Source organism: Streptomyces aureoversilis (assembly GCF_042657885.1).
In the GTDB taxonomy this organism is placed as follows: domain Bacteria; phylum Actinomycetota; class Actinomycetes; order Streptomycetales; family Streptomycetaceae; genus Streptomyces; species Streptomyces aureoversilis.
Window position 1 is genome coordinate 1 of sequence record NZ_JBHSKJ010000031.1, and the last position, 56,374, is coordinate 56,374.

Sequence of the window (56,374 nt, forward strand, 5' to 3'; positions counted from 1 at the left end):
GCACGAGCGACGCGATCGGCGCGTAGGCCTTCGTCGTCACCTCGCCGGCCACGTGCACCAGGCCGGTGGTGATCAGGGTCTCGACGGCCACGCGGGAGGTCGGGTCCTCCTTGAGCAGGGCGTCGAGGATCGTGTCGCTGACCTGGTCAGCGATCTTGTCGGGGTGACCCTCGGTCACGGACTCCGAAGTGAACAGGCGGCGGGACACATCGCTCCCTAGGACGTGGGACGTTGAGCGTGGGGCGTGGGGCGTTGAACGTGGGACGTCGAGCGTGGGATGGGACGTTGAGCGTCAGGCGGTGTACGGCGCCTTGGCCCGCGCCTCGCGCAGGGCGACGGCCCACCACAGCAGCTGGTCGAGCAGCTTCTTCGCGGCGCCGTTGACGCCTTCGGTGTCCCGCGGCTGCCCGTCGTCGTCGAAGGCGGCGTGGGCGGAGGGGATGGCCACGCCGTCCCGCAGGGTCACGGTGTGGAGCTCGGCGAAGACCGTACGGAGCTGCTCGACGGCGCGCACGCCGCCGGTCGCACCGCCGGAGTAGCTGACGAAGCCGACCGGCTTGGCGTGGAACTCGGTGTACACCGAGTCGATGGCCTGCTTGAGCGAGGCGGGGTAACCGCGGTTGTACTCGGGCGTGATGACGGCGAAGACGTCGGCCCGGTCGATCCGCGCCGCGAAGGCGCGCACCGCCGCCGAGGGGTGCGTGCCGTCCTCGCCGGGTCCCTCCAGGACGTGCGGCAGGCCGGCCTCGGCCAGGTCGATGACGTCGACGTCCAGGTCGGCGCGCTCACGGGCGTGGGCGGTGAACCAGTCGGCGACGACCGGACCGAAGCGGTCCTTGCGGGTGCTGCCGACGATCACGGCGAGGCGGGTGGGGTTCTGGGCGTTCGTGTCCGGCAAAGCGGTTCCAATCTCCGTGCGGGGGGGTGTCAGGGCAGCAGCACGATGCGCCCGATGTGGGCCCGGGACTCGATCTCCTCGTGGGCCCGGCCGACCTCTTCGAGGGGGTACGTGGCGTGCACCGCGTGCCGGATCGTGCCGTCGGCGAGGCCGGCGGCCAGCTCCTCGTGGTTGGCGAGGTACTCCTCGGGCCGGGCGGCGCGCCAGCGGGAGAGGGCGAAGCCGGTGATGAACTTCATCTCGATGAGCTCCATGGGCGAGATCCGCGGGATCTCCAGCCCGCCGCCCGCGGAGCCGTAGAAGACCAGACGGCCGAAGGGGGCCAGCAGGCCGACGCCCTGGCGGAGGACGTCGCCGCCGATGCTGTCGAGGATGATGTCGACGCCGGCACCGCCGGTGGCCTCGCGGACCTCGTCGACCCAGCCCTCGCGGCTGTAGTCGACGACGACGTCGGCGCCGAGGGCGCGGGCGAAGTCGAGCTTCTCGGCCGAGCTCGCGGTGGCGATGACCGGGCCGGCGCCGTGGGCCTTGGCCCACTGCACGCTCAGGTGGCCGATGCCGCCGGACGCGGCGTGCACCAGGACGCTCTCGCCCTTGCGCAGGCCGGCCGTGCCCAGGGTGCCGGTGCCGATGGGGCCGGGCGACGGGAGGGCGGTGGCCTGCGCGGCGTCGAGGCCCTCCGGCACGGACAGAACCGTTTCCGCATCGACGACCACGTAGTCGGCGTACGCCCCGTGGAGCGTGAACGCGCCGACCCGGTCGCCCTCGCGGAAGCCCGTCACGCCGGCGCCCACGCCCGCGACGCGGCCGATGACGTCACCGCCGAGCACGATCGGGAACTCGGGCCGCCACATCGGCGCGGGGAAGATGTTGCGCCGCATCTGCGTCTGCGCGAAGCCCACGCTGATCGCCTCGGCGGCGATCAGCACCTCACCGGGGCCCGGCTGCGGCACGGGGGTCTCCTCGACCCGCATGACCTCCGGGCCCCCGAACTCACGGATACGGATCACACGCATCTGGGATTCCTCCAGTTGATCGGTCGGATCGTCGGAAAAGTGGGTCAGTGGTCAGTAGTCAGTGGGTCAGGGGCTCGGTGCGCCCCGTGCTCTGCTTCAGCTCGAAGAACGCCGGGTCGCCGGCCAGCGTCCGGAAGGCTTCCCAGAGCCGTACCGCCCGCTCGCCGCGCGGTATCTCCGTCAGGACCGGGCCGAACTGGCCCGCTCCGCCGTCCACGGAGATCGTCGGGACGCCGATCAGCTCCTGGCCGAGGCCGTCCGAGGGCACCCGGGCGTGCGAGGCCCGCAGGTCGTCGTCCCAGCGGTCGTCGTCCATGGCGTCGATCAGATCGGCGGGCAGCCCGGTCTCGGCCAGGGCCGCCTCGATGTCCGGACGCGTCCTGCTCAGACCCTCGATCATCGCCGCGCGGAACTCCTCGGCCGGGGCGGTGCGGACGGGCTCGAAGATGCCGCCGGGGGCGTGGAAGCGGGAGCCCATCGCCGTGTAGAGCGGGCCGGTGACGGCGTCGCCGTGGGCGGCGCGGGCGGCGGCCAGCACCCGGACCGGGCCCCAGTAGAGGTCGAGCATCGTGCGCCGCGCCTCGGGCATGTCCTTGCCGCTGTTGAGCAGGGCCAGGCTCATCGCGTGCCAGCGGACGGTCACCGGGGCCTTCCCGGCCACCTCCGTGATCCACCGCGAGGCGATCCAGGCGAAGGGGCACAGCGGGTCGAACCAGAAGTCCACGACGTGCGGTTCGGGCTGCTGAGCCGGCTGGGTCTGCTGGGGCTGGATCCGGAGCTGGGGCTGGGGCTGGGGTTCCATGTTCTCGTCTTCCCTGGGTGACTGGTGCTGGTGCCGGGCGTCGATCCGCGCGAGCGCGTCGAGCACGGCGTTCTGCTTCTCGTCACGGGCGCGCGACAGCGCGGCGTAGTCCGTGCCGAAGGTCCGGTCCGCCTCGGCGCCGAGCGCCTCGACGGCTTCCGGCGTCAGCGCCGGGACGGCGGGGGCGCGCCAGGCGCGCTCCAGGCCGGGCGCCACACCGCCCAGCCAGCGGCGCAGGCCGCCCTCGCCGCCGCCCAGGTGGAAGGCCTCGAACGGACCCACGACGGCCCAGCGCAGGCCGATCGACTGCGTGACGACGGCGTCGAGTTCGGCCATCGTGACGACGCCCTCCTGCACGAGGTGGACGCTCTCCCTCAGCAGCGCGGACTGCAGGCGGTTGGCGACGAAGCGCGGCACGGGCTTGCGGACGACCACGGGGACCTTGCCCACCGCCCGGTAGAAGGCCGTGACCTCGTCGATCAGCCCGGCGGGGGTGCGACGGCCGCCGACGACCTCGACCAGGGGGACGACGTGCGGCGGGTTGAAGGGGTGTCCCACGACGACGCGTCCCGGCTCGGCCATCAGCGCGCCCATGTCGTCGGGCAGCAGCTTGGACGTGGAGGACAGGAGAAGGGCTTCCGCGGGAGCGGCCTGCTCGACCGTACGGAAGAGCTCCTGCTTGAGGGCGAGGTCGTCGGGGGCGTTCTCCTGCACGACCGCAGCGCCGCGGACGGCGCGGGCCATGTCGGGCTCGAACTCCACGTGCTCCATGAGCACGTCGACGTCGGCGGCCCCGCCCGGCAGCGTGGGGGCGAAGACCGCGAGGCCCTCCCTGACCACCCGCTCGGCGTCGGGGCGCCTGCTGTTGACCCGGACCCGGAGCCCCCGGTCCAGGAAGAGGGCGATCCAGCCGAGCCCGATGGTGCCCGCGCCGATGACGGCGACGACGGTCCGGTCCCCGGGAGGCCGTACGGCGTCCTCGGGAGGCTGTACTGCGCTGCTCATCACGTGCCCGTTCTCATTCGGCGGACTTGGGCGGTGTCCGCGGACTTCGGCGGTTGCCGGGGACCCCGGCGGTCCCGCGGCGCGGCGGACGCCCGGGCGCGGCTGCCGGAAGGCACTCCGGCAGCCGCGCCCGGGGCGGTCACTAACCGACCTGGGTGGTCGAGAACGTCACCGGCTTGGCCGGGTCGGCGTAGCACTGGAACGGGTCCCAGGTGTTCAGCTGGGTCTGCAGCCGGTTCCAGGAGAAGGCCGGGTCGCTGAAGCTGGAGCCGCCCGCGCCGGTGGTGAGGGTGGCGCCGGCGGTGCTCGGGGCCTTGAGCGTGACCTCCAGGTTCGGGAAGTCGAACTCGACGCCGCCGGCCCACTCGCCGTTGGACTTGACGGCGAAGTTGGTGCCGTTGCGCTCCACCCACTGCTTCGCGGAGCCGAGGTTGCTGCCGCCGGTCAGCCTGTAGCTGACGACCTTGGCGTTGGCCGGCACCTTGTACGCGATGTTCACGCTGTTGAGGAGCTTGTTGAAGTCCGCCACGGCCTTGATCGGGGCCGAGTCGAAGGTGACCTTGAAGGTCTGACCCGGGGCGACCTTGGCCGGAGCCGTGGTCGTGAAGTCACGCGCGTACGGAACCGGGATCCAGTTGCCGTCGTACCGGGTCTGGCAGGTGTAATCGACCGTCTTCGTCGCGGTGTCGGCACTCGCCGTTCCGGCCGAGGACATGATCCCCGTCAGAGCAAGCCCCAGTGAGGCCGCAAGTCCGCCCGTCAGCTTCCACTTGTGCTGCACTGTATTTCCTCTCTCAGACGGCGCGGAGTACTTCCAGCGCCGGGAACAGACTCCGGAACGCGGCTGGAGTCCCGATGGAGAGCGGATCGAATTCCGGCCGTGGCAGCGGGTTTCGGCCTGGGGGCGGACCTGCACGTACCTGCGCTGACCTGCGCTGATCTGCGAGGACCTGCGAGGACCTCCGCGGGCCCGTGCGGGCCTGCGGAGATCACCGTTCGTGGCGGCGGCCCGGGACGGACGCCACCGGCTCCTCGCGGCGGCCTCAGACGGACGCCGCCGGCTCCTTCTGCGCCCGCTCCCACGCGCGCTCGATGAAGGTGAGCAGCTTCTCGGGCGCCTGCACGCCGGAGACCGGCATGCGGCCGTCGATGACGACCGACGGCACGCCCGTCACGTTGAACTGGCGGGCGCGGTTCCCGTCGGCGACCACGGCGTCGGCGTAGCGGTCGCTCTCCAGCACCTCGCGGGCCTCGGCCTCGTCCAGCCCGGCCTCGCCCGCCAGCCGCACCAGCACCTCGCGGTCCCCGACGTTGAGGGCCTCGGTGTGGTACGCGTGGAACAGCCGCTCCATGACCGGCTCCAGCAGGCCGCGCTCGGCCGCGAAGTGGGTGAGGCGGTGCGCGTCGAAGGTGCCCACGGGACGGGACTTGTGGAGGTTGAGCTCCAGACCCTCCTGCCGGCCCTGGGACTTGATCAGCTCGATCCGGCCCGGCAGCACGTCCGGGGCCGTCCACTCGGCCATGGCCTCGGCCGCCGTCGGGCCGGGCTCGCTGCCCTCGCCCGGCGCGAGCTCGAAGCTGCGCCAGACGATCTCCAGCTCGTCGCGGTGGGCGAAGCCGTCCAGGGCGGCGGCTATCCGGCGCTTGCCGATGTAGCACCACGGGCACAGGACGTCGGAGTAGATCTCGATCTTCATGGCAGGTCTCCTCGGTTGATCGTTCGATCGATCGTTCAGCCGACGGTGATGACGATCTTTCCGCGCACGTGGCCCGTCTCCATCTCGCGGTGCGCGTCCGCGGCCTGCTCCAGCGGGAAGGTCTTGGAGACCTCCACGCGCAGCTTGCCCTCGGTGTAGAGGGCGGTGAGCTCGGCGAGGCGCTCCTTGGCCCGCTGGCTGAAGACGGCGCGGACGCCCAGCTCCTCGACGCGGCCGAAGTCGACGAGGGTGGCGATGCGGTTCTTGTCCTTCACCAGCTCGACGGAGACGTCGAGGGCGTCGCCGCCGATGCCGTCGAGGGCCGCGGTGACGCCGCCGGGGGCGAGCTCGCGGACGCGGCCGGCGAGGCCCTCGCCGTAGGTGACGGGGGTGGCGCCCAGCGAGCGCAGGTACTCGTGGTTGCGCTCGCTCGCGGTGCCGATGGCCGTGGCGCCGAAGACCCGGGCCAGCTGCACGGCGATCGTGCCGACGCCGCCGGCGGCCGCGTGCACGAGCAGGGTGTCGCCCGCGCCGACCTCCAGCGCCTTGAGCGCGGTGTGGGCGGTCTGCGCCGAGGCGGAGAACGAGCCGGCGACCTCCCACGGCATGCCGGAGGGCTTGGCGACGACCTGCTCGGCGGAGACGACCAGGTACTCGGCGTAGCAGGAGAGCAGGGCCCAGCCCAGGACCTCGTCGCCGACGGCGAACTCGGTGACGCCCTCGCCGATCTCGTCGACGACGCCCGCGAAGTCGTTGCCGACGGTCTGCGGGAAGGAGATGGTCATGCCGGGCGGGTTCCAGCCGGCGCGGACGGCCGTGTCGTACGCCTGCACACCGGCGGCCTTGACGCGCACGCGGATCTCGCCGGCGCCGGGTCGGGGGGTCTCGACCTCCTCGACCTTGAGCACCTCGGGGCCGCCGAACTCCTGGAAAACTGCCGCCTTCATGGCATGTCCTTCTCTCTGCTGGGCTCTGCTGGACTCTGCTGAGCTCTGATGAACTCTGGTGGGGCTGGTGCGCTTTATCTTTCAACCTCAACCGGAGTTGAGGTCAACGGGGGAACCGACGCTTCGCGCGGTTTTCGAGCGTTCTTCGAGCAGACTTCGAGTGATCCTCGAGCGTGCTTCGAGCCGGCTTCGAGCGTGCTTCGAGCGGAACCCAACCGTCCGCCGGATGGGCGCGCTCGGCTACGCCCGTTCCGCGCCGGTGTCCGCCGCAGCCGCGATCACGCGGGTCTGCTTCGCGTCGCGCTCGGCCGCGAGTTCCTCGTAGGTGCGGCCGCCGAACGCCTCCTCCGCCTGGGCGAGGATCCGGGCGACGGTCTCCTCGTCGACCGGCGGGTTGCCGAGCCCCTGCCAGCTCTTCTCCAGGCCGGCGCCGAGGTGCTCGAACCAGTGCCGCAGGCCCCCGGGGCCGCCGCCGAGGTGGAAGGCGCGGAACGGGCCGACCGCCGCCCAGCGGCCGCCGATCGAGGAGGTGACGATCTCGTCCAGCTCGGCGACGGAGACGACGCCCTCGCGGACCAGGTGGATGCTCTCGCGCAGCAGCGCGGACTGCAGCCGGTTGGCGACGAAGCCGGGGACGGCCCGGCGCAGCACGACGGGAGTCTTGCCGAGGCCGCGGTAGAAGGCCACGGTCTCCTCGACGGCCTGCGGGTCGGTCCGCTCGCCCGTGACGATCTCGACCAGCGGCACGATGTGCGGCGGGTTGAAGGGGTGGGCGACCAGCAGCCTGCCCGGGTCGGCCATCCTCGCTCCCAGGGCGTCGGGGAGCAGCGTGGAGGTGGACGACAGCAGCAGCGCGTGGGCGGGGGCGGCGGCGCCGATCCGGGCGAAGAGGTCCTGCTTGAGGGCCAGGTCCTCGGGGGCGTTCTCCTGGACGACGTCGGCGCCCTCGACGGCGCGGGCCACGTCGGGCTCGAACTCAAGCTTGGCGGCGAGCTCGGCCGGGTCGGCGGGGCCGCCCGGCAGCGAGGCCGCGTACAGCTCGAACGCCTTCCGGACGTGCGCCTCGGCGTCAGGCCGCCGGCTGTTGATCCGGACGGTCAGCCCGGCGGAGGCGAACAGCGCGGCCCAGCCGAGGCCGATGGTGCCCACGCCGATCACGGCCGCCGTACGTATGCGTGTCCCTACGGGTGAATCCGTCACCGCTTGCTCCGTCACCGCATGCTCCTGTCGTCCTGCCTGCCTGTGGGTGGTGCGGGCACAGGCTGCCGCGACGGGCTCGTGCGGAATTCGAGCGGCGGTCGAACCGGACACGTGGGTTCCGCGCCCGGTCCGGCACGGCGGGGGCGCCTGGTGGCCGGCGCCTAGTAGTTGCCCAGGCCGCCGCAGACGTTGAGGGCCTGCGCGGTCACGGACGAGGCGCCGTCGCCGACCAGGTAGTCGACCATGGCCGCGACCTCCTCGACGTCGACGTAGCGGCCGATCGGCACCCGGGTGGTGACCTTCTCGGCCGCCTCCTCCAGGGTGATCCCGTACATCTCCGCGTAGTGGCCGCGGACGCGCTCGGCCATCGGCGTCTCGACGAAGCCGGGGCAGACCGCGTTGACGGTGATGCCGGTCTTCGCGAGGTCGAGGCCGAGGGCCTTGGTGAAGCCGACCACGCCGTGCTTGGAGGCGGAGTACGGGGCGGCGGTGACGGCGCCCTGCTTGCCGGCCGTGGAGGCGATGTTGACGATCCGGCCCCAGCCCTTGGTGAGCAGGCCGCCGGCGCTCAGCACCTCGCGCGTCACGAGGAAGACGCTGTTGAGGTTGGTGTTGATCACGTCGTACCAGAGCTCGTCGGACATCTCGGCGATCGCGCCGCCGCCGTTGCGGCCGGCGTTGTTGACGAGGATGTCGACGGTGCCGAAGCGCTCCACCGCGGCGGCCACGAAGCGCTTGACGTCCTCGCGGTCGGTCACGTCACAGGTGGTGCCGTCGGCCTCGAAGCCCTGGTCCTGCAGGGACTTGACGGTCTCCGCCAGCTTCTCCGCGTCCCGGGCGCACAGGTAGACGCGGGCGCCGTTGCGGGCCAGGTGGGTGGCGATCGCCAGACCGATGCCACTGGTTGCCCCGGTCACCAGTGCGACCTTGGCGTTCTGCGTGCCCATCGTTCCTCCGTAGCTGGTTGCTGATACTGACGGCGACATGACGCCGGTCGCGCCGAGGGTGCCGCCGCGGCCTCGACGGCCGGTCGAAAGGGGGTCGAAGCGCGGGTTCCGCCGCGGCGGTTCCGCCACGGCTCGATCCCGGCTCAAGCGCGGCTGAGCAGCGTGGGGGGATGCTCGCAGAGACGATCACCGCCGAACGGTTCCGGACGTCCCTCGCCCGCTGGGCCAGCGGGGTCACGGTCGTGACCACCGTGGATGCGCAGGGCCGCAGCCACGGTTTCACTGCCAGCTCCTTCACCTCCGTCTCCCTCGAACCGCCCCTGGTGCTCGTGTGCCTGGACCTGCGGGCCAACTGCTTCGACGCCTTCACCGGCGCCGAGGGGTTCGTCGTCCACGTGCTCGGCCGGGACCAGCAGGACCTGGCCGCGCTCTTCGCGCGCCGGGGCGCGGACAAGTTCCCGCAGCCCGGGACGGCCCGCTCCCGGCGCGGCCTGCCCCTGCTGCCGGGCGCGCTCGCCCGGCTGGAGTGCCGCACCGAGCGGCAGGTGCCGGCCGGTGACCACCTCGTGCTGTTCGGCGAGGTGGAGCACGCCGAGGCCGGCGAGGGGGAGCCCCTGCTGTACTACCGGAAGGGCTTCCACGGGATCGCCGGCCCCGGCGCGGCGGGCTGACCCACCGCGGCAGGCTCCGCTCACGCGCACAGCGGCGCGACGGACCCCGCCGCGCGCCGCCGCTGCGCCGGGAGGCGTCGCGCCCCCGCCCGCACGGCGATGAGGTGGGCGACCGAGGCCAGGGTGACGTGCCGGTGCCAGCCGCGGAACGAGCGGCCCGCGAAGTCCCGCATCCCGGTGTGCTCGGAGATCTCCGCGAAGTCGCGCTGGACGACGCCCGTGAGCCGGGTCAGGCGCAGCAGGGTGACCAGCGGCAGCCGCCGCGAGTCGGTGAGCCACATCCGCGACGGCCACCGGTCGGAGGAGCCCCAGTCGCCCATCAGCAGCATGGGCCGGTGGTGGGTGCCCCCGGGCACGCCCGCGGGCGCGGGGCACGACAGGATCACCGGGATCGCGCTCACCACCCCGCGGTACGAGCCCGCCCCCGAGGTGTCGGACCACTCGACCTGCCGGCGCATCCGCTTCATCGAGCCGATCAGGTTCTGCGCGGGCACCTCCCGGTCGCTGTAGCCCTGCAGCAGGGCGCCGTCGACGCGCAGCGGGGTCGTGCCGTCGATGCGCATGATCAGCGGGACGCCCGCGCGCGCGAAGCGCCGCACGGTCGCCCCCGCGTCGAGCCCCTCCACGTCCACGACGACGGGGCGCCTGCGCAGCCCCCAGGAGTCGGCGGCCTCCAGGGCCACGGCGCCGGCGTGCTCCTCCAGGGAGATGGCGCGGCTGGCGTCGGGTATGTGGGCGCGGCTGCGCCGGGCCGGGTCCTCCAGCCAGTTCCTGGACAGCACCAGGCTCCAGTTGAAGGGCACGCTGACCCGCTCGGAGGCGCTCCAGACGCTGAACGCCCGCTGGCCGTTGACCGTCTGGCCCAGGTGGGGGAGGAACTGCTGGTCGACGCCGACCGAGTGCACCCCCGCCTTGGGGATGACGGTGGACTTGACCACCCACGCCTGCGGGCGCACCTCCTCCTCCGCGCGGCGCGCGAGCGCCCGCCGGACCGGGGCCCAGTTCCACGACGAGGCGGTGATGAAGTGGTGGACGCTCTGCTGGAGCGCCTTCCCGCCGATCTGTTCCGCGACGTTGCGCAGGGTCTTGCGGCCCTCCGCCTCCAGCAGGCCGCGTACGTACTGCTCCGCCATCCTGCGCTGGTCGTTGCGCGTGAGTGACGAGAAGAACTCCGGTTCCACGGACCAGGGGTTGGCGGGGGACGGCTCCCGGAAGGGCGGTTCCTCGGTGGACACAGGGCTGAGTTGCACGGATCTGGCTTCCATCGTCTCTCCCCACGTGATGGCTACCGACGGCGCATTTGACCGTACCAAACCGACTGCGTTGTTTCTATTACTCTTCGAAACCTTGATCCGACGATCTTCTGTGCCCGCCTTTGACCGCTTTAATCCCCCTCTACGCCGCCCCAGACCCCGCTGGAAACCGACCGGGCGCCCTGTCTACGGCCCCTCTGACGTCGGATTACCAAGAGAAACCGGCCAGCCGGTTTCTTGTGGACGTGCCCCATCCGTCTTCGAGCGGTGTTCGAGGCCGGAGCCGCACCGTTTCCCTTGCCAACGGCGCTGTCCCCGACAGGCAGCGGTGGACATCGCTGCAGGGCAAGCGGAAAGGAACGTGACTCGATGTTCAGCTCGAAGGAAGGCGTGCCCACGCGATGACCCGACGAGTGGTGATCACCGGTATCGGCGTCCGCGCCCCGGGCGGCTCCGGCACCAAGGAGTTCTGGGACCTGCTCACCGCGGGCCGCACCGCCACCCGGCGGATCTCGTTCTTCGACGCGGCTCCGTTCCGGTCCCAGGTGGCGGCCGAGGCCGACTTCTTCCCCGAGGCCGAGGGCTTCTCCCCCCGGGAGATCCGCAGGATGGACCGGGCGACCCAGTTCGCCGTGGCCTGCACCCGGGAGGCCGTGGCCGACAGCGGCCTGGAGTTCGCCGGCGTGGACCCGCACCGCGTGGGCGTGAGCCTCGGCAGCGCCGTCGCCTCCGCGACCAGCCTGGAGAACGAGTACCTCGTGATGGCCGACAAGGGCCGCGAGTGGCTGGTCGACCCCGACTACCTGTCGCCGCACATGTTCGACTACCTCAGCCCGGGCGTCATGCCCGCCGAGGTCGCCTGGGCCGCCGGCGCCGAGGGCCCCGTGACCATGGTCTCCGACGGCTGCACCTCCGGCCTCGACGCCGTGGGCTACGGCGTCCAGCTGATCCGCGAGGGCTCCGCCGACGTGATGATCGCCGGTGCGTCGGACACCCCGATCTCCCCGATCGTGCTGGCCTGCTTCGACGCGATCAAGGCCACCACCACGCGCAACGACGACCCCGAGCACGCCTCCCGGCCGTTCGACGCCTCCCGCAACGGCTTCGTCCTCGCCGAGGGCAGCGCCATGTTCGTCCTGGAGGAGTACGAGGCCGCCAAGGCCCGTGGCGCGCAGATCTACGCCGAGGTCACCGGCTACGCCACCCGCTGCAACGCGTACCACATGACCGGTCTGAAGAAGGACGGCCGGGAGATGGCGGAGGCCATCCGCGCGGCGCTCGACGAGTCGCGCGTCGACCCGACCGTCGTCGACTACGTCAACGCGCACGGCTCCGGCACCAAGCAGAACGACCGCCACGAGACGGCCGCCTTCAAGATCGCGCTCGGGCAGCACGCCTACGACGTGCCGGTCAGCTCCATCAAGTCGATGGTCGGCCACTCCCTGGGCGCCATCGGCTCCATCGAGATCGCGGCCTGCGCCCTGGCCATCAAGCACAACGTCGTACCGCCGACGGCCAACCTGCACACGCCCGACCCCGAGTGCGACCTCGACTACGTCCCGCTGACCGCGCGCGAGCAGCGGGTGGACTCCGTCCTGACCGTCGGCAGCGGCTTCGGCGGTTTCCAGAGCGCGATGATCCTGCGCGCCCCGGAAGGAGTGAAGGCATGACCAGCAAGGACGGCCTCAACGGGCGGACCGTGATCACCGGGATCGGCGTCACCGCCCCCAACGGCCTCGGCACCGAGGCCTTCTGGAAGGCGGTGCTCGCGGGCCACACCGGCATCGGCCCCGTCACCCGCTTCGACGCCTCCCGCTACGCGTCCTCCCTCGCCGGCCAGATCGACGACTTCGACGCGGCCGAGCACCTCAACAGCCGGCTGCTCCCGCAGACCGACCCCTCGACGCGGCTCGCGCTCGTCGCCGCCGACTGGGCCCTGACCGACGCCGACGTCTCCCCCGACACCCTGCCGGACTACGACATGGGCGTCGTCACCTCCAACGCCCTGGGCGGCTTCGACTTCACCCACCGCGAGTTCGACAAGCTGTGGAACAAGGGCCCGGACTTCGTCAGCGTCTACGAGTCCTTCGCGTGGTTCTACGCGGTCAACACCGGCCAGATCTCCATCCGCCACAAGCTGCGCGGACCGAGCGCCGCCCTCGTCGGCGAGCAGGCCGGCGGCCTGGACGCGCTCGGCCACGCCCGCCGCACGGTCCGCCGCGGCACCCCGCTCGTCGTGGCCGGCGGCGTCGACTCCGCCCTCGACCCGTGGGGCTACGTCTCCCAGCTGGCCGGCGGCCGCGTCACCACCGCCACCGACCCCGCCCGCGCCTACCTGCCCTTCAGCGCCGACGCCTCGGGCTACGTGCCCGGCGAGGGCGGCGCGATCCTCGTCGCCGAGGACGAGGCGAGCGCCCGCGAGCGCGGCGTCCAGCAGGTCTACGGCGAACTCGCGGGCTACGCCGCCACCTTCGACCCCGCCCCCGGCACCGGCCGCCCCCCGGCCCTGCGCCGCGCCGCGGAGGCCGCCCTGGCCGACGCGGGCCTCGCGCCCGGCGACGTCGACGTGGTCTTCGCCGACGGCGCCGGCGTCCCCGAGCTGGACGCGGCGGAGGCCGCGGCCATCAGCGGCCTCTTCGGCGCCGGCGCGGTGCCCGTCACCGCCCCGAAGGCCCTCACCGGCCGGCTCTACTCCGGCGGCGGCCCGCTGGACGTCGCGACGGCGCTGCTGTCGATCCGCGACGGCGTCATCCCGCCGACCCCCACGGGCGCCCCGGTGCCCGAGGGCTACGGCCTCGACCTGGTCCAGGGCGCGCCCCGCGACCAGGCGGTCCGCACCGCCCTGGTCCTCGCCCGCGGCCGGCACGGCTTCAACTCGGCCGTCGTCGTCCGCGCCGCGTAGGCACGGGCGCCGGCTCCCCTCACCCCATCGGCTTCTCTACCGCTTGGAGCAATACCCATGGCCCACATGACCGTTGACGACGTCCGCCGCATCCTCGTCGAGTGCGCCGGCGTCGACGACAGCATCGACATCAGCGGCGACATCTCCGACCGCCCCTTCGACGAGCTGGGCTACGACTCGCTCGCCCTGATGGAGAGCGCCGCCCAGATCAAGCAGGAGTTCGGGGTCGTCGTCCCGGACGACGAGCTCGTCGAGGTCGAGACGCCGCGCGCGCTCATCGACCTCGTCAACGGCCTGGTCACCGAGGCCGCCGCCGCCTGACGCGCCGCGCGCCGCACCGAGCGGTCCGCAGCACCCGGGTCCGGGCACGGGACACCCACGTGCCCGGGCCCGGCCCCGTACGCACCGAGGAGACGAACGAGATGACGGAACCGCGCCGGCACCACACCGAGCACACCCTGGAAGTTTCCGCGCCCCCGGAGGTGCTCTACGGCCTGGTCGCGGACGTCACGACCTGGCCCGCGATCTTCGGGCCGAGCGTCCACGTCCACCACCTGGAGCGCGGCGAGCGCGAGGAGCGCTTCGAGATCTGGGCCACGGTCAACGGCCGGGTCAGCACCTGGACCTCCCGGCGCACCCTCGACCCCGAGGCGCTGCGCGTGACCTTCCGGCAGGAGCGCAGCACGGCCCCCATCGCCTCCATGGGCGGCGAGTGGATCTTCGAGGCGCTGCCGGGCGGCGGCACCCGCGTGGTCCTGCTCCACGACTTCACGGCCGTCGGCGACGCCCCGGAGACCGTCGCGGCCGTCAACGCCGCGCTCGACCGCAACAGCCCCGAGGAGCTGGCGGCGCTGGCGCGGATCGCCGAGTACGGCGGCACCGCGTCCGACGTGGTGTTCTCCTTCACCGACACCGTGGAGCTGACGGGTTCGGCCGCCGACGCCTTCGACTTCGTCGACCGCGCCGACCTGTGGGCTGAGCGGCTCCCGCACGTCCGGCAGGCCCGGCTGACCGAGGACGTCCCCGGCATCCAGGACCTGGAGATGGACACCGTCACCGCCGACGGCTCCGCCCACACCACCCGCTCCACCCGCATCTGCCGCGGCCCGGAGTGGATCGCCTACAAGCAGCACGTCATGCCGAAGCTGCTGCTCGGCCACAGCGGCCTGTGGCACTTCGCGGACAAGCCCGGGGGCGGGGCCGTCGCCACCGCCCGCCACACGGTGGCGGTCAACCCCGAGGCGGTCACCGAGGTCCTGGGCGCGGACGCCACGCTCGCCGACGCCCGCGCGTACCTGCGCGAGGCCCTCGGCCGCAACAGCCTCGCCACCATGGCGCACGCCGCGACGTACGCCGAGCAGCGCGCCGCCGCGCAGGCCGGCTGACCCCTCCCCTCCCTCCTGCACCTCCCTCCCTTCCCTCCCCGTTTTCCTCCCCCTTCTTCCTTCCTTCCCGGAGAGGCACCATGACCGCCACCCAGTCCCTGACGGAGCTCCACTCCCAGGTGCAGCACTTCTACGCCCACCAGATGCACCACCTCGACGCGCGCCGCTTCGAGGAGTACGCGGCGACGTTCACCGAGGACGGCGTCTTCCAGCACTCGCCGGGCGCCGAGCCCGCCGTCGGCCGCCCCGGCATCGTCGAGGAGCTGGTGAACTTCCACAAGAAGTTCGACGGCGACCCGGTCACGCGCCGCCACTGGTTCAACCAGATCGCCCTGGACCCGCAGGACGACGGCACGGTCAAGTCGACGGTGTACGCGCTCGTGGTGACCGTCCGCCCCGGCGGCAAGCCCGAGATCAACCCGAGCTGCACGGTGCACGACACGCTGGTGGTGAACGGCGGCGAGGTGCAGCTGAAGTCCCGCCTGATCACCCATGACCAGGTCTTCTGACATCGGCTCCCTCAGCGAGGCCGTCCCGTCCGCCGACCGCGTGGCCGCACTGGAGCGCCGGCTCGGCGACCCCCTCGACCCGGGCAACCCCCTCGGGCACGCCGCCGTGCTGGCCGCCGACCGCCGGGGCGAGCTGCCGCTGGGCGGCGAGCCCCTGCTGGACGCCTTCGGCCTGCGCGAGGAGATCGTCCCGCAGCCCCTCGGCGGCCGGCTGACCGGCCTGGACACCGCGACGCAGCTGCTGCGCGCGGTGTTCCGGCGGGACTTCGCCCTCGGCCGCGGCCACGGCTCGGCCTCCCTGGTCTCCGCGGTGTTCGCCTGGTGCCACGGCAACGAGGAGCAGCAGGCCCGCACGGCCCGGCTGCTCCTGGACGGCGGACGGCTGTCCGTCGCCTTCCAGAACATGTCCTACGGCAACGAGTTCAGCAGCGGCGACCTCACCCTGACCCCCGCACCGCAGGGCGGCGGGATGCTGGACGGCCGCACCCCGCTGATCGCCAACGCACCCCTGGCCGCGGGCTTCGTCCTGCTGGCCCGGCACGCGGACGGCGACGGCGCCCACTCGGCGCTGCTCCTGGACCGCGCCGACCTGCCGCCGGACGCCGTGCGGCTGCTGTCCCCGTACGACGCCACCGCGGTGCGCCGGCTGCCCGCGGGCTTCCTGGAGTTCGACCGGTGGCCCGTGCCGGCGGGCAGCGTGCTCGGCGCGCCCGGCGACGGTACGGCGGTCGCGCTGCGGTCCCTGCAGGTCAGCAGGCCGCTCGTGCCGTCGATGGCGGTCGGCTGCGCCGACACCGCGCTGCGCTCGGTGCTCGCGGCGGTGCTGGAGCGCGCACCGGGGGTGCGCCCGCCGACCTCGCGGTACGCGCGGCGCGCCATCACGTCCTCGTTCGCGGACATGCTGGTGTGCGACTGCCTGCTGCTGGCCACGATCCGCTCGCTGCACCTCCTGCCGGAGGAGTCCAGCGTGTGGACGGCCGCCGCCATGTGCCTGGTGGTGCGCATGCTGCAGCAGAGCACCGGCGATCTCGCGGCCGTCCTGGGGCCGCGCGCCCTGCAGGAGGAGGGCGGCTTCGGCACGTTCCGCAAACACCTGCGCGACCTGTCGGAGATCCCGCCCGGGCCGATCGGCGCCGCCGCGGCGCTGGCCACCCTGGTCCCCCAGCTCCCCTTCCTGGCCCGGACCTCGTGGACGGCCGCCCCGCCGCCACCCGGCCTGTTCTCCGTCTCGGCACCCCTGCCCCCGCTCGACCCCGCACGGCTCGACCTCGCCGCCGGCGGGGACACGCTGATGGCGGTGCTGCCGCACGCCGAGCAGACCCTGGACGCCCTGCCGGTCGCCGGCCCGGACGGCGAGGCGCTGCGCTCCCAGGTGCGGGCGCTGGCCGCGGAGCTGCGGGCGCTCGGCGAGGAGTGCCGCGCGCTGCCCGAACAGGACCTCGCCGCCCTGGCCACCCCGCACGGCTACGCCCTCGCCGAGCGCTACACCCTGCTCGCGGCGGCGGCCGCCTGCCTGGGCGTGTGGCTGCACGGCGACCGGGAGCAGGAGCAGGAGGCGGGCTTCCTGTCCGACCCCGCCTGGCTGATCGCCGCGCTCGGCAGGGTCCAGTTCCGCCTCGGACTGCCGGAGCCCGCGGCCGACGCCAGGCGCGGCGAGGCACTGCTCGCCGCCGCGGTGGAGCGCTGCGTACAGGGCCGCAGCCTCGACCTCTACGACGTGCTGCTGGGCGGCGGGCCGACTGCCGCGTAGTCCCCGCACGCGTAACCGGCAACCACATATAGGGAGATGACATGGCCACATCCGGTCCCCGGGGGCTGGCCGGTTCGCCGCCGGTCCGGGTGACGGCCCCGGACGGCCCGTGGACCGCCGCGGACGCAGCAATGGAGGAGCGGGGCTTCGCGCTCGTCTACGGGCTGATGGGCGACTGGGGCGACCACGGCCTGCCGGACGACGAACTCGGCAGGCTGCTCGGGCAGGAGGCCGAGCGGCACGCCGGCATCCAGCAGGAACAGACCCGGCGGCGCTTCGCCGCCTCCCGGGTCCTGCTGAAGTACGCGGCGGGCGCCGTCCTGGACGCCGACCCGGGCGAGCTGGAGCTGGCCCGCAACCCCAACGGCAGGCCCTACCTGCGCGGTTGCGGGCAGCTGGAGGTGAGCCTGAGCCACACGGGGGACATCCTCGCGGTGGGCCTCAGCCACGTCGGCCCGATCGGGGTCGACGTGGAGTCCTCCGCGCGCTCCATCTACGGCACGGGCCTGGCCGAGGAGTCCTTCACCGCCTACGAGCGGGCCGCGCTGGGCTGGCTGCCGGAGCAGGACCGCAACGCGTCCATGATCCGCCTGTGGACGCTCAAGGAGGCGTACAGCAAGGCCCTGGGCCTGGGCCTGCGGCTGCCCTTCACCTCCTTCGGCTTCACCATCCCGGCCGCCTCGGGCGCCACGGCCCGCCTGCTGCGCTCGGACGGCTCGCCGGCCGACGACGGCGACTGGCACCTGGAGTCCCACACGCTGGACGCGGGCTACACGGTCAGCGCGGCGGTGGCGCCGGCGGTCTTCGGCGCGACGAGAAGACCGACGGCGGGAACGGTCCTGGACGCGGGGCTCGCGGCGGCGGTGCTTGCGGCCCGTCCTCCTCGACCCGCACTCGATCCCCGCTGGCCACAGTGATCGGGTCCTGACCCGACCACCCACGGAGCGCACCCCGTGAACACCCGCACCCACGACACCCCCCGCCTCCAAGAGGTCGCGGAGAACGTCCACGCCTACATCCAGCCCGACGGCGGCTGGTGCCTGAACAACGCCGGCCTCATCGTCGCCGGCAACCGCTCCGCCCTGGTCGACACGGCCGCCACGGAGGCGCGGGCGCGCGCCCTCAAGGAGGCCGTCACGCCGCTCACGGCGCGGCCCCCGCAGTTCGTCGTCAACACCCACTCCCACGGCGACCACACCTTCGGCAACTACCTGTTCGCCGACGACGCGGTGGTCGTCTCCCACGAGCGCACCCGCACCGAGATGGCGGACGTGGGCCTGCACCTGACGAGCCTGTGGCCCGAGGTGTGCTGGGGCGACGTCTCCGTCGAACTGCCCACCCTCACCTTCCGCGACCGGCTGACCCTGCACATCGGGGACGTCACGGCCGAGCTGCTGCACCCGGGCATCGCGCACACCACCAACGACACGGTCGTCTGGCTGCCCGAACAGCGCGTCCTGTTCACCGGCGACCTGGTGATGTCGGGAGCCACGCCGTTCTGCCTGATGGGCTCGGTCTCCGGCTCGCTGGCCGTGACCGAGCAGCTGCGCGCGCTCGACCCGGTGACGGTCGTCGCGGGCCACGGCCCCGTGGGAGGACCGGAGCTGCTGGACGTCACGCAGGGGTACCTGCGGCGCGTGCAGGAGATCGCGAAGGCCGGCCTCGCCGCGGGGATCGGCCCGCTGGAGGCCGCGCGCGAGGCGGATCTGGGGGAGTACGCCGACCTGCTCGACTCCGAGCGCCTGGTGCCCAATCTGCACCGCGCCTACGCGGAGGAGAAGGGGGCGCCTCCCGGCCGTCCGCTGGACGTCGGCCTGCTCTTCTCCGAGATGGTCGAGTACAACGGCGGGCTTCCCGTGTGCCACGCATGACACACGTATGAAGCGCACGTGACGGGACTCGTAAAAAAGAAAACCTACCGGTCGGTAGCCTGACACTCTCACCGTACCGGAGTGGGGGGTTTGTGCGGCCGACACCTACGTTGTCAGCAATCTTGGTCAACGCGGCACAGGGATCTTTGCACCCGGTACAGGAGTGTGTGCAGTGCGATTCAACCTCATAGGCCCGTTCGAGATCGTCACCGGAGACGGACGACCACCACACCTGCCCAGCACGCCGAAGGTGTGCCAGACCCTGGCCCTGCTCCTGACCCGGCCCAACGAGATCGTCACCTCGGAGTCGCTGATCCAGGAGCTCTGGGGCGAGTCCCCGCCGCGCAGCGCCCTGACCACGTTGCAGACGTACATCTACCACGCGCGCAAGATGTTCATAGCCGAGCGGCTGGTGCCCGCCGAGCGGGCCCTGCTGATCACCCAGCCGCCCGGCTACCTCATCCGCGTGGAGGACCACGAGGTCGACATCAAGATCTTCGAACGCCTCGTGCTGCAGGGGAAGACGGCGCTGGAGAACGGCCGGCCCGAGGCCGCCGTCCAGCGCCTGGAGCAGGCGCTGGACCTCTGGCGGGGCCCCGCGCTCTCCAACATCCCCGCGGGCGACGTCCTCACCGGCCGCATCGTGCACCTCAACGAGCTGCGCATCCGGGCCCTGGAGCTGCGCATCGAGGCGGAGCTCCAGCTCGGCCGCCAGCGCGAGTCCATCCCGCTGCTGCGCGCGCTGGTCAACGACTACCCGCTCAACGAGTGGTTCCACGGCCAGCTGATCTCCGCCCTCAACCACTCCGGGCGGCGCGCCGAGGCCCTGCAGGCGTACCAGAGCCTGCGCCGGATCCTCAACGACGAGCTGGGCCTCGAACCCTCCCCGGAGCTGCAGCGGCTGCAGCTGGACGTGCTGAACCCGTCGGACACGGTGCCCGCGCAGCAGCGCCGCCTGGTGACCGCGGGCATCTGAACCCGGGCACCCGCACACGAAGCGCCGGACGGACCCTCCACGGGTCCGTCCGGCGCGTTCACGCGAAAGTGACCGGCAGGCCGGTCGGGCGGAGTCGTTCAGGCGTTGTCGTTCAGCAGCCGGGCGTACGCGCCCGCCGCCGCCGGGAACTGCAGACCGCTGTGGCCCGCACCGCAGTTGACGTCCCGCCAGCGCCGCTGGAGCTCCTCGCCCTCGGCCTGCGCGCGGGTGCCGGCCGAGCGCAGCAGGCGGTCGGAGACCGTCGCGAGCATCTCCGCGGCGAGCGCGCAGTCCCGCCCGTTGCGGGCGGTGCCGAGCGCGTCGACGGCGCCGGAGTCGGTGGTGCGGGCAACGCGCTCCAGCAGCAGGCCGGCCGCGTCGGTCTCGCCCTCGGCGCGGGCCAGGAGCTGTTCGAAGGTGCCGTGGTCGGAGCCGCCGGAGATGGCGCCCGCGGGGGCCGCCAGCTTGGCGGCGACGAGCTCGCGCCAGCGGCGCAGCGCGCCCCGGGTCGCGCCGAGCAGGGGCCCGCCGAGGGTGACACCGTTGGCGGCCTTCATCGGCACCCGGTGGCAGGCCGCCTCCGCCTCGGGGGCGACGCCGGCGAGCAGCACGTCGAGGGGGACGGTGAACGCGTCGGGCACGAGCGCCTCGTCGAGCACGACGGTGTTGCTGCCGGTGCCGCGCATGCCGATGACCTGCCACGTCTCGCTGATCGCGTAGTCGGTGCGGGGCACGGCGAGGACGCGCACGCCGGTGCCCTCCTCGCCGGTGCGGGCGGCGACGAGCGTCCAGTCGGAGAAGTCGACGGCGCTGACGTAGTTCCACGAGCCGGTGACGCGCCAGCCGCCGCCGGGGGCGCGCTCGGCGGTGCCCGAGGGCATGAGCCCGGCGACGACGACGGTCTGCGGCCCCTTGGCCCAGACGCCCTCGCGGCCCTCCTGCGGCAGGTAGGCGGTGAGCCGCCCGGCGCTGGCGATCACGGAGGCGAACCAGGCCGCCGAGGCGCAGCCCTCGCCGAGCGCCGCGGAGGCCTCGAGGAGCTCCGCGAAGGTGCCGGCCGCACCGCCGAGCGCCGCCGGGGCGAAGTGGCTGGAGAAGCCGGCGGCCACGATCGCCTCCACGACGGGCCGGGAGAGACGGCGGTCCGCCTCCGCGTCCGCGGCGTGCGCGGCGGCGAGCGGGGCGGCCGCGACGGCGGCCTCCAGCAGAGTGGGTGCGGCTGCGGCTGCGTCCCTGGTCATCGTGAGGGCTCCTGTGGTGTGCGGTGGTGCGGTGGGTAGCGGTGCGGGCGCGCCGGGAGGGGCCGGCGCGCGTCAGGAGGTGCGGGCGTCAGGAGTTCTTCGCGGCGAAGTCCCGGATGGACTCGGCCGAGTAGTCGATCATCTCGGGGGTGAGGCCGGGGTAGACGCCGATCCAGAAGGTGTGCTCGGCGACCAGGTCGCTGTTGGCGAGCGAGCCGCTGATCCGGCGCGGGCGGTCCAGGTAGGCCGGGTGGCGGGTGAGGTTTCCGGCGAAGAAGCGGCGGGTGCCGATCTTCCGGCCCTCCAGGAACGCCACCAGGTCCTTGCGGGTGTAGCGGGCCTCGGGGCGCACGGTGATGGCGAAGCCGAACCAGCTGGGGTCGCTGTCGGGCGTGGCCTCCGGCAGGAGCAGCCCCGGCACCCCGTCCAGGCCCTCGCGCAGCCGCTTCCAGTTGGCGCGCCGGGCCTCGCCGAACGCCTCGATCTTGGAGAGCTGGCTGAGGCCGAGGGCGGCCTGGAGGTCGGTCGCCTTCAGGTTGTAACCCACGTGGGAGAAGATGTACTTGTGGTCGTAGCCGTGCGGCAGGTCGCCCATCTGGTAGTCGAACCGCTTGAAGCAGCGGTTGTCCTCGCCCGGCTCGCACCAGCAGTCCCGGCCCCAGTCGCGCATGGACTCGACGATGCGCGCGAGCGCGAGGTTGTCGGTCAGCACGCAGCCGCCCTCGCCCATCGCGAGGTGGTGCGCGGGGTAGAAGCTGGTGGTGGCGATGTCGCCGAAGGTGCCGGTGGGCTTGCCGCGGTAGAGCGAGCCGACGGCGTCGCAGTTGTCCTCGATGAGGAAGAGGTCGTGCTCCTCGGCGAGCTTCGCGACCTCCTCGACGGCGAAGGGGTTGCCCAGCGAGTGGGCGATCATGATCGCCTTGGTGCGCGGCCCGATGGCCTCGGCGATGCGCTCCGGCGTCGTGTTGTACGTGCCGAGCTCGACGTCGATGAAGACGGGCACCAGGCCGTTCTGGATGATCGGGTTGACGGTGGTCGGGAAGCCCGCCGCCACGGTGATCACCTCGTCGCCGGGCTGCAGCCGCCGGTCCTCCAGCTGCGGGGAGGTGAAGGCGGACAGCGCGAGCAGGTTGGCCGAGGAACCCGAGTTGGTCAGGTGGGCCTTGCGCAGCTTGAAGAACTTGGCGAACTGGCGCTCGAAGCGGCGGGAGCTCACGCCGGCGGCGATGCGCATGTCCAGCGCGGCCTCGACCAGCGCCACCCGGTCGTCGGCGTCGAAGACGGCACCGGCCGGCCACACGCCGGTCTCCCCGGGGACGAACTCCTTCTCGTCCGTGCCGTGGTACGCACGGACCTGCTCCAGAATGCGGGCCTTGGCTTCGTTCATTTCTCTTCGCCTCCTACGGCGTACTCAGCGAGTCGTCGGGCAGTGCCGGCCCGGCCTCTGCGCGCGTGCCCTGCCCGGTGGACGTCGGCGACCAGCTCCGCGTGGCGGACGGTCGCCTCGCCGGTCGTCGTACCGGCGCCGGATCCGATGCTCGTCACCAACGCTCGGACGGCGGCAGTGACCTGGTCGAACGGCTCCAGCTCCAGCTCCTCGACGCCGCCCCGCCGCTCGACGACGACCACCGGGCGGTGGTCGGCCGGGGGCGTGAAGGCGTGGTCGAGGCGGAGCCGGCCCGCACTGCCGAGCACTTCGTAACGTGACGTGTAGTGGTGTTCCATGCCGAACGTGAGGTGGGCGGTCACCCCGTCGTGCCGCCGCAGCAGCACGCTGCCCGCGACGTCCACGCCCCGCTCCGGGTCGGTGCGCAGGTCCGCGCCGACCACCTCCAGGCCGGGCCCGAGCAGCAGCTGGGCGGCCCGCAGCGGGTAGACGCCGACGTCGAAGAGCGCGCCGCCGCCGAGGTCGGCCCGGTAGCGGATGTCGTCGTCGGGCCGCGGCGGGATGGCGAACGCGGCGTGGACGGTGCGGACGTCGCCGATCGCTCCCTCGTCCAGCAGCCGCCGCACGCGCCGGTGCTGCGGGTGGTGGACGAACATGAAGTTCTCCATCAGCACCAGCCCGCGGGAGCGGGCCAGGTCCACGAGCCGCGCCGTCTCCCGAGCGTCCAGGGTCAGCGGCTTCTCGGCCAGGACGTGCTTCCCGGCGAGCAGGGCGCGCTCGGTCCACTCGGCGTGCAGCGCCGAGGGCAGCGGCACGTAGACGGCGTCGACGTCGTCCCGCTCCAGCAGCTCCGCGTAGCCGTCGGCGGCTTCGGCCCCGTACTGCTGCGCGACCTGCGCGGCCCGGGCGGTGTCGCGGGCGGCCACGGCCGCGAGCGCGATGCCCCCGGTCCGGGCCACGGCGGGCAGCACCCGGCGCAGGGCGATGTCGGCGCAGCCCATGAGGCCGAGGCGCACGGTCCCGGCCGCGGGGTCCCGCTCCGCGGCGGTCACCGCAGGAACCGCAGGCAGGCCAGGAGGTTGCGGGCCTCGACGTTCACGTGGTGGGAGTACCGGACCATCTCCCCGAGCTGATGGGGCGTCATCCATATGTGGTCCGGGCCGACTTCGAGCGGGAAGTCGTCGGGCGCCTCGACCGCGAGGTAGCGGTTCTCCGCGTGGTAGAAGCGGCCGCCCTCCTCGGAGTGGACGACGTCCAGCAGGACCCGCTCGGGGGCGGCCGAGAGCACCTCGTCCAGGAACCGCGGACGGCTCCCGGCGGGCAGGGCCTCGTAGTTGGCGGGCGCGCACTGCACCGTGGGGCCCATTTCGAGGACGTCGAAGCTGCCCGCCTCGGTGCGCGCGTTCACCAGCAGGTGGACCGTGCCCTCGATCCGCCGGGTGAGGAAGGCGATCACGCCCCGGCCGACCGGCGCGATCATGGGCTGCGCCCAGCGGGCGACCTCGCGGCCCTGGGCCTCGACGTCCACGCCGATGACCTCGAAGAAGCGGCCGCTCCCGTGCACCACGACCCCGTCGGACTCGGCCCATCCCTCGACCTCCGCCAGCGGGATGCGGCGGCGGTCGAGCCGGTGCGAGGCCTTGGCCTCGGTGAACCAGCTGAGCAGCGCGGCCTTCCCGTGCAGGGCCCGGCCCTCGGCCCCGGTGGTGCGGCCCTGGACCGCCCAGCCGTCGGGGAGGCCCGACAGCACGGTGCGGGTGTCCATGTTGACGAGGTTCTCGACGTTCAGCAGCTCGCCGATCTGGTCGAGCGTGAGCCAGCAGAAGCCGTCGCGGACCGGGACGTCCCCGTCCGCCTCGATGATCATGTTGCGGTTGCGCTTGCCCAGGAACCACGACCCCTGCTCCGACTGCAGGGCGTCGAAGATCACCCGCCCGGTGCGCGGCGCCAGGAAGTACTCCAGGTACGGGACGGCGTTGCCCTGGTGCACCCGGGTGAAGTTGCTCCGCGTCGCCTGCACGGTCGGGGAGAGCTGCAGGATGTTGATGTTCCCCGGCTCCATCTTCACCTGGAGCAGGAAGTGCGGGACGCCGGCGAACTCCTTCACCAGGATGCCCAGGATCCCGGACTCCGGCTGCACGATGATCGGCTGCGACCAGGCGGCGACCTCGCGGTTGTCGGTCTCCACCGCGATGCCCTCGATGCTGAAGAACCGCCCGCTGCGGTGCCGGATGTCGCCGGTCCCCGGCTCGAACGACCAGCCGTCGAGCCCGCGCAGCGGGGCGGGCGTCACCCGGTGGTCCTGCGCCGCGCGCTGTTCGGCGAACCAGTCGTGGAATTCGCTTGTCTGCCGGAACACGGCAGCCCTCCTCATGATGTGCGGTTGCTTCAGCATTCGGCACCCGGTTAGAGCGCCGCTCGAAGGAGGCTCAGAGCCGTCGGGCCCGCGCGTCAGAGCGTCAGGCCCACGCGCTGCGCCGCCGTGGCGAAGACCTCGGCGGTCTCCGGGAGCCGGTCGATCCCGTCCCGGTAGGCCGCGCGCGCCTCCGCGAGGCGGCCGCGGACCAGCGGGTCGTGGAGGATGCCCGTCAGGCCCTCGACGACGGCCCGCTCGTCGAACAGCTCGGCGCGTACGGCGGTGTCGGCGAACGGGTTGTCCACCAGCAGCGGCCCCATGACCTTGTTCCAGCTCAGGGGCCACATGTGGAACGCGGGGACGGCGCCGGGGAAGTCCGCGAGCCACGCCCGGACCGCGGGCGAGAGCCCGTCCGGCGCCCCGGCCCGCCCGCCGTCGCCGGCCGCCTCCGCCATGTCGTGGGTGTTGACGGCGAACAGCCCGGGCACGTCGGCGAGGACGGCCCGTTCGAGCGCGTAGGACGGCAGGAAGGCCGACATCACGGCGTCCGAGGCGCCGATCAGGGCGTGGTAGCGCTGCGCGGTGTACGAGGGCTCCACGTGGAGGCGCTCGGGCGGCAGCCCCAGCCCGTCCAGGTACGGCCCGGCGACGACGAAGTGGGTGTCGTCGGGGAGCTGCCGCAGGTACTGCCCGATCAGCCGCGGCACGCGGACCGCCAGCTCACGCGTCCGGGGCCCGGCCCGCGTCTGCATGGTCTCCTGCCACGGCAGCGTCGGGAACATCAGCAGCCGCTCCGCCCCGCCCAGCCCCAGCGACCGGCGCACCTCGGCCCGCGCCGCGTCCGTCGGCGGCGCGATGCCCCGGTTGGCGCGGTACGGCAGGCCCTGCCCGCCGGCCCGGGCCTCCGGGCGGCCCATCGGCACGGGGTGCAGGTGCACCGGCATGTCCAGGATGTTGCCGTCGGCCACGACGGTCTTCCCCAGCACCTCCAGCTCCCGCGTGATGTTCGTCAGGTCGTGCAGGTCGATGGGGATCACCGGCACGCCGAAGTCCTCGACGTACCAGGGGTCGGTCTCGTAGCTGACGAGGTGGGTCAGCCAGTGCGCCAGGTAGTCGCTGAGGACGATCGCGTCCGGCCGGAACTCCCCGACGACCCGCCCGACTTCCTCGCGGACCCCGCCGCCCATGGCGGGCGTGATCACGGTGTACGCGTATCCGGCGGTCTTGAGCTGCTCCTCGTTGAACTCGTCGATCACGAAGTGACTGACGACGCCGGCGTCCTTGAGCTGGTCCGCGAGGTCGAGCCCGATGGTCGTCTCGTGCAGGGTCTTGGCCAGCGGGGACATGAACAGCAGTCGCATGACGTGGTCTCCCCTCCGGTCAGCCCGCGGCCGGGGCCAGGTCCCGGGTGCGCGTCTCGATCGCCTTGCGCAGCACGGCCACCACGGTGAGCACGTCCGCGTCGCTCAGCCCCGGGTGGATCGGCAGGCACAGGGTCTCGCCGGACGCCTGCTCGGTGCCCGGCAGGTCGGCGTCGGACTTGTAGGTGGGCACCTTGTGCAGCGGCGCGTAGCGGAAGGTCGTGTAGACGTCGGCGGCCAGCAGGTCGGAGGCGACCTGGTCGCGGATCCGCGCGTCCATCTGCACCCAGTAGAAGTAGTGCGAGGACTCGTGCCCGGCCGGCAGCGGCGGAGGCGTCCGCACGCCCTCGGCACCGGCGAGTTCACGGTCGTACAGGGCGACGATCTCCTTGCGCCGGGCGGTGAACTCGGGCAGCCGCCCGAGCTGCACCAGGCCGATCGCGGCCGTCAGGTCGTTGCCGATCACGCGCCGGCCCACCTCGGGGACCTCCAGCTCCCACCAGCGGTGCGAGACCTTCGCGTAGGCGAGGCCGGTGGCCTGCACGAGCCCGTGGTACGCGAGCCGGCGGGCCCGCCGCGCGCGCTCGGCGTCCCGTACGTAGAGCATCCCGCCGTCGCCCGTGACCAGCACCTTCGCGGCGTCGAAGCTCCACATGGCCAGGTCGCCGAAGGAGCCGGCGGCGCGCCCGTCCACGCGGGAGTCCACCGAGCAGGCCGAGTCCTCGACCAGGGCGAGGCCCCGCTCCCGGCAGCGCTCGGCGATCTCCACGACGTCGCCCGGGTAACCGCCGTAGTGCAGCACCACGACCGCCTTGGTGCGCGGCGTGACCGCCGCCTCGATGTGCTCCCAGGTGGGGTTCATCGTCCGCGGGTCGACGTCGCAGAAGACGGGCGTCGCGCCGGTGGAGACGATGGCGTTGGCGGCCGCGAGGAAGCTCATGGACGGGATGACGACCTCGTCGCCCTCGGCGAGGTCGAGGACCTCCAGCGCCAGGAACAGCCCGGCCGTACCGGAGTTGACGAACAGGACGTGCTCCGGGGCGGCCCCGAGGCGCTCGGCGAACGCCGCCTCGAAGGCCTTCGTGCGCGGCCCGTGCCCGAGCCACTTGCTGTCGAACACCTCGGCCACGGCGGCGAGTTCCGCGTCACCGACCTGCGGCTGGAAGAGATTGATCATTTGGTAGTACCCCTGGGAGTCGATGTGGCGCGAAGTGGCGCGGACGCGTGCGGTGGCGGGCGTACGGGTGTCAGGCCGCGGCGGCGAGCCGCTCGATCGCCCGCACCGCGTCGGCGGACGTGGGCAGCGCGGCCACCTCGGCGGCCAGCTCCGCGGCCCGCTCGCGGTAGGAGGGGGTGGCCAGCATCTCGGCGCAGACGCGCGCGATGTTCTCGGCGCTGTCGTCGGCGGGGTCGATCATCGTCGCGGCCCCGTACGCGCTGAGCCGGGTCGAGTAGTCGACGCAGTAGGGCAGGTAGGGCACCAGCACCTGGGGGACGCCGTACGAGAGGTAGCCCATCGTCGTGTTGCCGCCCGCGTGGTGGACGACGAGGTCGCAGGTCGGGGCCACCAGGTGCAGCGGGATCCAGCCGGCCCGCACGTGGTCCGGCAGCGGCCGCAGCTTCTCCGCGACCGCCTCCGGCGTGGCGATGAGCAGCTCGACGTCCAGCTTGCCGACCTTGTCGACGAGACCGCTGAGGATGTCGAAGTCGGACTCCGGGGTGACCCGGCTGCCGGCCGACACCAGCACCCGCGGCCGGTCGCCCTTGGTGTACATCCAGGGCTCGACCGGCATCTGGGTGGCGAAGGGCACGTAGCGCATCATCTGCGCGGGCAGCGCGTCGGAGGGCCGCAGGCTGGGCGGGCAGATGTCGACGAACAGATCCGTGCGCGGCATCTCGTACATGCCGAGCCGCTCCAGCTCCGGGCCCAGCTCGGCGGCGGCGGCGAGGTCGATCGTGCGCGGCTCGCCCATGTCGATGGCCTGCTTCACGTACGGCACGCCCAGGTGCCCGGCGATCAGCGGCGCGGCGAAGGCGAGCGCCCCGCCCACGACGACGTCCGGGCGCCAGTCCGCCACCAGGGACAGCAGGCCGTCCAGGCAGGCGGCGGCGTAGCGGCCGAACGTGCGCCCGTTGAAGATGTAGCGCTCGTGAAGATCCTCGGGGATGGGCACGCGGATGCCGCGCCGGTCGACGAGGTGGTCCATCATCGGCACGCCGGAGACCGGGACGCCGGGGATCCCGGCGCCCGTGATGGTCGCCATCATGTTCTCGGGGGCGGCCATAAAGACCTCGTGCCCGGCGTTGCGGGCGGCCTGGGCCAGCGGGACGATGCCGAAGATCACCCCGGAGGTGCCTCCCGCAACAAAGAGAATCTTCATGCGGTCATCGTTGGAACCGGGCCTCGAACCCTGCTCGACAGCGGCTCGACGGCCCGGTGCCGCCGGGGCCCGGAGGCCCGGGGCCCGGGCGGACGGCAGGGCTCCGCGGCTCAGGCGAGCGGCTTGCGAACGGTGATCACCGAGTAGCCGAGCATGTCCCGCTCCAGCTTCGAGACCCGGCCGATCATCTCCTTGAACTCCTCGGCGAACTGCAGCCCGCCCTTCTCCACGACCTTGTCGTAGTTGTCCGCCACGAGCTGGTCGATCCGCGCCGCGGAGCGCCGCAGGTGCGCGGTCGCGTCGAAGTTCCGCTCGACGGTCAGCCCCGCCGCGGTGATCATCTCGGCGTACTGCTCCGCGGTCGGCAGCGAGCCCACCGTGAAGCCCTCCAGGAGGACCTTGCGCCACTCCTCGTCCAGCTCGGCCGACTCGACGTAGTCGGACAGCACGAACACGCCGCCGGGCTTGAGCACCCGCGCGATCTCGCGCAGCGCGGCGGGCCGGTCGCCGAGGTACATCAGGGACTCCATCGCCCAGGCCGCGTCGAACTCGCCGTCCGCGTAGGGCAGTTCCGACACGTCCGCCAGCGCGAAGCGCACCCGGTCCGCAAGGCCCGCGCCGGCCGCCGCCTCCGTGCCGGCCGCGACCTGCTCCGCGCTCACCGTGATGCCGGTGACCTCACCGCCGCTGGCCTCGGCCAGCCGCAGCGCGGGGCGGCCCTGGCCGCAGCCGACGTCGAGGAGGTGCTGCCCGGGCCGCAGGGCGACCTGCTCGATGAGGACGTCCGTGAGCCGGTCCTTGGGGTCGGTCCCGGGGGCCTCGTCGTCCCACCAGCCGATGTGCAGGTTCTGGCCCATGAAGATCTCCCAGAGCCAGCCCTTCTCGTCGTAGACCTCGCCGACCTCGTCCGGCGACAGGGCCTGCGCCTGCTGCTGTGCCCGTGCCTCTGCCTGCTCCTGGACCTGCTCGGTCATGGATCCTCAGCTCCTCGTCCTCATCGACCGCGACGAGGAGAGAAGTTGTCAACATTAGTTCGACGGTGACTCGAATCGGAGTCGAGCGCGGTCGACCACGTTGTCCCCGATCCTGTCTCCTTGCGAGAATTTCTGGGGAACCCATGAAAGCACTGGTCCTGTCCGGTGGCGAAGGTACGCGGCTGCGGCCCTTCACCTACTCGATGGCGAAACAACTGGTCCCCGTGGCCAACAAGCCCGTCCTGGTGCACTGCCTGGAGAACCTGCGGGACATCGGCATCGAGGACGTCGGCGTCATCGTCGGCGGCCACGCGGCGCAGATCGAGGCCACGGTGGGAGACGGCTCTCAGCTCGGGCTGCGCCTCACCTACATCCGCCAGGAGGCCCCGCTCGGGCTCGCGCACTGCGTGGCCCTCGCCGCCGGTTTCCTCGGCGACGACGACTTCGTGATGTACCTGGGGGACAACGTCCTGGCCGACGGCATCGCCGAGGCCGCCGAGGCCTTCCGCGAGCGCCGCCCCGACGCCCAGGTGCTGGTCACCAAGGTGGCGGACCCGCGCCAGTACGGCGTGGCCGAGGTCGACGCGGACTCCAACGTGCTCGCCCTCGTGGAGAAGCCGAGCGCGCCGCGCAGCGACCTCGCCGTCATCGGCGTGTACTTCTTCACCGCCGCCGTGCACGAGGCGGTGCGCGCCATCGAGCCCAGCGCCCGCGGCGAACTGGAGATCACCGACGCCATCCAGCACCTGGTGGACGCGGGCCGGACGGTCACCGCCCGCGAGTACGAGGGCTACTGGAAGGACACCGGCAAGATCGACGACCTGCTGGAGTGCAACCGGGAGATCCTCGACCGCATCGGCGGCACCGCCGCCGACCGCGAGGGCGCCGAGGTCGATGCGGAAAGCATTCTGCAGGGGCCCGTCGTCCTCGGCCCGGGCGTCCGCGTCGTCCGGTCCAGGCTCACCGGCCCGCTCGTGATCGGCGCCGGAAGCGTCATCACCGGCAGCAACGTCGGCCCGTACACGGCCGTGGGGCGCGACTGCGTCCTGGAGGACACCGGCGTCGAGGACTCCATCATCCTCGAGGGCGCCGCCATCAAGAACGTCCGCGACCTGCAGAGCTGCGTCATCGGCCGCTGGGCCCAGGTCCAAAAGCCCGTCACGGCGGCCTCGGGCAGCCGGCTGATCATCGGTGACCACACGCGCGCGGAGGTAATGGCATGAAGGTCCTCGTCACCGGCGGCGCCGGCTTCATCGGCTCGCACTACGTCCGCACCATGCTCTCCGGCGGCTACCGCGGCTACGAGGACGCCCACGTCACCGTCATCGACAAGCTCACCTACGCCGGCAACACGGACAACCTGCCGATGGACGACCCGCGGCTGACCTTCGTCCGCGGCGACGTCTGCAACCAGGACCTGCTGCGCCAGCTGCTCCCCGGCCACGACGCGGTCGTCCACTTCGCCGCCGAGTCCCACGTCGACCGCTCCGTCGACGGCGCGGTGGCCTTCGTCCACAGCAACGTCCTGGGCACCCAGAGCGTCCTCGACGCCTGCCTGTACACCGGTGTGGACAACGTGGTGCACGTGTCGACCGACGAGGTCTACGGATCCATCGCCACCGGCACGTGGACCGAGGAGTCGCCCCTGCTCCCCAACTCCCCCTATTCCGCGTCGAAGGCCGGCAGCGACCTCCTCGCCCGCGCCTACCACCGCACCCACAAGCTCAACGTGCGCATCACCCGGTGCTCCAACAACTACGGCACCCACCAGCACGTCGAGAAGCTCATCCCGCAGTTCGTCACCCGCCTCCTGCAGGGACAGCAGGTGCCGCTCTACGGCGAGGGCACCAACATCCGCGAGTGGCTGCACGTCGACGACCACTGCCGCGCCATCCAGCTCGTCCTCACGGCCGGCCGCGCGGGCGAGACGTACAACATCGGCGGCGCCACCGCCCTGACCAACCGCGAGATGACCGAGCGGCTGCTCGACCTGACCGGCAACGACTGGTCGAAGGTGCAGCACGTCCCGGACCGCAAGGGCCACGACTTCCGCTACGCCATCAACGACGACAAGATCCGCGCCGAGCTCGGCTACGCGCCGCAGTGGACGCTCGACGAGGGCCTGAAGCGCGTCGTCGGCTGGTACGTGGACCACCCGCAGTGGTGGAAGCCGCTGCTCGATGACTGAGAACGGACGGCTCGGCGGAATCCGTGCCACCGCCTTCGAGTGCCGCTCGAGCGATCCTCGAGCGGCATCTGAAGGAGTGGCAGGAGGGCACTCACCCCTGCAGCAGCCACAACCCCGGAGCACGTCCTGATGTCCGTCATGGAGGGGCACACCGACCCGTCGACGCCCTCCGCGGAACCCGGCGCGCCGGCGCGAGAGCTCCCGGAAGGCGCTCCCATGAGCCGCCCGGCACCATCCACCCCCGTCATGTAGCTAAGGTTCCGCCGATGGCATCACCCACCCCGTCGTCACCCGCCGCGCCCCGGCCCGCCTCACGCGGCCGGGCCGCCCTGGCCGTACTCCTGCTCGCGTCCACCCTCACCGTCATGGCGGGCACGATCCTCACGCCCGTCGTGGGAGTCATCCGCGGCGAGCTCGGGGTCAGCGGCACCGGTGCCGGTCTGATCCTCACCGCCCACGGACTGTCCCTCGCGATCGCCAGCCCGCTCGTCGGCTGGACGATCGACCGCTGGGGGCTGAAGAAGCCCCTGGTGGCCGGGCTCCTGCTCTACGGCGTGGCGGGCGGTGCCGGCCTGGTCACCACCTCGTACACGGCGCTGATCATCAGCCGGTTCGCGTTCGGCGTGGGCGCGGCCGCGGTCTTCGCCGGTACGACGGTGGCCCTGCTGGCGCTCTACGAGGGGCCCGAGCGGGACCGCGTGGCGGGGTGGCGCTCGGTCGCCATCAGCGTCGGCGGGATCATCTGGCCGCTGCTCGGCGGCGCGCTCGGCGGGATCTCCTGGCACGGCCCCTTCGCGATCTACCTGCTGGGCATCCCGGTCGGCATAGCGATGATGTTCACCCTGCCCAAGAGCCTGAACGCCAAGCGGCCCGGCGGCGGTGGCGGAACGTTCACTCTGCTGCGCTCCCACCCCCGTCTGCTGGGCCTGTACGCCCTGTCGCTCATAAGCTCGTTCCTGCTCTACGTCCTGGCCGTCTTCCTTCCCCAGCGGCTCGCGCAGCTCGGCGTCGAGACGCCGTTCCTGGTCGCGCTGTACACGACGAGCACCTCGGTCGCCGGCACCCTGGTCGGCCTGGCCTACGCGAAGATCAAGAAGAACCTGGGCTACATCCGGCTGCTGCGGGTCTCCGTCGTGCTGTGGGTGGCGGCCTTCCTGGTCGCCGGGACCGCGGGCAACCCGGTGCTGATCATCCTGGCCCCGGCGCTGTTCGGGCTCGGCATGGGCATGTCCGTGCCCGCGCTGGCCGTGATGATCGGCGAGACCGCGCCGCCCGCCCTGCGCGGCCAGGCCACGTCCCTGTCGGGAACCGCCAACTTCACCGGCCAGTTCGCCGCGCCCCTGGTGATCGGCCCGGCCGTCGGCGCGACGTCGATCGCCGCCGGCTTCCGCATCGCCGGCGGCATCGCCGTCCTGTCGTTCCTGCTGCTGTTCTTCCTGAAGGCCCCGGGCCCCGCCGCGGCGCCGTCCGCCGCGCCCAAGGAGCCGGCGGACGAGGAGGGCACGGCGGCGCGCTGACCGGCGCCCGGCGCCCCGCCCCGGGCGCCCCTCCGGCCCGTCCGCAACCCCATTTCCGCGGGCGGGCCGAAGTCTGGCCGAAATCGACCGATTGCCGTATCGCACCTGGTCACAGATTGATCAAAGGGTGAACTCTCCGCCGCCAGAGGCATCTTTAGCCGGAAGCAGGCTTTTAGTTAGCGCTAAAGGTGGCATCCTCTTCAGTGGGAAGGCGCCCACGGGCGCCGCGATTTCTGTTCCTGGGGGTAGCCATGGCATGGCGTGACAGGCACGATCAAGGACGGACGGCCGATGCGGCCGGCGCCCGGCTGGCCCGCCACGCGACGGCATCGCTGGCGGGCCTCCTCGCCGAACGGGGCATGACACGCAAGGACTTGGCGGACAGCATGGGCGTGTCCCCGGGCCGGGTGAGCCAAATCCTGTCCGGCGACGAAAATCTGACCATGCGTTCGCTGGCCGCCGTGGCCGACGCGCTCGACGTGAAGATGGAGATCTCCTTCTCCGATTCGCCTTCGGCCGAGCGCCAGGAGCCCGCTGCAGCACGCGCGTTGGCCAAGACCCACCACTGACTCAGCGCGCCGGCACCTCGGCGGCAGCCGCGTAGAGGTGCTGCCGCCGCAGTGCGCGGATCTTCTTGTCGTCGCTGCGCTTGCCGTGGGCGTGCGCCAGCTCCAGGAGATACGCACAGAGGTGCTCGGCCTCGCCGAACGCCCGCAGCATCCGCCCGGCCTCCTGGGGCGTCCGCTCGCGCTGCTCGTCCTTGCAGGCCTTCTCGATCTCGGTCTCCAGGGTGTCCGCCTGCTGCACCGCGGCCCGCACGTCCTCGTACCGGTCCCTGATCGCGGTCACCAGGCCGCTCCGGCCCTTGGGCGAGCGCCCGGGGACGTCCACGCGGGCCTTCAGGTGCCGCGCGACCCGGTCGGCGAAGACGTCGAGCTCCCAGCAGTTGTCGAAACCGCCGGTCATCCGGGCGCACCAGTCGGCCCGGTCGGTCTGCAGGCGCAGCATCAGACTGTTGATCAGCAGCGAATGTCCCAGTGTGACAATCGCCATCACCGGGTGCTCGGCCTGCTCGGTCCTCTTCTTGGGCACCAGCCCCGCCCCCGCCACGACGCCGACCGCCGCCGGCGGCACGCTGGAGGCGTGCGGTAACAGCAGGCCACTGGCCAGCGCGGCCATCGCGGAGGTCCACAGCACCACGGCGAGCGCCGAGGACACCGACCTGACCGTCCCCAGCAGCCGGCCCTGCCCGCGGAAGCGGTGGACGAGGCACACCCAGGTCACGGGCGCGCAGACGGCGGCGGGCAGGATCCACTCCGAAAGAACGGACGTCTGGTTACCAGTCACCCCGCGTCCCCCTCCGGATCACACAGCGCCCCGGTGCGACTACAGAATGATGTTCCCACTCCAGTCACTACGGCGCGCCACGTTCCGGCCAAGCTCTTCCGGTTCAAGCCGGTGCAAAACGAGACAGACCCCTCAGGGTGACATGAGTCACTCTGAGGGGTCTGTCCTCACTGTGCGCGAGGGGGGAGTTGAACCCCCACGCCCTTTCGGGCACTGGAACCTGAATCCAGCGCGTCTGCCTATTCCGCCACCCGCGCATGGGTGTCGTCTTCAGGCTTTCGAAGCTTTCCCGGGGGGCTTGCCCTTCCGGTTCTGCGCCGTTCGCCTTCCGACATCGAGAACATTAGCACGCCTTGGCGGGTGCCTTCACACTCGTTCTCCCGGGGGCGGGCCCGCCGGAGCCGTGCCGGGCCGCCGGGACCGGTGGGGACCCCGCCGGTTGCGGGACACTGGCTCCCGGCCGCCTCTACGATCCCTATGAAGGGGACAGGAAGGGTCGTGCCGGACAGGCCGGGGCGACACTCGTCACTCCTGGCCCCGAAGGGGAACCGGCCGTTTCCCCGACGCGTGGATACGATCAGTAAGCAGTATCAGGAACGACACCGAGCATCAGGAACGTCACTGAGGGAAGGAGGTGCCCCGTGGGAGTACTGAAGCGCTTCGAGCAGCGTCTCGAGGGTCTCGTGAACGGCACCTTCGCCAAGGTGTTCAAGTCCGAGGTGCAGCCGGTCGAGATCGCCGGGGCACTGCAGCGCGAGTGCGACAACAACGCCACCATCTGGAACCGTGACCGCACCGTCGTCCCGAACGACTTCATCGTGGAGCTGAGCACCCCGGACTTCGAGCGGCTCAGCCCGTACTCGGGCCAGCTCGGCGACGAGCTCTCCGGCATGGTCCGCGACTACGCCAAGCAGCAGCGGTACACCTTCATGGGGACCATCAAGGTCCACCTGGAGAAGGCGGACGACCTCGACACCGGGCTGTACCGGGTGCGCAGCCGCACCCTCGCCGCCAGCGAGTCGCAGGAGCACCAAGGCCAGCAGAGCGCACGCCCCGGGCCGGCGCGCCCGGGCGGGCCCGGCACGGCCGGCGCGGGCTATCCGGCACCGCCGTCCGGGCTGCCGCCCATGCCCGCGTCGCCGCCGCCCTCCGCGCCCCCGGGCCGGACCGCGCCGCGCGCGGGCGGCCAGGGTCCCGCGGCAGGCGTGCCCGGAGCCCAGACCCGGCGCTGGATCGAGATCAACGGCACCCGGCACCAGATCTCCCGACCCACCCTCGTGCTGGGCCGCAGCACCGAGGCGGACGTACGGATCGACGACCCCGGCGTCTCCCGCCGGCACTGCGAAATCCGGGTCGGCACCCCCGCGACCATTCAGGACCTGGGGTCGACCAACGGCATCGTGGTGGACGGACAGCACACCACTCGCGCTACGCTCCGCGACGGCTCACGGATCGTCGTGGGCAGCACCACCATCGTTTATCGGCAAGCCGAAGGGTGAAGCGGGGGCAATGTCAGAGCTGACCCTCACGGTCATGCGGTTGGGTTTCCTCGCCGTACTGTGGCTGTTCGTGATCGTGGCCGTTCAGGTCATCCGCAGTGATCTCTTCGGCACCCGGGTCACCCAGCGTGGCTCCCGCCGGGGCGGTCCCGAGCGGCAGCCGCAGCGCGCGCAGGCCCAGACCGCGCCCCCGCAGCAGCGACAGCAGCAGACGGGCGGACGCCGGGCCGACCGGCGCGCGGACCGGGGCCGCCGCGGCGCCCCCACCAAGCTCGTGGTCTCCGAGGGCTCCCTCACGGGCACCACGGTCGCCCTCCAGGGCCAGACCATCTCGCTGGGACGCGCCCACGACTCCACGATCGTGCTGGACGACGACTACGCCTCCAGCCGGCATGCCAGGATCTACCCCGACCGCGACGGCCAGTGGATCGTCGAGGACCTGGGTTCGACCAACGGCACGTATCTCGACCGCACGCGGCTGACCACCCCGACCCCGATCCCGCTCGGCGCGCCGATCCGTATCGGCAAGACCGTCATCGAGCTGCGGAAGTAGTAGGACCATGACGACCGGAGGGTGGGCAGCGTGGCTGGGAAGGGGCTGTACCCGGAGCCGACGGGCGAGGTGCGCATGAGTCTGTCACTGCGCTTCGCCGCCGGATCGCACAAGGGCATGATCCGGGAGGGCAACGAGGACTCCGGTTACGCCGGCCCGCGCCTGCTCGCCATCGCCGACGGCATGGGCGGCCAGGCCGCGGGCGAGGTCGCCAGCTCCGAGGTGATCTCCACCCTCGTCCAGCTCGACGACGACGTCCCCGGCTCGGACATCCTGACCTCCCTCGGCACCGCCGTGCAGCGCGCCAACGACCAGCTGCGCGTGATGGTCGAGGAGGACCCCCAGCTGGAGGGCATGGGCACGACCCTGACCGCCCTGCTGTGGACCGGTCAGCGGCTCGGCCTCGTGCACGTCGGCGACTCCCGCGCGTACCTGCTGCGCGACGGCGTCCTCACCCAGATCACCCAGGACCACACCTGGGTGCAGCGGCTGGTGGACGAGGGCCGGATCACCGAGGAGGAGGCCACCACCCACCCGCAGCGCTCCCTGCTGATGCGCGCGCTGGGCAGTGGCGACCACGTCGAGCCCGACCTCTCGATCCGCGAGGTCCGCGCGGGCGACCGCTATCTGATCTGCTCCGACGGCCTGTCCGGCGTCGTCAGCCACCAGACGATGGAGGAGACCCTCGCCAGCTACCAGGGCCCCCACGAGACGGTCCAGGAGCTGATCCAGCTCGCCCTGCGCGGCGGCGGTCCCGACAACATCACCTGCATCGTCGCCGACGTCCTCGACGTCGACGGCGGCGACACCCTCGCCCAGCAGCTCAACGACACGCCGGTGATCGTCGGCGCGGTCGCCGAGAACCAGCTACAGCTGGGCGTCGACGGCGCCATGCAGACCCCGGCCGGGCGGGCCGCCGAGCACGCCCGCGCCAACCGGCCCGCGCCGGTGCAGCAGCCCGGCGGCGCCTTCGGCCCGCCCGGCAGCGGCGACGGCGGCATGGGCGGCGCCCCGGACGGCTCGTTCGGCGCCTTCATGGACGAGGACTTCGTCAAGGCGCCCGGGCGGGGCCGGTGGCTCAAGCGGTCGCTGATCCTCGCCGTCGTCCTCGGCGTCGTCGCGGGCGGCCTCTACGGCGGCTACAGCTGGACCCAGACGCAGTACTACGTGGGCGCCAAGGACAACAACCACGTGGCGGTCTACCAGGGCATCAACCAGGACCTGGCGTGGGTCAGCCTGAGCAAGCTCTACCGGGACCACCCCGAGATCGAACTCAAGTACCTGCCCGTCGACCAGCGCAGCCGCGTCGAGGACACCATCGCCCTCGACAGCCGCGAGAAGGCGGAGCAGAAGGCCAAGGACCTCGCCCTGCTCGCCGGCGCCTGCAAGAAGGAAGACGAGCGGCGCAAGGCCGAGCAGCAGCAGCGCGAGAAGGACAAGCAGAGCGGCGACCGGGCCGGCGGTGCCGTGGGCGACCTCCCCAAGGACCCCAAGGACCCGAAGACCGACGCCAAGCCGGGAGCCACCGGCCTCTCCGCCCAGGCGAGCCCGGTGCCCAGCCCGGTCCCCACCCTCACCGAGGAAGAGCAGAAGTTGGTCCCGCAGTGCAGCGCTCAGCAGTGAAGCCGTAGGGGGCCATCAACTCATGTCAGCCATGCCATCCATGCCATCCAGCGCGGGCAGCAACACGACCGCGACGACCACGATCAGCACCGTGGGCCCGCCCAGCCGGCGCAACACCGAGCTCGCCCTGCTCGCGTTCGCCGTCATCCTGCCGTGCTTCGCCTACGCCAACGTCGGCCTCGCGATGAACGGCGAGATGCCCTCCGGCATGCTCGGCTACGGGCTGGGCCTCGGCCTGCTCGGCGGCGTCGGCCACCTCGTGGTGCGCAAGTTCGCCAAGTACGCCGACCCGCTGCTGCTGCCGCTGGCCACCCTGCTCAACGGGCTCGGCCTCGTGATGATCTGGCGGCTGGACCAGTCGGAGCGCCTGGCGCGCCTGGCCAAGGCCCAGGGCTTCACCTTCCAGGCGTCCGCACCGAACCAGCTGATGTTCTCGGCGATGGGCATCGCGCTCTTCGTCGGTGTGATCATCTTCCTCAAGGACCACCGCATCCTGCAGCGCTACACCTACATCTCGATGGTGGTCGCGCTGGTCCTGCTGGTCGCCCCGGTGTTCTTCCCCGGGAAGTTCGGCGCCAAGATCTGGATCACCGTGCCGGGCCTGGGCTCCATCCAGCCCGGTGAGTTCGCGAAGATCATCCTTGCGATCTTCTTCGCCGGCTACCTGATGGTGAAGCGCGACGCCCTGGCCCTGGCCAGCCGCCGCTTCATGGGCCTCTACCTGCCGCGCGGCCGCGACCTCGGCCCGATCCTCGCCGTCTGGGCGCTCAGCCTCGTCATCCTCGTCTTCGAGACCGACCTGGGCTCCTCGCTGCTGTTCTTCGGCATGTTCGTCGTCATGCTGTACGTCGCCACCGAGCGCACCAGCTGGATCGTCTTCGGCCTGCTGATGTCGGCGGGCGGCGCGGCCGTCGTCGGCTCCGTCGAGCCGCACGTCAAGGTCCGTGTGATGGCCTGGCTGCACCCCTTCGCGGTCTACGACAACCCGCGCCCCTCCTGGGCCACCACCGAGCAGATCGCCCAGGCCATGTTCGCCTTCGGCTCCGGCGGCGTCTTCGGCACCGGCTGGGGCCAGGGCGCCTCCGACCTGATCCAGTTCGCCGCCAACTCCGACTTCATCTTCGCCTCCTTCGGCGAGGAGCTCGGTCTGGCCGGCGCCATGGGCCTGCTGCTGGTCTACGGCCTGATCGTCGAGCGCGGCATGCGCACGGCCCTCGCCGCCCGCGACCCCTTCGGCAAGCTGCTCGCCACCGGCCTCGCCGCCGCCTTCGGCATCCAGGTCTTCGTCGTGGCCGGCGGTGTCATGGGCCTCATCCCGCTGACCGGTATGACCATGCCGTTCCTCGCCCAGGGCGGTTCGTCGGTGATCGCCAACTGGGCGCTGATCGCCATCCTCATGAAGATCAGTGACACGGCGCGGCGACCGGCCCCGGCCCCCGCCCCGTCCACAGACGCCGAGATGACCCAGGTGGTCCGCCCGTGAACAAGCCCGTACGCAGGATCGCGATCTTCTGCGGCCTCCTCGTTCTGGCCCTGCTGCTGCGGGACAACTGGCTGCAGTTCGTCCAGGCGGACGAGCTCAAGGCGCACAAGAACAACCGCCGCGTCGACATCGCCCGCTACAGCCAGCCCCGCGGCAACATCATCGTGGACGGCCAGGCCATCACCGGCTCCGTGGAGACCGGCGGCGTGGACTTCAAGTACAAGCGGACGTACAACGACGGCGCCATGTGGGCGCCGGTCACCGGCCGCTCCTCGCAGGTCTACGGCGCCACCCAGCTGGAGAAGCTCTACGACAGCGTCCTCATCGGCGACGACGACCGCCTGTTCTTCAACCGCACCGTCGACATGATCACGGGCAAGGGGAAGAAGGGCGGTGACGTGATCACCACCCTGAACAGCAAGGCCCAGAAGGCCGCCTTCGAGGGCCTGGGCGACAAGAAGGGCGCCGTCGCGGCCATCGACCCGCGCACCGGCAAGATCCTCGCCCTGGCGTCCACGCCGTCCTACGACCCGTCGAAGATCGCGGGCGCCAACGACGGCAAGGAATGGACGTCGCTGGACGGCGACAAGAACAAGCCCATGCTCAACCGGGCGCTGCGCGAGACCTACCCGCCGGGCTCGACCTTCAAGGTCGTGACGGCCGCCGCGGCCCTGGAGAACGGGCTGTACAAGGACGTCGACTCCAAGACCGACTCGCCGCTGCCGTGGACGCTGCCGGACACGGTGACGCCGCTGAAGAACGAGGGCGACATCCCCTGCAAGGACGCCTCGCTGCGGGTGGCCATGCAGTGGTCCTGCAACACCGTCTTCGGCAAGGTCAGCGCCGACCTGGGCAACAAGAAGATGATGGACCAGGCGCAGAAGTTCGGCTTCAACAACGACAAGCTCGACACCCCCGTGCGCGCCGCCCAGAGCATCTACCCCAAGGACAACCGTCCGCAGAACGCCATGGACGGCATCGGTCAGGCCTCCAACCGCGCCACGCCGCTGCAGATGGCCCTGGTGGCCGCCGCGGTCGCCAATGACGGCAAGCTCATGGAGCCGTACATGGTCGACAAGGTGCGCGCCCCCAACCTCAACGTGATCGAGACGCACCAGCCGAAGCAGATGTCCCAGCCGATGTCGCGGGACACCGCGCGGAAGCTGCAGTCGGTCATGGAGACGGTGGTCAACGAGGGCACCGGCAAGAACGGCCGGATCCCCGGCGTCACGGTCGGCGGCAAGACCGGAACCGCTCAGCACGGCGTGGCCAACAGCGAGAACCCGTACGCCTGGTTCATCTCCTACGCCAAGGCTGCCAACGGCTCGCCCGTCGCGGTCGCCGTCGTGATCGAGGGTTCGGACACGATGCGTGACGACATCGCCGGTGGCGCGCTCGCCGCGCCGATCGCGAAGAAGGTCATGGAGGCGGTGCTCAGCACGTCGAAGTGACGCCGCTCACCTCCGCGTCCGGCGACGCGGGTGACGGTACCGGTCGTGTATCAGGTGGCCGTCGCGGCCGGAAGGGGCGCGACGTGCCGGGTACGGTATGCCGGACAGCACACCGCCGGACGTAGTGAAGGTGCGGTCAGGAAAACGGAAGGGCTGGAGCTATGGAAGAGCCGCGTCGCCTCGGCGGCCGGTACGAGCTGGGCTCGGTGCTCGGCCGCGGTGGCATGGCCGAGGTCTACCTCGCCCACGACACCCGGCTCGGCCGCACCGTCGCCGTGAAGACGCTGCGGGTGGACCTCGCCCGCGACCCGTCCTTCCAGGCCCGGTTCCGCCGTGAGGCCCAGTCGGCCGCCTCGCTCAACCACCCGTCGATCGTCGCCGTCTACGACACCGGCGAGGACTACGTCGACGGCGTCTCGATCCCGTACATCGTCATGGAGTACGTGGACGGGTCGACGCTGCGCGAGCTGCTGCACTCCGGGCGGAAGCTGCTGCCCGAGCGGTCGCTGGAGATGACCATCGGCGTCCTGCAGGCGCTGGAGTACTCCCACCGGGCCGGCATCGTCCACCGCGACATCAAGCCCGCCAACGTCATGCTGACCCGCACCGGCCAGGTCAAGGTCATGGACTTCGGCATCGCCCGCGCGATGGGCGACTCCGGCATGACCATGACGCAGACCGCGGCCGTGATCGGCACCGCCCAGTACCTCTCCCCGGAGCAGGCCAAGGGCGAGCAGGTCGACGCGCGCTCGGACCTCTACTCGACCGGCTGCCTGCTCTACGAGCTGCTGGCCGTGCGCCCGCCGTTCATCGGCGACTCCCCCGTGGCCGTCGCCTACCAGCACGTCCGGGAAGAGCCGAACCCGCCGAGCGTCCACGACCCCGAGATCACGCCCGAGATGGACGCCATCGTCCTCAAGGCGCTGGCCAAGGACCCGGACTACCGCTACCAGTCGGCCGACGAGATGCGCGCCGACATCGAGGCGGCCCTGGAGGGCCAGCCCGTCGCCGCCACGGCCACCATGGGCGCCGTCGGCTACGGCGCGGACGCCCCGACGGCCATGCTCCGCCCCCAGGCCCCGCCGCAGGGCCCCGGCCAGACCTCCATGCTGCCGCCCGTCCGCGACGACGACGGCGGGTACGGCGGCTACGACGACGGCAACGGCCGGCGGCGCGGTGGAGGCGGCGGCAAGAAGAGCAACCTGTCGACGATCCTGCTGATCGTCGCGGGCGTGCTGGTGCTGGTCGGCGCGATCTTCATCGGCAAGTCGCTCTTCAGCGGCAGCGGCAACGCCTCGAAGGTGTCGGTGCCCAACCTCGTCGGGCAGTCGCTGAAGGACGCCCAGCAGCAGGGCGTCAACGGCGACTTCAAGGTCGTCGAGAACGGCACGGCGACCTGCGAGCAGCCCAAGGGCAAGATCTGCTCGCAGGACCCGCCCGGCGGCGGCAAGATCGACCGCGGCGGCGAGGTCAAGGTCAAGGTGTCCGAGGGCGCAGCCAAGGTCGAGGTCCCCGACGTCACCGAGAAGCAGCTGGAGAACGCCCGGCAGATCCTGGAGTCCAAGGGCTTCCAGGTCAGCACCAAGACCAAGGTGACCGACGGCGTCACCGCGGGCACGGTCCTCTCGCAGAACCCCAAGGGCGACACCAAGGCCGAGAAGGGCTCCGAGGTCACCCTGACCGTCGCGGAGTCCAAGCCGACCAAGACGGTGCCGTCCGTGGTGGGCCAGAACGTCGAGGCCGCGAAGAAGCAGCTGCAGGACAACGGCTTCAAGGTGTCGGTGACCGAGGAGGACGCCCCCGGGCAGGCTCCGGGCACGGTCACCAAGCAGAGCCCCGACGGCAACACCCAGGCCGCCCAGGGCTCCACGGTCACCCTGACCGTGGCCAAGGGCTCGCAGAACGTCGCCGTCCCGGGCGTGCTGACGCACAAGCTCAAGGACGCCAAGAAGGAGATCGAGGGCGCGGGCCTGAAGGTCGGCAACATCATGGGCCCGCAGGACGACAACGCCGTCGTGCAGACCACGAACCCGATGCCGGGCACCCAGGTCGCGAAGAACACCCCGGTCGACGTGACGACCACGACGGGCCTCCCGGGCGGTGACACGGGCACCCCCGGCAACCCGGGTGGTGACCAGGGCACCACCGGCGACACGGGCTTCATCGGAGGCGGCTTCATCGGCGGCCGCCGGCACTGACGCCGTCACGAACGGCGAACGCCGGGTGAGCTGGAGATCCAGCTCACCCGGCGTTCGGCTTTTCCCGGACTACCGGAGTTCCTTCGGCTTGGTGCGCTCCGCGTCGACCTTCTCCGTGCGTTCCAGCTCCGCCCAGACGATGTAGCGGTAGTCGGAGGTGTAGACCGGCGTGCAGGTCGTCAGGGTCAGGTAGCGGCCCGGCTTGGTGACGCCGGACTCCTTCGGGACCGGGTCGAGGACCTGGACGTTGTACTTCGAGGTCTCCTTCAGCTCCGCGTAGACCTTGTAGACGTACCAGACGTCGCGCGTCTCGAAGACGACCCGGTCGCCGGTCTTCACCTTGTGGATGTTGTGGAACTTCGCGCCGTGCCCGTCCCGGTGGGCGGCGAGGGTGAAGTTGCCCTTGTCGTCCCAGGGCATGGCGGCCTTGACCGGGGAGCGGTAGAAGCCGGCGACGCCTTCGTTGAGGACGTCGGTGGCGGTGCCGCTCTTGACCAGGACCTCGCCGTTCTTCATGGCCGGCACGTGCAGGAAGCCGATGCCGTCCTTGGTGTCGAGGGCGCCCGGGCCCTTCTTCGCCCAGGTGTTGCGCACCGCGTGGCCCTGGCGCTTGGCCTCGCGGTCGGCGAGGACGTTCGTCCACCACAGGGAGTAGACGACGAACAGGGCCATGACCACGCCCGCCGTGATCAGCAGTTCGCCGATGACGCTCACGGCGACGGCGAGGCGCCCCCGTCCCCGGTCAGTCCGTGCCACAGACGTTCGTCCCCCGCTTCGCAGTTCTCCGCGCGTTTCCCGCGTGTCTCAGTTGACGAGCGCATCCGGCTTTCCCTTGCTCCGGGGCCGCTCGTCGACCATCTTGCCCCACACGATCAGGCGGTAGGTACTGGTGAACTCGGGGGTGCAGGTGGTGAGGGTGATGTAGCGGCCGGGGCCGCGGAAGCCGGAGCCGGCCGGGACAGGGGCGATGACCCCGACGTTCGCCGGTGGCGTCTGCTCCAGACGGGTCGTCATCTCATAGGTGTAGAAGGCGCTGCGCGTCTCCACCACGATCTTGTCGCCCGGCTTCAGGCGGTTGACGTAGCGGAACGGTTCGCCATGGGTGTTGCGGTGCCCCGCGAGGGCGAAGTTGCCCTTCTCGTCCCACGGCATCGCGGTCTTGAGGGGGCCCTCCCCGTAGTGCCCGACCATGCCGCGGTCGAGGATCTTCTGCTTGCCGACGCCCTCGGCGATCGGGGCCTTCACGTCCAGCGCCGGGATGTAGATGATCGCGAAGCCCTCGCCGGGCGAGAACGCCCCGGCGTCCCGGTCGGCGCCCTGCCCCTCCTCGTCCCAGCGGCTCTGCAGGTGGTGGGCGGCGCCACCGGCCTGCTGCAGGGCACGGACGTTCGTCCACCACAGCTGGTAGGCCACGAACAGCAGCAGCACCAGGCCGGCCGTGATGAACAGCTCGCCCGTGAAACGGCACAGCCGCACGCCCAGACTGCCCCTGCGCGCCCGCCGGGCCGCATGCCGCCGCGCGGCACGCCCCCCGGTCCGTACGGGCCGGGGCGCCGCCTGGGACGGCACCTCCACCCGGCGCAGCTCCATGGTCGCCCGGTCCTCGGGCGGCAGGGGCTGCGATACGACCCGCGGGGGCGTGGTCACGCCCCAGCCTTGCCCACCACCGGAGCCAGGCCCGCCGATCGCTCCACCGCCGTGGTGTCACCGCAGGCGACCAGCCAGTTGGCGAGCATCCGGTGGCCCCACTCGGTGAGCACGGACTCGGGGTGGAACTGCACCCCCTCGACCGGCAGGTCGCGGTGGCGCAGGCCCATCGCGATGCCCGACTCGGTCCAGGCGGTGATCTCCAGCTCGTCCGGCCAGTGCTCGCGCTCGACGGCCAGGGAGTGGTAGCGGGTGGCGGTGAAGGGCGAGGGGAGGCCCTGGAAGACGCCCGCGCCCTCGTGCGTCACCAGCGACGTCTTGCCGTGCAGCAGCTCGGGCGCCCGCCCGACCACGCCGCCGTACGCGACGGCCATGGACTGCATCCCCAGGCAGACCCCGAAGACGGGGATGCCGTGCTGCGCGCAGTGCCGCACCATGTCGATGCACACGCCCGCCTGTTCCGGCGCTCCCGGCCCGGGGGAGAGCAGGACGCCGTCGAAGCCGTCCTGGGCGTGGCCGAGCTCGACCTCGTCGTTGCGCCGCACCTCGCACTCGGCGCCTAGCTGGTAGAGGTACTGGACGAGGTTGAAGACGAAGCTGTCGTAGTTGTCCACGACGAGGATGCGCGCACTCACTGGTTGACCGCCATTCCGTTGTCGACCGTCACGTCGTTGAACGGCAGCAGCGGTTCCGCCCAGGGGAAGACGTACTGGAAGAGGGCGTAGACGACCGCCAGTACGAGAACCAGCGAGATCAGTGTCCGCACCCACGCGTTGCCCGGCAGATGCCGCCAGATCCAGCCGTACATGCCGTCCCCACTTGCCGATGACGTAGTCGAAATTGCAGCACCAGACTAAGGGGCGGGCGCGGCCCGAGGGGGTCAGCCGGACAAAGCCCCGGGTCGGCCCCGCGCCGCGGGCGAGGTCGCGTCGAGGCGGGCCCAGACGATCAGCCGGTGGCTGTGGCCCCACTCCGGTTCGCAGGTGGTGAGGGTCAGGTAGCGGCCGGGCCCGCGGAAGCCGGAGCCGGCGGGGACGGGGTCGATGACGCCGGTGTCGTCGGGCCGGGTGCGGTACGGACGGCCGTCGACGCGGTACGTGAACCAGGTCGTGCCGTCGCCCACCACCACGGCGTCGCCCGGGCGCAGCTCGTCGAGGTCCTTGAACGGGTCGCCGTAGGTGCGGCGGTGGCCGGCGACCGCGAAGTTGCCGGTCCCGCCGGGCCGCGCCGTCCGCTCGTAGTGGCCGAGACCCTTCTTGAGGAGCCCGGTGCCCGTGCCCTCCAGGACGGGTTTGGCCCAGCCGGCGCCGAAGCGGGGGATGTACATGACGGCGAAGGCCTCGCCGGGGCGGGCGGGTGGGGCCTGCCGGCGCGCGGGCGCGGCCTGCCCTGCGGCCTCCCCTGCGCCTGCGCCCGGCGCGGGTTGCGGCCGGGACTGCGACGGGGGCTGTGCGGAGGGGGCTGCGGGCCGGTCAGGCGGCCGGCCCGCTTCTCCGGGCCGTTCCGCCGGCTCTCCGGACGGCTCTGCGGGCGGCTCTCCCGGCACGGGCGCCTCAGGGGCCCCGGCCGTGACCGCGGCGCCGCTCGACCACCGGTCCTGGAGGCGGCTGAGCTCCCGGTCCATGGCGCCGTCGGCGCGCACGCCCGTCCAGTAGAGGACGTAGACGACGAAGAGGACGAGCAGGGTGCCGGTGGTGACGCACAGTTCGCTGAGGGTGCGGACGACGGTCCTGGGCCTCACCGCGGGCCCCCTCCCGGGTCGTGGCGTCACCCACCACAGGGGTCACGCCAGGGGCTTGGCGTAGTGGAGGTCCACTGTGCCCGAGTAACCGGGAAGAGTCACCGCGTCGTGCTGGTCGACTTTCCAGCCGAGCCCGTAGGCGTTCACGTACTGGAGGTAGTTCTGGATCGCGGGGGAGGAGTCGATCGCCTTGCGCAGCGCGCCGCGGTCGCCGACGGCCGTCACCTTGTAGGGCGGGGAGTAGACGCGGCCCTGGAGGATCAGGGTGTTGCCGACGCAGCGGACGGCGCTGGTGGAGATCAGCCGCTGGTCCATGACCTGGATGCCCTTGGCGCCGCCCCGCCAGAGGGCGTTGACGACGGCCTGGAGGTCCTGCTGGTGGATGACCAGGTCGTTGGGCTGGGGCTGCGGCACGCCGGGGATCCTGGCCGTGGCGTTGGGCGGGGCGTCGGTGAGCGTGACGGTCATGCCGGATCCGCTGATCGGCGTGGTGCCGGCGGCCGCCTCCAGGGCGGCCAGTTCCTTGTTCCGGGCGGCGGTGCCGCCGTCGCCGCGCCGGGCGAGGGCGTCCACCTGCTCGCGGGCGGCCGCGGCGCTCTCGTCCAGGCCGGCGTTCTTGCGGCTGCGCTCCTGGATGAGGTCGGAGAGCCGGAGCATGGAGTCGTCGGTGCGGATGTTGGTGCCGTGGGCGGTGTTGAAGCTCATCCAGAAGATGAGACCGGCCAGCGCGAAGACGGCTCCGGTCAGCAGCCGGACGGGCTTGAAGCGCCGGGACGGCCTGCTGGTGGAGTCCGCAGAATTACTCAACGTACCCTTATCCTCTCCGGCGCCACGGAAGCACTACGCTAACGGACGCCCGGGGAAAGGTGGCGTTCCCGCCGCTCGCCGCCTCGGGGCCCGGCCCTTTGTACATTTCCCATGTTCCCCAGCGCGGTCACGCAGCGCATCGACAGGAGAGTTCCTCGTGCCGAAGTCACGGATCCGCAAGAAGGACGACTTCACGCCGCCGCCGGCGAAGCAGCAGACCATCAAGCTCAGCAGTGGGCGGGGCTGGGTGGCGCCGCTGATGCTGGCGATGTTCCTGATCGGGCTGGCCTGGATCGTCATCTTCTATGTGACCAGCGGTGACATGCCCATCGAGTCCCTCCACAACTGGAACATTGTGGTCGGTTTCGGCTTTATCGCGGCGGGGTTCGTAGTCTCCACGCAGTGGAAGTAGCAAGCCTTCCGGGAAGCCTTCCGAGGAGTTATCCACACCCTCGTCCACAGTGGGGAAAAACTCAGAAGATCTGTGGATAACTTCCCCGGGGTTGACGCCGGTGTGACTGGTCGGCAGCGCGGGGTGCCCTGGGGCGCCCCCGCCCACCAGCGGAAACGCAGCTGTGTGCACGGACGGACACGTGTTCCCCACGCCATGCACAAGATTCTGTACCCGCTGTGGACAACCCACCGCCCGGTCGGCCGGGAACACGGTGGGATCAGCCCGGGAACACGGTGAGCGCGGGCAGCGTCGCCGTCCGTACGACCACCGCGGCGACGATCACCAGCAGCGTCAGGCCGCAGGTCAGCCCCTGCACCAGCGTCCGCTTCTCCCGTGGCGCGTGCACCATCCCGTAGGCCACGGCGGTGCCCACCACCAGGCCGCCGATGTGGGCCTCCCAGGCGATGTTGCTCCAGGTGAAGGTGAAGATCAGGTTGAGCACGAGCAGCGCCACGACCGGGCGCATGTCGTAGTTGAGCCGCCGCATCAGCACCGCCGTGGCCCCCAGCAGGCCGAAGACCGCCCCGGACGCGCCGAGCGAGGGCTGGCGGGGGTCGGCGACGACGAAGGTCAGGGCGGCGCCGCCCAGACCGGACAGCAGGTACAGCGCCAGATAGCGGGCCCGGCCCAGCGCCGCCTCCAGCGGGGGACCGATCCACCACAGCGAGAGCATGTTGAAGGCGATGTGCATCGGCGCCTGGTGCAGGAACATCGACGTCAGCAGGCGGTACCACTGGCCCTCCGCGACGCCCTGGGGCTCGCCGCCGAGCACGGCGCGGCCGAACAGCTCGAGATCGTCGAGCAGGCCGTCGCCGGTGGCCATGACCGCGATCCACACGGCGACGTTGATCCCCAGGAGGACCTTCGTGACCAGCCGGGGGTCGGCCGTATGGGTGCCGCCCGCGAGCGTGCGCGGAGCGGTGGCCTGCGGGGAGTGCCCCGTGCCGGAGCCGCCGGCGACGCAGGCCGGGCACTGGAACCCGACCGAAGCGCTCACCATGCACTCCGGGCAGATGGGCCGCTCGCAGCGGGTGCAGCGGATGCCCGTCTCCCGGTCGGGATGCCGGTAACAGCCGACGGCCTGGTCGTTCATGCGTTCCCCTTGCGCCGGTGATGGGCGGGCCTGTCCGGGACGCGCGGCCCCGCCCGTCATACGGACGAGCGGGGCGCCGGGTTCCCTCGGTGCGTGACGAGGGAGCGTGAGTCCGCCGTCAGCGGGTCTCGATGACGACCGACTCGATGACCACGTCGTTCACCGGACGGTCGGTGCGCGGGTTGGTGTCGGTGGTGGCGATGGCGTCGACGACCTTCTTGCCGGCCTCGCTGGTGACCTCACCGAAGATGGTGTGCTTGCCGGTCAGCCACGTGGTGGGCGACACGGTGATGAAGAACTGCGAGCCGTTGGTGCCCGGGCCGGCGTTGGCCATGGCCAGCAGGTAGGGCTTGTTGAAGGACAGGTCCGGGTGGAACTCGTCCGCGAACTTGTAGCCCGGGCCGCCGGTGCCGTTGCCCAGCGGGTCGCCGCCCTGGATCATGAAGCCCTCGATGACGCGGTGGAAGACCGTGCCGTCGTACAGCTTGTCCGTGGTCTTCTGGCCCGTCTCGGGGTTGATCCACGCGCGCTCGCCCTTGGCGAGCTCGACGAAGTTGGCGACCGTCTTCGGGGCGTGGTCCGGCAGGAGCCGGATCTCGATGTCGCCCCGGTTGGTCTTCAGGGTGGCGTAAAGCTGCTCGGCCACGATCTACCTTCCATAGTCTTCACTGACGGCTACCGATCCTCGCACGGACGGGATCGCGGCGAGTAGCGGGCAAACGCCCGCGCGCCGCGCCGAACCGTGGCATGGTCGAGCCGGGTCCCCACCCGCTCCGTCCCCCGATGACCCGGATGCCCGCCCGCACGTGCCGGACCGCCCGTCCCCAGGCATGATTTTTCACTGGGTGGAAAGGCGACAAAACATACGCCACCGAGGAGGAGGTTCTCGTGACCCGCAAGGACAGCGTGCGCGCCGCGACCAGCACGGCGAAGGACAGCGTCCGGCACGCCGCGGAAGTGGTGGCGCCCTACGCCGGCACCGCGAAGGACGCCGCCGTGCACTATGCGCACGAGGCCCGGACCCGGCTGGCGCCCAAGGTCGCGGAGGCCGCGCACCAGGCCGCTCACCAGGCCCGCTGCCAGTACGACGCACATCTGCACCCGCGGATCGAGCAGGCCCGCGACGCCCTGCCCCCGAAGATCGACCAGGCCGCCGTGCGGGCCCGCACGGCCGTCGAGCCGGTCCGGGACGAGGCCGTCGCCCGCAGCGCCGCCGCCTTCGCCGCGCTGCGCGGACAGGTCAGCCCCCAGGAGATCGAGAAGCTGATCGCCCGGCGGGACCGGCGGTGCCGGGCGGGGCGGGCGTTCCGGCGGCTCGCCGTGGTCGGCCTGATCGCCGGCGGTGCGTACGCCGCCTGGAAGTGGTGGGACCGGCAGGCCAACCCGGACTGGCTGGTCGAGCCGCCCGAGGCCACCGAGGTGCACGACCGCCCGCCGCTGAGCTCGGTCGACGGCAAGGGTCCCGCGGCCTCCTCCTCACCGCTCGACCCCGAGGTCCAGGCCAAGCAGGCCGAGGCCGAGTCCTCCCCCGACAACGGCGGGGCGGACGACCGGCCGTTCTGACGGCGGCCATCCGGCCGAATGCACCGAGGCCCCCGGGCCGCGCTTCCCGCGCGGCCCGGGGGCCTCGTCGTTTTTCCGGGCCGGGTTATCCGGGCCGGGGTTATCCGGGAAATGGCACCCGCAAACAAGTTGTTGTGTGCAATAGATTACAGGTAATTCTTTGGGAAAGTGCCCGGTGATTGGGGTTGATTTCACCGGATTGCCCGCCTGTTCCCACATCTAAGCTGCGAAGAGCCGGCCCCTGCTGACTCCCGAGTTCTCCTGTTTCTCCACTCTCCGCCCTTTTGCGGCACACATAAACAGAGAGGTGCTGACATGGATACATTGGTCAAAGAACGCACAGCCGCCGGCCCCGGGTCGATAGAGCTGACATCCGCCGAATTGGTCACCTACCGGCACATCGCCCGGCAGGGTCTCGTACGCATCGACGAGCTGATGTCCGGCGCCCACGGCGACGTCAGCATCCAGGCCGTGGACAAGCTCATCGCCACCGGTCTGGTGCGGCGGCTGGGAGCCGACTGCCTGGCCGCCGTCGACCCCGCCCGCGTGTCGGACCGGCTCCTCGGGCAGTGGGAAGAGCGGGTGGAGAACGCCCGGCTGGGCCTGCAGTGGATGCGCGGGCAGATCGCCGAGCTCGGTCTCATCTACGCCACCCAGCAGCAGTCGCTGCAGGGCCCCCACCTGGAGCGCATCGAATCCCACGAAGAGGTGGTCCGGGCCCTCGAACGGTACGCCGACGACTGCCGCGAGGAGGTCCTGTCCGCCCGGCCGGGCGGTGCCCACCCGGACGCGGAGCTGATCGAGGCCCGCTACCGCTACCAGCAGCTGCTCGGGCGCGGGGTGCACCTGCGCGCCCTCTACCAGTACTCCGCACGCTTCCACCCGCCGACGGTGCGGCACACGGAGGAGGCCATCGGCGCGGGCGTCGAGGTCAGGACGGTCACCGGGGACCTGTCCAGGTTCGTCATCTTCGACCGCAAGGTGCTCGTCGTGCCACTGCGCAGCAGCCCGGGCGGAGCGCTCGTGGTCCGGGACGCCGACCTCATCGCCTTCGCCGCCGAGATGTTCAACGCGGCCTGGTCCACAGGGGAACCCATCGACAAACCGCGCGCGAGGACGTTCGTCCAGAACCTGGCGAACCAGACGAAGCGCTCCATCCTCCAGCACCTGATCGACGGAGCGGACGACCGGACGACCGCGCGCGCCCTGGGCATCTCGGTGCGCACCTGCCAGCGCCACGTCTCCGACATCATGCAGCAGCTCGGCGCCTCCAGCCGGCTCCAACTGGGCTTCCTCCTACGGGAGCAGGAGCTGCTGAGCGGACGAAGTCCGGTCGCCACCCTGTGAACGACCGGACTTCGTCCGGGACCACCGGGCCCTGCGCCGGGCCCGGGGTTCCTCACACCGGCTCGGAGAGCTGCGGCTCCGGGGCGGCCGGCACGGCGGCGGCCGCCGGCTCCGTGCGCTCGTGGCACAGGGCGACGAGGACGGCGCCTGCGATCGCCAGGCAGCCGGAGACGACCGCGGCGTAGCTCATGCCGGTGCCCATCTCGTGGGCGGCTCCCCCGCCGCGCGGGGCGAGCGCCAGGATCGCGGCGACCAGCGCGACGCCCAGGGACGAACCCAGGTAGCGCGAGGCATTGTTCGCCGCGGAGCCGACCGCCACGCGGTGGGCGGGCACGCTCCGTACGGCCAGCCCGGCGAGGGCCGCGTTGACCACGCCGCTGCCGAGGCCCGCAAGCACGAGGCCGGGCACGAACCGCCACCACGAGGACTCCTCGCCGATTCCGGTCAGGGCGAGCTCGCCGATGCCGCACAGGGCCAGGCCCGCGGCGACCTGCTGGCGGTCGCCGACGCGGGCGACGAACCGGCGGGCCTGCGGTGCGGCCAGGAAGGACAGGCCGGACCAGAACGCGAGCAGGCCGGCGCTGCCCAGGGGGCTGAGCCCCTGCATGCTCTGCGCCGCGGTCGGCACGTACGTCATCAGGCCGATCACGCCCATGCCGGTCACCAGCGCGCCGACGACCGAGGCGACGAACGCGGGGCGCTTGAAGAAGGCCGGCTCCAGCATGGGCTCGGCGACGCGCTTCTCGATCACCACGAAGCCGGCCAGCAGGACGACCGCGGCGACCAGGAAGACCAGGACGTGCGGCCTGCCCCAGCCGCCCCGGCCCTCGGTGAGCCCCGCGATCAGCAGCGTGATGCCCGCCCCGAGGGTGAGCACCCCGGCCAGGTCGAAGGCGCGCTTGTGCGCGCTGCGGGACTCCTCCAGCGAGCGGGCGGCCCAGAGCATGACCAGCGCGGCCAGCGCCGCGAGGACCCAGTACGTGACCCGCCAGTCGGTGGCCCGGCCCAGCAGCGCGGAGAACACCGGGCCGATGGCGATGCCGCCGCCCACCATCGCTCCCCACAGGCCGGTGGCCCGGGCCCGCTCGGGGCCGGGGGCGAAGGCGTGGGCCAGGAGGCCGAGGCTGGACGCCAGGAGCGCCGCGCTCGCCGCGCCCTGGACGATGCGGCCGAGGACGAACACGAGCGTGACGGGCGCGACGGCGCACACCACGGTGGAGACCACCAGCAGCGCCCCGCCGATCACGAACATCCGCTTGCGGCCGTAGTCGTCGGCGAGGGTCCCCGCCACCATCAGGCACGCCGCGAGACCGACGCTGATGCTGCCCAGGATCCAGGTCTGCCCCGAGGGCCCGGAGCCGAGCGCCGCTCTGACGGTCTGCACGGTCGACACGGGGGCGGTGAAGTTGATGAGCACGAGCAGGGTGGCCACGCACGAGATCGCGAGAGTCGAGCGGGCGGAGGACCGGCGCTCGACCGGTTCGGTCGTCACTACTACCCCCAGGAGATCGGTGGAGTTCAGTCATTGAACCACATAGTTCAGTGACTGCACCGCTAGACTTTCGTCATGGCATTGGGACGTGGCTACGCAGACCAGGACTGTTCGCTGGCCCGGGCACTCGAAGTGGTCGGGGAGCGGTGGACGCTCCTGGTGCTCCGCGACTGCTTCTACGGAGTGCGGCGCTTCGGCGACTTCCACGCCCACCTCGGCATCCCGCGCGCCGTCCTCGCCGACCGCCTCAAGGCCCTGACGGCGGTGGGCGTCGTCGAGCGGCGCCCCCACACCACGGGCGTCGAGGTCGACTACGTCCTCACCGAGCGCGGGCTCGACCTCTGGCCGATCGTGTTCTCCCTGGCGCAGTGGGGCGAGCGCTGGCTCGCCCCGGAGGGCTCGCGCCGGCTCTTCAGCCACGCCGCGTGCGGCACGGACATCGGCGCCGGCGGCGCCTGCCCCGCCTGCGGCACCGTCCCCCCGCCCGCCGACCTGCTCATCCGCCAGGGCCCCGGCGCCGACGCGACGTTGCGCGACGACCGGGTCAGCGCGGCCCTGCGCAGCGGACCCCACCGCCTCCTGACGGACCTGTTCCCGTCACCCGCGCCCACGGCCCCGTCCGGCCCCTGAACAGGGCGGCCGCCCGGATCCCGAACAGGGTCCGGCCACCGGCCGGGTGATACATGCCCCATGCACCCGTCTTGTGACTCTCCTGTTTACGACAGTCGCAATCACGACGCCTCCGGAAGCTGTCGCGGCCGGACGGCCCGCTGGCAGGGTCTTTCCCAGGGAGCGCTCCGGCAGCTCCCCTCAGGGACGTGCCGTCCCGCAGAGGCGCGGCGGCAGTTCACGTAATTCATGGGGGAATGACGCATGCCTGGATCCGAGTGGGCGGCAGGCGACGCGCTGCGACGCGAGGTCCTGGGAAACACCTATGTCGACGGCGTGTCCGACACGTGGGCGGGAGCGGCCGAGCTGCAGGACCTGGTCGTACGCCTCGCCTGGGGAACCGTCTGGCAACGGCCCGCGTTCGACCGGAAGTTCCGCAGCCTGCTCACCGTCGCCATCCTCACGGCGATGAACCGCAAGCACGAGCTGGAGCTACACATCGGCGGCGCGCTGCGCAACGGGTGCACCGTCGACGAACTCGTCGAGGTCGCCCTCCAGTGCGCCGTGTACTGCGGGTTTCCCGCCGCGATCGACACTGTGCGGTCGATCAAGCAGATCAGCGACGCGATGTCCTGACCAGCGGACCTGGCAAAGCCGCCCCGAACTGGGAAGACCTCAACGGAGTCCCACTGTGAAACCTAGGGCAGTGCACACGGTTGGCATAGTCGGCGTGGGCCCTCGCGGATTGTCCGTCCTGGAGCGCATTGTCGAGAACGCGCGTGACCGTATCGGCGATTCTCTTGTCATCCATCTCTTCGAACCCAGGAACTTCGGTTCCGGTGACGTCTGGCGGACCGATCAGTCCCCCGACCTCATCATGAACATCGTCGCCTCCCAGATCACCGCCTTCGCGGACGACACCGTGAAGATGTCCGGCCCGGTCCGCGAAGGCCCGAGCCTGTACGAGTGGTCGGCCCGGCTGGCGGCGGGAGACATCCCCGGGAACCACCCCGAGGCCGTCCTGGCCGAGGCCCGGGAGGTCCACGAGAACAGTTACTGCCGCAGGTCCTTCTACGGGCACTACCTCGAATGGGCCTACGGCGAGATCCTGCGCAACCGCCCGGACACCATCGACATCCACGAGCACCGGGGAAAGGTCGTCTCGGTGACCGACACCGAGGCCGGCGGCCAGCTCGTGACCACGGACGACGGGCAGTCGGCCGAGGTCGGCCAGCTCGTGCTGGCCACCGGCCACGGGGCGGTGCACCCGTCCGCCGACGAGGAGACCCTGCGGGGCTTCGCCGCCGCCACGGGCGGCCTCTTCCTCCCGCCCGCCAACCCCGCCGACGCCGACCTGAGCGGCATCGCCCCCGGCCGGCAGGTCCTCATCCGCGGCCTCGGGCTGTCCTTCTTCGACTACATGTCCCTGCTCACCCAGGGCCGCGGCGGCACCTACGTGCGGACCGGCGACGGGCTGACGTACCGGCCCTCCGGACGCGAGCCGCACATCATCTGCGGCTCCCGCCGGGGCGTGCCCCTGCACGGCCGGGCGGACAACGAGAAGGGCGACCTGCGCTACGAGCCGAAGGTCCTCACCGAGGAGCACATCGACAAGCTGCGCTCGAACGCCGGGCCGTCCGGGGCCCTCGACTTCCGGCGCGACTGCTGGCCGCTGATCGCCAAGGAGGTCGAGACCGTCTACTACCGGCGCCTGGTGGAGATCCGGGAGTCGCAGGACGTCGCGGACGAGTTCGGCGCGCTCTACAGCCTGCTCCCCTGGTCCTGCGACTCCGAGCGCACGGTCCTGCGCAAGTTCGACGTCCCGGAGGAGCAGTACTGGGACTGGGCCCGGGTGGCCCGGCCGTGGACCGACGGCGACGTCGCGTCCTCCCGCGCCTGGACCGGCTTCCTGCGGTCCTACCTGGTGGACGACATCGCCGAGGCGCGCCGGGGAAACCTCAGCAGCCCCGTGAAGTCCGCGCTGGACGTCCTGCGCGACATCCGCAACGAGATGCGCTACGTGATGAACAACGGCGGCATCGAGGGACGTTCGTACCAGGACGACGTCGAGGGCTGGTTCAACTCGCTGCACGCCTTCCTCTCCCTGGGGCCGCCCTGGAGCCGGGTCGAGGAGCTCGTGGCGCTGATGGACGCCGGCGTGGTCGAGGTCGCCGGTCCCCGCTTCACGGTGGACTGCGACCACGAGCGGGGCGTCTTCGTCGGCAGCTCGGCC

The 56,374-nt window shown here is 71.7% G+C and carries 54 protein-coding genes and 1 tRNA gene (1 of these 55 cut by a window edge); 26 read left to right on the top strand and 29 right to left on the bottom strand.

All coding sequences use genetic code 11. The annotated features are described in order from the left end of the window. The 9 genes from ACFPP6_RS34190 to fabG all read right to left on the bottom strand — a co-directional run. A partial coding sequence (locus ACFPP6_RS34190) for an S-adenosylmethionine synthetase N-terminal domain-containing protein (protein WP_382050559.1) occupies positions 1–208 on the bottom strand: 208 nt, incomplete at its 3' end. Positions 209–292: 84 nt separating this feature from the next. Continuing rightward, positions 293–898: an NADPH-dependent FMN reductase gene (locus ACFPP6_RS34195; RefSeq protein ID WP_382050561.1), complete on the bottom strand. Its 606-nt coding sequence runs from the start codon at positions 896–898 to the stop codon at positions 293–295. A 29-nt stretch (positions 899–927) separates the two neighbouring features. Continuing rightward, positions 928–1,914: a quinone oxidoreductase family protein gene (locus ACFPP6_RS34200; RefSeq protein WP_382050563.1), complete on the bottom strand. Its 987-nt coding sequence runs from the start codon at positions 1,912–1,914 to the stop codon at positions 928–930. A 58-nt stretch (positions 1,915–1,972) separates the two neighbouring features. Beyond that, positions 1,973–3,721: a mycothiol-dependent nitroreductase Rv2466c family protein gene (locus ACFPP6_RS34205; RefSeq protein ID WP_382050565.1), complete on the bottom strand. Its 1,749-nt coding sequence runs from the start codon at positions 3,719–3,721 to the stop codon at positions 1,973–1,975. A gap of 142 nt (positions 3,722–3,863) precedes the next feature. Beyond that, entirely contained in the window at positions 3,864–4,502 is a 639-nt protein-coding gene (locus tag ACFPP6_RS34210) for a hypothetical protein (protein ID WP_382050567.1), read from the bottom strand. Between the two features lie 262 nt (positions 4,503–4,764). Beyond that, positions 4,765–5,418 (bottom strand): DsbA family oxidoreductase, encoded by a 654-nt coding sequence (locus ACFPP6_RS34215; RefSeq protein ID WP_382050569.1) that lies wholly within the window; start codon positions 5,416–5,418, stop codon positions 4,765–4,767. Positions 5,419–5,453: 35 nt separating this feature from the next. Further along, positions 5,454–6,365: an NADP-dependent oxidoreductase gene (locus tag ACFPP6_RS34220; protein ID WP_382050572.1), complete on the bottom strand. Its 912-nt coding sequence runs from the start codon at positions 6,363–6,365 to the stop codon at positions 5,454–5,456. A 240-nt stretch (positions 6,366–6,605) separates the two neighbouring features. Further along, positions 6,606–7,580: a 3-hydroxyacyl-CoA dehydrogenase NAD-binding domain-containing protein gene (locus ACFPP6_RS34225; protein ID WP_382050574.1), complete on the bottom strand. Its 975-nt coding sequence runs from the start codon at positions 7,578–7,580 to the stop codon at positions 6,606–6,608. 146 nt (positions 7,581–7,726) lie between these two features. Next, complete coding sequence (gene fabG / locus ACFPP6_RS34230; RefSeq protein WP_058047377.1) at positions 7,727–8,512, bottom strand: 3-oxoacyl-ACP reductase FabG; 786 nt, start codon at positions 8,510–8,512, stop codon at positions 7,727–7,729. 170 nt (positions 8,513–8,682) lie between these two features. Between fabG and ACFPP6_RS34235 the strand changes: the two genes are divergently transcribed. Further along, the gene (locus ACFPP6_RS34235; protein ID WP_058047376.1) at positions 8,683–9,183 is read left to right on the top strand and encodes a flavin reductase family protein; all 501 of its coding nucleotides are present in this window, start codon (positions 8,683–8,685) and stop codon (positions 9,181–9,183) included. Positions 9,184–9,203: 20 nt separating this feature from the next. Here the strand turns inward: ACFPP6_RS34235 and ACFPP6_RS34240 are convergent, their stop codons facing one another. Then, positions 9,204–10,448, bottom strand: coding sequence for an IS701 family transposase (locus tag ACFPP6_RS34240; protein WP_382050576.1), 1,245 nt, complete (start codon positions 10,446–10,448; stop codon positions 9,204–9,206). 389 nt (positions 10,449–10,837) lie between these two features. Between ACFPP6_RS34240 and ACFPP6_RS34245 the strand changes: the two genes are divergently transcribed. The 9 genes from ACFPP6_RS34245 (at position 10,838) to ACFPP6_RS34285 (ending at position 19,829) form a co-directional block, all read left to right on the top strand. Then, positions 10,838–12,106 carry a beta-ketoacyl-[acyl-carrier-protein] synthase family protein gene (locus tag ACFPP6_RS34245; protein WP_168092913.1) on the top strand — a complete coding sequence of 423 codons (1,269 nt, stop codon included), beginning with the start codon at positions 10,838–10,840 and terminating at the stop codon, positions 12,104–12,106. Then, positions 12,103–13,338, top strand: a complete 1,236-nt coding sequence (locus ACFPP6_RS34250; protein WP_382050578.1) for a ketosynthase chain-length factor — start codon at positions 12,103–12,105, stop codon at positions 13,336–13,338. The genes ACFPP6_RS34245 and ACFPP6_RS34250 overlap by 4 nt, the downstream gene beginning before the upstream one ends. Before the next feature lie 57 nt (positions 13,339–13,395). Continuing rightward, positions 13,396–13,659, top strand: coding sequence for an acyl carrier protein (locus ACFPP6_RS34255; protein ID WP_382050580.1), 264 nt, complete (start codon positions 13,396–13,398; stop codon positions 13,657–13,659). 101 nt (positions 13,660–13,760) lie between these two features. Beyond that, positions 13,761–14,723 (top strand): aromatase/cyclase, encoded by a 963-nt coding sequence (locus ACFPP6_RS34260; protein WP_382050582.1) that lies wholly within the window; start codon positions 13,761–13,763, stop codon positions 14,721–14,723. An 80-nt stretch (positions 14,724–14,803) separates the two neighbouring features. Next, the gene (locus ACFPP6_RS34265; protein ID WP_168092916.1) at positions 14,804–15,232 is read left to right on the top strand and encodes a nuclear transport factor 2 family protein; all 429 of its coding nucleotides are present in this window, start codon (positions 14,804–14,806) and stop codon (positions 15,230–15,232) included. Next, the gene (locus ACFPP6_RS34270; RefSeq protein ID WP_382050584.1) at positions 15,216–16,982 is read left to right on the top strand and encodes an acyl-CoA dehydrogenase family protein; all 1,767 of its coding nucleotides are present in this window, start codon (positions 15,216–15,218) and stop codon (positions 16,980–16,982) included. The genes ACFPP6_RS34265 and ACFPP6_RS34270 overlap by 17 nt, the downstream gene beginning before the upstream one ends. Before the next feature lie 41 nt (positions 16,983–17,023). Further along, positions 17,024–17,899 carry a 4'-phosphopantetheinyl transferase family protein gene (locus ACFPP6_RS34275; protein WP_382050586.1) on the top strand — a complete coding sequence of 292 codons (876 nt, stop codon included), beginning with the start codon at positions 17,024–17,026 and terminating at the stop codon, positions 17,897–17,899. A 36-nt stretch (positions 17,900–17,935) separates the two neighbouring features. Beyond that, positions 17,936–18,853 (top strand): MBL fold metallo-hydrolase, encoded by a 918-nt coding sequence (locus ACFPP6_RS34280; protein ID WP_382050588.1) that lies wholly within the window; start codon positions 17,936–17,938, stop codon positions 18,851–18,853. Positions 18,854–19,025: 172 nt separating this feature from the next. Then, positions 19,026–19,829, top strand: a complete 804-nt coding sequence (locus ACFPP6_RS34285) for an AfsR/SARP family transcriptional regulator (protein WP_382050590.1) — start codon at positions 19,026–19,028, stop codon at positions 19,827–19,829. Between the two features lie 98 nt (positions 19,830–19,927). Here ACFPP6_RS34285 and ACFPP6_RS34290 read toward each other — a convergent pair whose 3' ends face one another. From ACFPP6_RS34290 to ACFPP6_RS34325, 8 genes are all read right to left on the bottom strand, one after another. After that, positions 19,928–21,070 (bottom strand): acyl-CoA dehydrogenase family protein, encoded by a 1,143-nt coding sequence (locus ACFPP6_RS34290; RefSeq protein WP_382050592.1) that lies wholly within the window; start codon positions 21,068–21,070, stop codon positions 19,928–19,930. Between the two features lie 88 nt (positions 21,071–21,158). Continuing rightward, positions 21,159–22,457 (bottom strand): lipopolysaccharide biosynthesis protein RfbH, encoded by a 1,299-nt coding sequence (rfbH, locus tag ACFPP6_RS34295; protein WP_382050594.1) that lies wholly within the window; start codon positions 22,455–22,457, stop codon positions 21,159–21,161. Beyond that, positions 22,454–23,509, bottom strand: a complete 1,056-nt coding sequence (locus ACFPP6_RS34300) for a Gfo/Idh/MocA family protein (RefSeq protein WP_382050596.1) — start codon at positions 23,507–23,509, stop codon at positions 22,454–22,456. Before ACFPP6_RS34300 ends, rfbH begins: the two co-directional genes overlap by 4 nt. After that, positions 23,506–24,816 (bottom strand): NDP-hexose 2,3-dehydratase family protein, encoded by a 1,311-nt coding sequence (locus ACFPP6_RS34305; RefSeq protein ID WP_382050598.1) that lies wholly within the window; start codon positions 24,814–24,816, stop codon positions 23,506–23,508. Before ACFPP6_RS34305 ends, ACFPP6_RS34300 begins: the two co-directional genes overlap by 4 nt. Before the next feature lie 92 nt (positions 24,817–24,908). After that, positions 24,909–26,174: a DUF6365 family protein gene (locus ACFPP6_RS34310; protein WP_382050600.1), complete on the bottom strand. Its 1,266-nt coding sequence runs from the start codon at positions 26,172–26,174 to the stop codon at positions 24,909–24,911. Between the two features lie 19 nt (positions 26,175–26,193). Next, positions 26,194–27,351 carry a DegT/DnrJ/EryC1/StrS family aminotransferase gene (locus ACFPP6_RS34315; RefSeq protein WP_382050602.1) on the bottom strand — a complete coding sequence of 386 codons (1,158 nt, stop codon included), beginning with the start codon at positions 27,349–27,351 and terminating at the stop codon, positions 26,194–26,196. A 70-nt stretch (positions 27,352–27,421) separates the two neighbouring features. Next, positions 27,422–28,555 (bottom strand): nucleotide disphospho-sugar-binding domain-containing protein, encoded by a 1,134-nt coding sequence (locus tag ACFPP6_RS34320; RefSeq protein ID WP_382050604.1) that lies wholly within the window; start codon positions 28,553–28,555, stop codon positions 27,422–27,424. A gap of 110 nt (positions 28,556–28,665) precedes the next feature. Continuing rightward, the gene (locus ACFPP6_RS34325) at positions 28,666–29,529 is read right to left on the bottom strand and encodes a class I SAM-dependent methyltransferase (RefSeq protein ID WP_382050607.1); all 864 of its coding nucleotides are present in this window, start codon (positions 29,527–29,529) and stop codon (positions 28,666–28,668) included. A gap of 143 nt (positions 29,530–29,672) precedes the next feature. Between ACFPP6_RS34325 and ACFPP6_RS34330 the strand changes: the two genes are divergently transcribed. The 4 genes from ACFPP6_RS34330 (at position 29,673) to ACFPP6_RS34345 (ending at position 33,803) form a co-directional block, all read left to right on the top strand. Then, positions 29,673–30,752 (top strand): glucose-1-phosphate thymidylyltransferase, encoded by a 1,080-nt coding sequence (locus ACFPP6_RS34330; protein ID WP_382050609.1) that lies wholly within the window; start codon positions 29,673–29,675, stop codon positions 30,750–30,752. Next, on the top strand, positions 30,749–31,717 hold the full coding sequence (rfbB, locus tag ACFPP6_RS34335) for a dTDP-glucose 4,6-dehydratase (RefSeq protein WP_382050611.1): 969 nt from the start codon (positions 30,749–30,751) through the stop codon (positions 31,715–31,717). Before ACFPP6_RS34330 ends, rfbB begins: the two co-directional genes overlap by 4 nt. A gap of 266 nt (positions 31,718–31,983) precedes the next feature. Then, positions 31,984–33,234: an MFS transporter gene (locus ACFPP6_RS34340; RefSeq protein ID WP_382050613.1), complete on the top strand. Its 1,251-nt coding sequence runs from the start codon at positions 31,984–31,986 to the stop codon at positions 33,232–33,234. Between the two features lie 251 nt (positions 33,235–33,485). After that, complete coding sequence (locus ACFPP6_RS34345) at positions 33,486–33,803, top strand: helix-turn-helix domain-containing protein (protein WP_382050615.1); 318 nt, start codon at positions 33,486–33,488, stop codon at positions 33,801–33,803. Position 33,804: 1 nt separating this feature from the next. Here the strand turns inward: ACFPP6_RS34345 and ACFPP6_RS34350 are convergent, their stop codons facing one another. Together ACFPP6_RS34350 and ACFPP6_RS34355 are read right to left on the bottom strand one after the other, a co-directional pair. Beyond that, positions 33,805–34,581, bottom strand: coding sequence for a PIN domain-containing protein (locus ACFPP6_RS34350; protein WP_382050617.1), 777 nt, complete (start codon positions 34,579–34,581; stop codon positions 33,805–33,807). A gap of 173 nt (positions 34,582–34,754) precedes the next feature. Continuing rightward, a tRNA-Leu gene (locus tag ACFPP6_RS34355) sits at positions 34,755–34,838 on the bottom strand. 384 nt (positions 34,839–35,222) lie between these two features. Here ACFPP6_RS34355 and ACFPP6_RS34360 point away from each other — a divergent pair. From ACFPP6_RS34360 to pknB, 6 genes are all read left to right on the top strand, one after another. Continuing rightward, positions 35,223–36,080 (top strand): FhaA domain-containing protein, encoded by an 858-nt coding sequence (locus tag ACFPP6_RS34360; RefSeq protein WP_382050620.1) that lies wholly within the window; start codon positions 35,223–35,225, stop codon positions 36,078–36,080. 10 nt (positions 36,081–36,090) lie between these two features. After that, a complete protein-coding gene (locus ACFPP6_RS34365; RefSeq protein WP_168092648.1) occupies positions 36,091–36,633 on the top strand; it encodes an FHA domain-containing protein FhaB/FipA in 543 nt (180 codons plus the stop codon). A 75-nt stretch (positions 36,634–36,708) separates the two neighbouring features. Beyond that, positions 36,709–38,256, top strand: a complete 1,548-nt coding sequence (locus ACFPP6_RS34370; RefSeq protein WP_382050622.1) for a Stp1/IreP family PP2C-type Ser/Thr phosphatase — start codon at positions 36,709–36,711, stop codon at positions 38,254–38,256. 40 nt (positions 38,257–38,296) lie between these two features. After that, entirely contained in the window at positions 38,297–39,739 is a 1,443-nt protein-coding gene (locus ACFPP6_RS34375; protein ID WP_382050624.1) for an FtsW/RodA/SpoVE family cell cycle protein, read from the top strand. After that, a complete protein-coding gene (locus ACFPP6_RS34380; protein WP_382050626.1) occupies positions 39,736–41,190 on the top strand; it encodes a peptidoglycan D,D-transpeptidase FtsI family protein in 1,455 nt (484 codons plus the stop codon). The genes ACFPP6_RS34375 and ACFPP6_RS34380 overlap by 4 nt, the downstream gene beginning before the upstream one ends. A gap of 161 nt (positions 41,191–41,351) precedes the next feature. Further along, a complete protein-coding gene (gene pknB / locus ACFPP6_RS34385; RefSeq protein WP_382050628.1) occupies positions 41,352–43,388 on the top strand; it encodes a Stk1 family PASTA domain-containing Ser/Thr kinase in 2,037 nt (678 codons plus the stop codon). A gap of 69 nt (positions 43,389–43,457) precedes the next feature. Here pknB and ACFPP6_RS34390 read toward each other — a convergent pair whose 3' ends face one another. The 6 genes from ACFPP6_RS34390 to ACFPP6_RS34415 all read right to left on the bottom strand — a co-directional run bounded on the left by ACFPP6_RS34390 (position 43,458) and on the right by ACFPP6_RS34415 (position 47,583). Then, positions 43,458–44,144 (bottom strand): class E sortase, encoded by a 687-nt coding sequence (locus tag ACFPP6_RS34390; protein ID WP_382050630.1) that lies wholly within the window; start codon positions 44,142–44,144, stop codon positions 43,458–43,460. 48 nt (positions 44,145–44,192) lie between these two features. Continuing rightward, positions 44,193–45,035, bottom strand: coding sequence for a class E sortase (locus ACFPP6_RS34395; RefSeq protein ID WP_382050632.1), 843 nt, complete (start codon positions 45,033–45,035; stop codon positions 44,193–44,195). After that, positions 45,032–45,670 carry an aminodeoxychorismate/anthranilate synthase component II gene (locus ACFPP6_RS34400; protein WP_058047348.1) on the bottom strand — a complete coding sequence of 213 codons (639 nt, stop codon included), beginning with the start codon at positions 45,668–45,670 and terminating at the stop codon, positions 45,032–45,034. Before ACFPP6_RS34400 ends, ACFPP6_RS34395 begins: the two co-directional genes overlap by 4 nt. Next, on the bottom strand, positions 45,667–45,843 hold the full coding sequence (locus tag ACFPP6_RS34405) for a hypothetical protein (RefSeq protein WP_168092637.1): 177 nt from the start codon (positions 45,841–45,843) through the stop codon (positions 45,667–45,669). The genes ACFPP6_RS34400 and ACFPP6_RS34405 overlap by 4 nt, the downstream gene beginning before the upstream one ends. Before the next feature lie 72 nt (positions 45,844–45,915). Further along, complete coding sequence (locus ACFPP6_RS34410; RefSeq protein WP_382050634.1) at positions 45,916–46,776, bottom strand: class E sortase; 861 nt, start codon at positions 46,774–46,776, stop codon at positions 45,916–45,918. A gap of 42 nt (positions 46,777–46,818) precedes the next feature. Beyond that, positions 46,819–47,583 carry a DUF881 domain-containing protein gene (locus ACFPP6_RS34415; RefSeq protein ID WP_382050636.1) on the bottom strand — a complete coding sequence of 255 codons (765 nt, stop codon included), beginning with the start codon at positions 47,581–47,583 and terminating at the stop codon, positions 46,819–46,821. A gap of 157 nt (positions 47,584–47,740) precedes the next feature. Between ACFPP6_RS34415 and crgA the strand changes: the two genes are divergently transcribed. After that, positions 47,741–47,995 carry a cell division protein CrgA gene (crgA, locus tag ACFPP6_RS34420; protein ID WP_030366859.1) on the top strand — a complete coding sequence of 85 codons (255 nt, stop codon included), beginning with the start codon at positions 47,741–47,743 and terminating at the stop codon, positions 47,993–47,995. 259 nt (positions 47,996–48,254) lie between these two features. Here crgA and ACFPP6_RS34425 read toward each other — a convergent pair whose 3' ends face one another. Further along, positions 48,255–49,130 carry a rhomboid family intramembrane serine protease gene (locus ACFPP6_RS34425; RefSeq protein ID WP_382050638.1) on the bottom strand — a complete coding sequence of 292 codons (876 nt, stop codon included), beginning with the start codon at positions 49,128–49,130 and terminating at the stop codon, positions 48,255–48,257. A 118-nt stretch (positions 49,131–49,248) separates the two neighbouring features. Beyond that, positions 49,249–49,776 carry a peptidylprolyl isomerase gene (locus ACFPP6_RS34430; RefSeq protein ID WP_382050640.1) on the bottom strand — a complete coding sequence of 176 codons (528 nt, stop codon included), beginning with the start codon at positions 49,774–49,776 and terminating at the stop codon, positions 49,249–49,251. A gap of 242 nt (positions 49,777–50,018) precedes the next feature. Between ACFPP6_RS34430 and ACFPP6_RS34435 the strand changes: the two genes are divergently transcribed. Both ACFPP6_RS34435 and ACFPP6_RS34440 read left to right on the top strand, forming a co-directional pair. After that, positions 50,019–50,693 (top strand): DUF5324 family protein, encoded by a 675-nt coding sequence (locus tag ACFPP6_RS34435; protein WP_382050642.1) that lies wholly within the window; start codon positions 50,019–50,021, stop codon positions 50,691–50,693. A 315-nt stretch (positions 50,694–51,008) separates the two neighbouring features. Continuing rightward, complete coding sequence (locus ACFPP6_RS34440; RefSeq protein WP_382050644.1) at positions 51,009–52,040, top strand: LuxR C-terminal-related transcriptional regulator; 1,032 nt, start codon at positions 51,009–51,011, stop codon at positions 52,038–52,040. Positions 52,041–52,092: 52 nt separating this feature from the next. Here ACFPP6_RS34440 and ACFPP6_RS34445 read toward each other — a convergent pair whose 3' ends face one another. After that, on the bottom strand, positions 52,093–53,532 hold the full coding sequence (locus tag ACFPP6_RS34445) for an MFS transporter (protein WP_382050646.1): 1,440 nt from the start codon (positions 53,530–53,532) through the stop codon (positions 52,093–52,095). A 75-nt stretch (positions 53,533–53,607) separates the two neighbouring features. Between ACFPP6_RS34445 and ACFPP6_RS34450 the strand changes: the two genes are divergently transcribed. The 3 genes from ACFPP6_RS34450 to ACFPP6_RS34460 form a co-directional block, all read left to right on the top strand. Continuing rightward, positions 53,608–54,162: a winged helix-turn-helix transcriptional regulator gene (locus tag ACFPP6_RS34450; protein ID WP_382050648.1), complete on the top strand. Its 555-nt coding sequence runs from the start codon at positions 53,608–53,610 to the stop codon at positions 54,160–54,162. A 243-nt stretch (positions 54,163–54,405) separates the two neighbouring features. Continuing rightward, the gene (locus ACFPP6_RS34455) at positions 54,406–54,777 is read left to right on the top strand and encodes a carboxymuconolactone decarboxylase family protein (RefSeq protein WP_058047339.1); all 372 of its coding nucleotides are present in this window, start codon (positions 54,406–54,408) and stop codon (positions 54,775–54,777) included. A gap of 94 nt (positions 54,778–54,871) precedes the next feature. Continuing rightward, positions 54,872–56,374 carry the 5' portion of an FAD/NAD(P)-binding protein gene (locus ACFPP6_RS34460; protein WP_382050650.1) on the top strand. The gene runs 354 nt beyond the window's last position, so only the first 1,503 of its 1,857 coding nucleotides appear in the window; the start codon lies at positions 54,872–54,874; its stop codon lies beyond the right edge, outside the window.

Bases quoted from the DNA above. Each gene is read 5' to 3' on its own strand.
- ACFPP6_RS34265 (WP_168092916.1), top strand. From the start codon at position 14,804: ATGACCGCCACCCAGTCCCTGACGGAGCTCCACTCCCAGGTGCAGCAC.
- ACFPP6_RS34315 (WP_382050602.1), bottom strand. From the start codon at position 27,351: ATGATCAATCTCTTCCAGCCGCAGGTCGGTGACGCGGAACTCGCCGCC.
- ACFPP6_RS34260 (WP_382050582.1), top strand. From the start codon at position 13,761: ATGACGGAACCGCGCCGGCACCACACCGAGCACACCCTGGAAGTTTCC.
- ACFPP6_RS34240 (WP_382050576.1), bottom strand. From the start codon at position 10,448: ATGGAAGCCAGATCCGTGCAACTCAGCCCTGTGTCCACCGAGGAACCG.
- ACFPP6_RS34340 (WP_382050613.1), top strand. From the start codon at position 31,984: ATGGCATCACCCACCCCGTCGTCACCCGCCGCGCCCCGGCCCGCCTCA.
- ACFPP6_RS34205 (WP_382050565.1), bottom strand. From the start codon at position 3,721: ATGAGCAGCGCAGTACAGCCTCCCGAGGACGCCGTACGGCCTCCCGGG.
- ACFPP6_RS34330 (WP_382050609.1), top strand. From the start codon at position 29,673: ATGAAAGCACTGGTCCTGTCCGGTGGCGAAGGTACGCGGCTGCGGCCC.
- ACFPP6_RS34200 (WP_382050563.1), bottom strand. From the start codon at position 1,914: ATGCGTGTGATCCGTATCCGTGAGTTCGGGGGCCCGGAGGTCATGCGG.
- ACFPP6_RS34345 (WP_382050615.1), top strand. From the start codon at position 33,486: ATGGCATGGCGTGACAGGCACGATCAAGGACGGACGGCCGATGCGGCC.
- rfbB (WP_382050611.1), top strand. From the start codon at position 30,749: ATGAAGGTCCTCGTCACCGGCGGCGCCGGCTTCATCGGCTCGCACTAC.
- ACFPP6_RS34310 (WP_382050600.1), bottom strand. From the start codon at position 26,174: ATGCGACTGCTGTTCATGTCCCCGCTGGCCAAGACCCTGCACGAGACG.
- ACFPP6_RS34245 (WP_168092913.1), top strand. From the start codon at position 10,838: ATGACCCGACGAGTGGTGATCACCGGTATCGGCGTCCGCGCCCCGGGC.
- ACFPP6_RS34325 (WP_382050607.1), bottom strand. From the start codon at position 29,529: ATGACCGAGCAGGTCCAGGAGCAGGCAGAGGCACGGGCACAGCAGCAG.
- ACFPP6_RS34365 (WP_168092648.1), top strand. From the start codon at position 36,091: ATGTCAGAGCTGACCCTCACGGTCATGCGGTTGGGTTTCCTCGCCGTA.
- ACFPP6_RS34215 (WP_382050569.1), bottom strand. From the start codon at position 5,418: ATGAAGATCGAGATCTACTCCGACGTCCTGTGCCCGTGGTGCTACATC.
- ACFPP6_RS34320 (WP_382050604.1), bottom strand. From the start codon at position 28,555: ATGAAGATTCTCTTTGTTGCGGGAGGCACCTCCGGGGTGATCTTCGGC.
- ACFPP6_RS34405 (WP_168092637.1), bottom strand. From the start codon at position 45,843: ATGTACGGCTGGATCTGGCGGCATCTGCCGGGCAACGCGTGGGTGCGG.
- ACFPP6_RS34440 (WP_382050644.1), top strand. From the start codon at position 51,009: ATGGATACATTGGTCAAAGAACGCACAGCCGCCGGCCCCGGGTCGATA.
- ACFPP6_RS34250 (WP_382050578.1), top strand. From the start codon at position 12,103: ATGACCAGCAAGGACGGCCTCAACGGGCGGACCGTGATCACCGGGATC.
- ACFPP6_RS34370 (WP_382050622.1), top strand. From the start codon at position 36,709: ATGAGTCTGTCACTGCGCTTCGCCGCCGGATCGCACAAGGGCATGATC.
- ACFPP6_RS34455 (WP_058047339.1), top strand. From the start codon at position 54,406: ATGCCTGGATCCGAGTGGGCGGCAGGCGACGCGCTGCGACGCGAGGTC.
- pknB (WP_382050628.1), top strand. From the start codon at position 41,352: ATGGAAGAGCCGCGTCGCCTCGGCGGCCGGTACGAGCTGGGCTCGGTG.
- fabG (WP_058047377.1), bottom strand. From the start codon at position 8,512: ATGGGCACGCAGAACGCCAAGGTCGCACTGGTGACCGGGGCAACCAGT.
- ACFPP6_RS34255 (WP_382050580.1), top strand. From the start codon at position 13,396: ATGGCCCACATGACCGTTGACGACGTCCGCCGCATCCTCGTCGAGTGC.
- ACFPP6_RS34270 (WP_382050584.1), top strand. From the start codon at position 15,216: ATGACCAGGTCTTCTGACATCGGCTCCCTCAGCGAGGCCGTCCCGTCC.
- ACFPP6_RS34220 (WP_382050572.1), bottom strand. From the start codon at position 6,365: ATGAAGGCGGCAGTTTTCCAGGAGTTCGGCGGCCCCGAGGTGCTCAAG.
- ACFPP6_RS34425 (WP_382050638.1), bottom strand. From the start codon at position 49,130: ATGAACGACCAGGCCGTCGGCTGTTACCGGCATCCCGACCGGGAGACG.
- ACFPP6_RS34290 (WP_382050592.1), bottom strand. From the start codon at position 21,070: ATGACCAGGGACGCAGCCGCAGCCGCACCCACTCTGCTGGAGGCCGCC.
- ACFPP6_RS34375 (WP_382050624.1), top strand. From the start codon at position 38,297: ATGCCATCCAGCGCGGGCAGCAACACGACCGCGACGACCACGATCAGC.
- ACFPP6_RS34235 (WP_058047376.1), top strand. From the start codon at position 8,683: ATGCTCGCAGAGACGATCACCGCCGAACGGTTCCGGACGTCCCTCGCC.
- rfbH (WP_382050594.1), bottom strand. From the start codon at position 22,457: ATGAACGAAGCCAAGGCCCGCATTCTGGAGCAGGTCCGTGCGTACCAC.
- ACFPP6_RS34275 (WP_382050586.1), top strand. From the start codon at position 17,024: ATGGCCACATCCGGTCCCCGGGGGCTGGCCGGTTCGCCGCCGGTCCGG.
- ACFPP6_RS34450 (WP_382050648.1), top strand. From the start codon at position 53,608: ATGGCATTGGGACGTGGCTACGCAGACCAGGACTGTTCGCTGGCCCGG.